This is a genomic window from Autumnicola psychrophila, from assembly GCF_031846645.1.
GTDB lineage: Bacteria > Bacteroidota > Bacteroidia > Flavobacteriales > Flavobacteriaceae > Autumnicola > Autumnicola psychrophila.
In genome coordinates, this window is the sequence record NZ_JAVRHN010000007.1 from 115,343 (window position 1) to 173,013 (window position 57,671).

At 37.1% G+C, this 57,671-nt stretch carries 52 protein-coding genes (2 of these 52 running past the window's edge); 14 read left to right on the top strand and 38 right to left on the bottom strand.

The window, feature by feature from the left end:
• The 21 genes from RM541_RS10680 to wsfD all read right to left on the bottom strand — a co-directional run.
• Positions 1 to 562, bottom strand: partial view of a glycosyltransferase family 4 protein gene (locus RM541_RS10680; protein WP_311500139.1) — the 5' portion only. 449 nt of this gene lie to the left of the window's left edge; only the first 562 of its 1,011 coding nucleotides appear in the window; its start codon is at positions 560 to 562; its stop codon lies beyond the left edge, outside the window.
• An 8-nt stretch (positions 563 to 570) separates the two neighbouring features.
• On the bottom strand, positions 571 to 1,584 hold the full coding sequence (locus RM541_RS10685) for a glycosyltransferase family 4 protein (protein ID WP_311500140.1): 1,014 nt from the start codon (positions 1,582 to 1,584) through the stop codon (positions 571 to 573).
• Complete coding sequence (locus RM541_RS10690) at positions 1,541 to 2,866, bottom strand: O-antigen ligase family protein (protein WP_311500264.1); 1,326 nt, start codon at positions 2,864 to 2,866, stop codon at positions 1,541 to 1,543. Before RM541_RS10690 ends, RM541_RS10685 begins: the two co-directional genes overlap by 44 nt.
• A 79-nt stretch (positions 2,867 to 2,945) precedes the next feature.
• Positions 2,946 to 5,291, bottom strand: a complete 2,346-nt coding sequence (locus tag RM541_RS10695; protein WP_311500141.1) for a glycosyltransferase — start codon at positions 5,289 to 5,291, stop codon at positions 2,946 to 2,948.
• Position 5,292: 1 nt separating this feature from the next.
• Positions 5,293 to 6,288: a glucosamine inositolphosphorylceramide transferase family protein gene (locus RM541_RS10700; RefSeq protein ID WP_311500142.1), complete on the bottom strand. Its 996-nt coding sequence runs from the start codon at positions 6,286 to 6,288 to the stop codon at positions 5,293 to 5,295.
• Positions 6,289 to 7,287 carry a glycosyltransferase family 2 protein gene (locus RM541_RS10705; RefSeq protein WP_311500143.1) on the bottom strand — a complete coding sequence of 333 codons (999 nt, stop codon included), beginning with the start codon at positions 7,285 to 7,287 and terminating at the stop codon, positions 6,289 to 6,291.
• Positions 7,288 to 7,360: 73 nt separating this feature from the next.
• Complete coding sequence (locus RM541_RS10710; RefSeq protein ID WP_311500144.1) at positions 7,361 to 8,920, bottom strand: glycosyltransferase family 2 protein; 1,560 nt, start codon at positions 8,918 to 8,920, stop codon at positions 7,361 to 7,363.
• A gap of 450 nt (positions 8,921 to 9,370) precedes the next feature.
• Positions 9,371 to 10,534, bottom strand: coding sequence for a glycosyltransferase family 4 protein (locus tag RM541_RS10715; protein WP_311500145.1), 1,164 nt, complete (start codon positions 10,532 to 10,534; stop codon positions 9,371 to 9,373).
• Positions 10,525 to 11,598 (bottom strand): glycosyltransferase family 4 protein, encoded by a 1,074-nt coding sequence (locus RM541_RS10720; protein WP_311500146.1) that lies wholly within the window; start codon positions 11,596 to 11,598, stop codon positions 10,525 to 10,527. The genes RM541_RS10715 and RM541_RS10720 overlap by 10 nt, the downstream gene beginning before the upstream one ends.
• The gene (locus RM541_RS10725) at positions 11,595 to 12,998 is read right to left on the bottom strand and encodes a hypothetical protein (RefSeq protein ID WP_311500147.1); all 1,404 of its coding nucleotides are present in this window, start codon (positions 12,996 to 12,998) and stop codon (positions 11,595 to 11,597) included. The genes RM541_RS10720 and RM541_RS10725 overlap by 4 nt, the downstream gene beginning before the upstream one ends.
• 105 nt (positions 12,999 to 13,103) lie before the next feature.
• A complete protein-coding gene (gene neuC, locus RM541_RS10730) occupies positions 13,104 to 14,222 on the bottom strand; it encodes a UDP-N-acetylglucosamine 2-epimerase (RefSeq protein ID WP_311500148.1) in 1,119 nt (372 codons plus the stop codon).
• A 21-nt stretch (positions 14,223 to 14,243) separates the two neighbouring features.
• Positions 14,244 to 15,290 carry an N-acetylneuraminate synthase family protein gene (locus RM541_RS10735; RefSeq protein WP_311500149.1) on the bottom strand — a complete coding sequence of 349 codons (1,047 nt, stop codon included), beginning with the start codon at positions 15,288 to 15,290 and terminating at the stop codon, positions 14,244 to 14,246.
• A gap of 6 nt (positions 15,291 to 15,296) precedes the next feature.
• Positions 15,297 to 15,983 (bottom strand): acylneuraminate cytidylyltransferase family protein, encoded by a 687-nt coding sequence (locus tag RM541_RS10740; RefSeq protein WP_311500150.1) that lies wholly within the window; start codon positions 15,981 to 15,983, stop codon positions 15,297 to 15,299.
• Between the two features lie 3 nt (positions 15,984 to 15,986).
• Positions 15,987 to 16,877 carry a glycosyltransferase family 2 protein gene (locus RM541_RS10745; protein WP_311500151.1) on the bottom strand — a complete coding sequence of 297 codons (891 nt, stop codon included), beginning with the start codon at positions 16,875 to 16,877 and terminating at the stop codon, positions 15,987 to 15,989.
• 5 nt (positions 16,878 to 16,882) lie between these two features.
• On the bottom strand, positions 16,883 to 18,130 hold the full coding sequence (locus RM541_RS10750; RefSeq protein ID WP_311500152.1) for a glycosyltransferase family protein: 1,248 nt from the start codon (positions 18,128 to 18,130) through the stop codon (positions 16,883 to 16,885).
• Between the two features lie 286 nt (positions 18,131 to 18,416).
• Positions 18,417 to 19,736, bottom strand: a complete 1,320-nt coding sequence (wecB, locus tag RM541_RS10755; protein WP_311500265.1) for a non-hydrolyzing UDP-N-acetylglucosamine 2-epimerase — start codon at positions 19,734 to 19,736, stop codon at positions 18,417 to 18,419.
• Positions 19,720 to 20,745, bottom strand: a complete 1,026-nt coding sequence (locus RM541_RS10760; protein ID WP_311500153.1) for a glycosyltransferase family A protein — start codon at positions 20,743 to 20,745, stop codon at positions 19,720 to 19,722. Before RM541_RS10760 ends, wecB begins: the two co-directional genes overlap by 17 nt.
• A complete protein-coding gene (locus RM541_RS10765; protein ID WP_311500154.1) occupies positions 20,729 to 21,658 on the bottom strand; it encodes an NAD-dependent epimerase/dehydratase family protein in 930 nt (309 codons plus the stop codon). The genes RM541_RS10760 and RM541_RS10765 overlap by 17 nt, the downstream gene beginning before the upstream one ends.
• A 258-nt stretch (positions 21,659 to 21,916) precedes the next feature.
• Positions 21,917 to 22,213 carry a hypothetical protein gene (locus RM541_RS10770; protein ID WP_311500155.1) on the bottom strand — a complete coding sequence of 99 codons (297 nt, stop codon included), beginning with the start codon at positions 22,211 to 22,213 and terminating at the stop codon, positions 21,917 to 21,919.
• A 107-nt stretch (positions 22,214 to 22,320) separates the two neighbouring features.
• A complete protein-coding gene (locus RM541_RS10775; RefSeq protein ID WP_311500156.1) occupies positions 22,321 to 23,274 on the bottom strand; it encodes a glycosyltransferase family 2 protein in 954 nt (317 codons plus the stop codon).
• A 24-nt stretch (positions 23,275 to 23,298) separates the two neighbouring features.
• The gene (gene wsfD, locus RM541_RS10780; RefSeq protein ID WP_311500157.1) at positions 23,299 to 24,675 is read right to left on the bottom strand and encodes a glycan biosynthesis hexose transferase WsfD; all 1,377 of its coding nucleotides are present in this window, start codon (positions 24,673 to 24,675) and stop codon (positions 23,299 to 23,301) included.
• A 56-nt stretch (positions 24,676 to 24,731) separates the two neighbouring features.
• Here wsfD and RM541_RS10785 point away from each other — a divergent pair, with 56 nt between their 5' ends.
• Together RM541_RS10785 and RM541_RS10790 are read left to right on the top strand one after the other, a co-directional pair.
• Complete coding sequence (locus RM541_RS10785) at positions 24,732 to 25,490, top strand: class I SAM-dependent methyltransferase (RefSeq protein WP_311500158.1); 759 nt, start codon at positions 24,732 to 24,734, stop codon at positions 25,488 to 25,490.
• Complete coding sequence (locus tag RM541_RS10790) at positions 25,472 to 26,191, top strand: dolichyl-phosphate beta-glucosyltransferase (RefSeq protein ID WP_311500159.1); 720 nt, start codon at positions 25,472 to 25,474, stop codon at positions 26,189 to 26,191. The genes RM541_RS10785 and RM541_RS10790 overlap by 19 nt, the downstream gene beginning before the upstream one ends.
• Here RM541_RS10790 and RM541_RS10795 read toward each other — a convergent pair.
• Genes RM541_RS10795 through RM541_RS10805 form a run of 3 tightly spaced genes read right to left on the bottom strand, consistent with a single transcriptional unit; the run spans position 26,181 to position 29,238 of the window.
• The gene (locus RM541_RS10795) at positions 26,181 to 27,017 is read right to left on the bottom strand and encodes a glycosyltransferase family 2 protein (protein ID WP_311500160.1); all 837 of its coding nucleotides are present in this window, start codon (positions 27,015 to 27,017) and stop codon (positions 26,181 to 26,183) included. The genes RM541_RS10790 and RM541_RS10795 overlap by 11 nt on opposite strands.
• Positions 27,014 to 28,231, bottom strand: a complete 1,218-nt coding sequence (locus tag RM541_RS10800; protein ID WP_311500161.1) for a glycosyltransferase family 4 protein — start codon at positions 28,229 to 28,231, stop codon at positions 27,014 to 27,016. The genes RM541_RS10795 and RM541_RS10800 overlap by 4 nt, the downstream gene beginning before the upstream one ends.
• A gap of 2 nt (positions 28,232 to 28,233) precedes the next feature.
• The gene (locus tag RM541_RS10805; protein ID WP_311500162.1) at positions 28,234 to 29,238 is read right to left on the bottom strand and encodes a glycosyltransferase family 2 protein; all 1,005 of its coding nucleotides are present in this window, start codon (positions 29,236 to 29,238) and stop codon (positions 28,234 to 28,236) included.
• A 62-nt stretch (positions 29,239 to 29,300) separates the two neighbouring features.
• On the opposite strand from RM541_RS10805, the gene RM541_RS10810 reads away from it, so the two are divergent.
• The gene (locus tag RM541_RS10810) at positions 29,301 to 30,245 is read left to right on the top strand and encodes a beta-1,6-N-acetylglucosaminyltransferase (RefSeq protein WP_311500164.1); all 945 of its coding nucleotides are present in this window, start codon (positions 29,301 to 29,303) and stop codon (positions 30,243 to 30,245) included.
• Between the two features lie 211 nt (positions 30,246 to 30,456).
• Complete coding sequence (locus RM541_RS10815; RefSeq protein ID WP_311500165.1) at positions 30,457 to 31,047, top strand: class I SAM-dependent methyltransferase; 591 nt, start codon at positions 30,457 to 30,459, stop codon at positions 31,045 to 31,047.
• A gap of 11 nt (positions 31,048 to 31,058) precedes the next feature.
• On the opposite strand, the gene RM541_RS10820 is transcribed toward RM541_RS10815, so the two are convergent.
• From RM541_RS10820 to RM541_RS10865, 10 genes are all read right to left on the bottom strand, one after another.
• The gene (locus RM541_RS10820; RefSeq protein ID WP_311500166.1) at positions 31,059 to 32,009 is read right to left on the bottom strand and encodes a glycosyltransferase family 2 protein; all 951 of its coding nucleotides are present in this window, start codon (positions 32,007 to 32,009) and stop codon (positions 31,059 to 31,061) included.
• The gene (locus RM541_RS10825; protein ID WP_311500167.1) at positions 32,006 to 33,850 is read right to left on the bottom strand and encodes an ATP-grasp fold amidoligase family protein; all 1,845 of its coding nucleotides are present in this window, start codon (positions 33,848 to 33,850) and stop codon (positions 32,006 to 32,008) included. The genes RM541_RS10820 and RM541_RS10825 overlap by 4 nt, the downstream gene beginning before the upstream one ends.
• Positions 33,851 to 33,854: 4 nt before the next feature.
• Complete coding sequence (locus tag RM541_RS10830) at positions 33,855 to 34,721, bottom strand: glycosyltransferase (RefSeq protein WP_311500168.1); 867 nt, start codon at positions 34,719 to 34,721, stop codon at positions 33,855 to 33,857.
• Positions 34,714 to 35,685: a glycosyltransferase family A protein gene (locus tag RM541_RS10835; RefSeq protein ID WP_311500169.1), complete on the bottom strand. Its 972-nt coding sequence runs from the start codon at positions 35,683 to 35,685 to the stop codon at positions 34,714 to 34,716. The genes RM541_RS10830 and RM541_RS10835 overlap by 8 nt, the downstream gene beginning before the upstream one ends.
• An 18-nt stretch (positions 35,686 to 35,703) precedes the next feature.
• Positions 35,704 to 36,414: a sulfotransferase family 2 domain-containing protein gene (locus RM541_RS10840; RefSeq protein ID WP_311500170.1), complete on the bottom strand. Its 711-nt coding sequence runs from the start codon at positions 36,412 to 36,414 to the stop codon at positions 35,704 to 35,706.
• Complete coding sequence (locus RM541_RS10845; RefSeq protein WP_311500171.1) at positions 36,415 to 37,698, bottom strand: ABC transporter ATP-binding protein; 1,284 nt, start codon at positions 37,696 to 37,698, stop codon at positions 36,415 to 36,417.
• Between the two features lie 68 nt (positions 37,699 to 37,766).
• Entirely contained in the window at positions 37,767 to 38,630 is an 864-nt protein-coding gene (locus RM541_RS10850) for an ABC transporter permease (protein WP_311500172.1), read from the bottom strand.
• Between the two features lie 77 nt (positions 38,631 to 38,707).
• Entirely contained in the window at positions 38,708 to 39,064 is a 357-nt protein-coding gene (locus tag RM541_RS10855; protein ID WP_311500173.1) for a four helix bundle protein, read from the bottom strand.
• 80 nt (positions 39,065 to 39,144) lie between these two features.
• Positions 39,145 to 41,613, bottom strand: coding sequence for a polysaccharide biosynthesis tyrosine autokinase (locus RM541_RS10860; RefSeq protein ID WP_311500174.1), 2,469 nt, complete (start codon positions 41,611 to 41,613; stop codon positions 39,145 to 39,147).
• Between the two features lies 1 nt (position 41,614).
• On the bottom strand, positions 41,615 to 42,403 hold the full coding sequence (locus tag RM541_RS10865) for a polysaccharide biosynthesis/export family protein (protein WP_311500175.1): 789 nt from the start codon (positions 42,401 to 42,403) through the stop codon (positions 41,615 to 41,617).
• 1,073 nt (positions 42,404 to 43,476) lie between these two features.
• On the opposite strand from RM541_RS10865, the gene RM541_RS10870 reads away from it, so the two are divergent.
• The 10 genes from RM541_RS10870 to RM541_RS10915 all read left to right on the top strand — a co-directional run bounded on the left by RM541_RS10870 (position 43,477) and on the right by RM541_RS10915 (position 54,767).
• The gene (locus RM541_RS10870) at positions 43,477 to 45,351 is read left to right on the top strand and encodes an ABC-F family ATP-binding cassette domain-containing protein (RefSeq protein ID WP_311500176.1); all 1,875 of its coding nucleotides are present in this window, start codon (positions 43,477 to 43,479) and stop codon (positions 45,349 to 45,351) included.
• Between the two features lie 383 nt (positions 45,352 to 45,734).
• Positions 45,735 to 46,106, top strand: coding sequence for a type II toxin-antitoxin system VapC family toxin (locus tag RM541_RS10875; RefSeq protein ID WP_311500177.1), 372 nt, complete (start codon positions 45,735 to 45,737; stop codon positions 46,104 to 46,106).
• 86 nt (positions 46,107 to 46,192) lie between these two features.
• Complete coding sequence (locus RM541_RS10880; RefSeq protein WP_311500178.1) at positions 46,193 to 47,182, top strand: O-methyltransferase; 990 nt, start codon at positions 46,193 to 46,195, stop codon at positions 47,180 to 47,182.
• A 231-nt stretch (positions 47,183 to 47,413) separates the two neighbouring features.
• Entirely contained in the window at positions 47,414 to 48,118 is a 705-nt protein-coding gene (locus tag RM541_RS10885; protein WP_311500179.1) for an ABC transporter ATP-binding protein, read from the top strand.
• 116 nt (positions 48,119 to 48,234) lie between these two features.
• Positions 48,235 to 48,429 (top strand): hypothetical protein, encoded by a 195-nt coding sequence (locus RM541_RS10890; RefSeq protein ID WP_311500180.1) that lies wholly within the window; start codon positions 48,235 to 48,237, stop codon positions 48,427 to 48,429.
• A complete protein-coding gene (locus RM541_RS10895) occupies positions 48,426 to 48,998 on the top strand; it encodes a cob(I)yrinic acid a,c-diamide adenosyltransferase (protein WP_311500181.1) in 573 nt (190 codons plus the stop codon). The genes RM541_RS10890 and RM541_RS10895 overlap by 4 nt, the downstream gene beginning before the upstream one ends.
• 239 nt (positions 48,999 to 49,237) lie before the next feature.
• Positions 49,238 to 49,459 (top strand): DUF2795 domain-containing protein, encoded by a 222-nt coding sequence (locus RM541_RS10900; protein WP_013070580.1) that lies wholly within the window; start codon positions 49,238 to 49,240, stop codon positions 49,457 to 49,459.
• Positions 49,460 to 49,546: 87 nt separating this feature from the next.
• Entirely contained in the window at positions 49,547 to 52,909 is a 3,363-nt protein-coding gene (gene secA / locus RM541_RS10905; protein WP_311500182.1) for a preprotein translocase subunit SecA, read from the top strand.
• Between the two features lie 559 nt (positions 52,910 to 53,468).
• On the top strand, positions 53,469 to 54,194 hold the full coding sequence (locus tag RM541_RS10910; protein ID WP_311500183.1) for a VIT1/CCC1 transporter family protein: 726 nt from the start codon (positions 53,469 to 53,471) through the stop codon (positions 54,192 to 54,194).
• Positions 54,195 to 54,290: 96 nt separating this feature from the next.
• Complete coding sequence (locus RM541_RS10915) at positions 54,291 to 54,767, top strand: DUF4199 domain-containing protein (RefSeq protein ID WP_311500184.1); 477 nt, start codon at positions 54,291 to 54,293, stop codon at positions 54,765 to 54,767.
• A 38-nt stretch (positions 54,768 to 54,805) separates the two neighbouring features.
• On the opposite strand, the gene RM541_RS10920 is transcribed toward RM541_RS10915, so the two are convergent.
• From RM541_RS10920 to RM541_RS10935, 4 genes are all read right to left on the bottom strand, one after another.
• Positions 54,806 to 55,495, bottom strand: a complete 690-nt coding sequence (locus RM541_RS10920) for a peptidoglycan DD-metalloendopeptidase family protein (RefSeq protein WP_311500185.1) — start codon at positions 55,493 to 55,495, stop codon at positions 54,806 to 54,808.
• A 109-nt stretch (positions 55,496 to 55,604) separates the two neighbouring features.
• Positions 55,605 to 56,999, bottom strand: a complete 1,395-nt coding sequence (locus RM541_RS10925; protein WP_311500186.1) for a DUF4097 family beta strand repeat-containing protein — start codon at positions 56,997 to 56,999, stop codon at positions 55,605 to 55,607.
• On the bottom strand, positions 56,980 to 57,591 hold the full coding sequence (locus tag RM541_RS10930) for a hypothetical protein (RefSeq protein WP_311500187.1): 612 nt from the start codon (positions 57,589 to 57,591) through the stop codon (positions 56,980 to 56,982). The genes RM541_RS10925 and RM541_RS10930 overlap by 20 nt, the downstream gene beginning before the upstream one ends.
• A protein-coding gene (locus tag RM541_RS10935) for an RNA polymerase sigma factor (protein ID WP_311500188.1) crosses the window boundary here: on the bottom strand, positions 57,575 to 57,671 show its 3' end. Its footprint extends 449 nt past the window's final position; the window shows 97 of its 546 coding nt (coding positions 450–546); the start codon falls outside the window, past its right edge; its stop codon occupies positions 57,575 to 57,577. The genes RM541_RS10930 and RM541_RS10935 overlap by 17 nt, the downstream gene beginning before the upstream one ends.

Here is a 57,671-nt window from a genome sequence, read left to right on the forward strand (position 1 = left end):
GCAAAAGCTTCAAAACTTTCAATGCCAGCATGGGATTATACACTTCTGCAAAGGAACGTACCCAGATTATCTTTGGCTGAATTTTCCTTCGCAGCTTGAATTTATAGTTTTCCAGCGGAATAGAATTTGGTATATATTTGAGATTATCAAACCCGTGTTTGCTGAAAATGTTCATCAGGTATTGTGAAGGAGCTACATTGCAATAAGCTTTTCCGAAGAGCTCCTGAGAAATTCTTGGGTTATTATTCAGTCTCTGTTCCAGATTTCCGCCATGTAAAATCGGAATGTAAGCAAGATTATTAATGCGGCATAAATGTGCTGAAAGTACAGCGTACCAAAAGTTTTTAGTGCTATAAATATCTATTAGTACGAGATCGCATTTCCCAGCATTAACTGCAATAGTACGCAGCATATCAAACAACCTCAACAACTGGTTTTTTTCTGAAGATGCGGTTTGGATTTTAAAACCTTCGTTTTCTAATAATTCGGTTAGGATATCTATAGCGGTGGGAGAAGCCCCACGTGTTTCGAGCTTATTACCAATGTAAATAAGACGCTTCATAAGAAGAGTTATTTCAGCACCTGATTCCAGTCTTCCTTTACAACCTCCCAATCAAATTTTTCCACCTTTTTCCGGGCTTCCTTACAGATTTCCATGGTTTTTTTTGGGTCTTCAATTAATTCTGAAATAGCTGCAGCCATGGCTTCCCGGTTATCCTCCGGCACCAGCACTCCATCCTTCTTATCCTCTATAAGCATCGGCATTCCACCAACATTGGTAGACACCACGGGCAGACCGAGACCCATCGCTTCAATAACGCTAATTGGGGTATTATCTATAGTGGTAGTATTTATAAAAAAATCGTAGTCAACAGAAAGAGCTGCCCATTCCCTCTTCTCCAGCTTGCCGGTAAAGCGTACCGGTAGTTTATGTTTACGCACATAAGACTTACACGCAGCCATACTACCATCTTTATCCGGACCAACCATACATAATTCGGTATCGGGATATTTTCTCATTAACTGAACAAGTACTTTTATCGCCAGCAGTGGATTATACCTTTTTTGAAACCGCCGTACCCATAACAGTCGTGGCCGGAAATTTTCCCGCTGTTTAAAAGGATAATTTCCCAGTTCAACAGAGTTGGGAACTATCCTGGTATTATCAAAACCTTTAGATTTAAAAATATTATATAAAAAAGCGGACGGTGCTATATTTACTTTTGCATGCCCAAAAAGTTTTCTGCTGTAGCTTTCCGAATCTTCAAGTCTTTCCGGCAGATTCCCTCCATGAAGAATGGGAATATAATCAAGTTTATAATGCTTACATGTTTTGCCCACCAGATACGCATAGTAAAAATTTAACGCTCCGTAGGTATCAATAAGGACTACATCTGTCTCTTTATGATGCCTTACCACCATCGCGAGCATCTCTACTAACCGCAGGCCTTTATTACTTCTTGTTGAAGCGGTTCTCACCTCATACCCCTCTCTTTTCAGCATTTTACTGAAGAAAGAGATATAAGTTGCCGTAAAGCTGTTAAGCTGCAAGTCGTTTCCTATGTAAAGGATCCTTTTTGTCATCTACAATATATAATAATGCCAGGCCATACACGAAAGCCGGAAGGGCTATTCGCATGGCGGAATGGTTTATTGTTAAAAACCAAAATGCTAAGAACGCCAAAAAATAATAATTGTTTCTAAATTTTGTCCAAAAGATTATGGGAACAAATATAAGAATTAAGATTGCCACCAGTCCAAGCAAACCATGTTCAGACAACAATCTGCTTACCTCGTTATGAGAAGCGGTCTCTGTGCCTGCCTCTTCAGAGCGGAATTCCTTTGCCTTTCCCACACCAACTCCTATCACCGGGTTATAATAAAAACCCTTAAGTTCAGTAATAATTAATTCGGCCCTTCCGGTGGTAATGTCATCTTCAAGTTTACCGGAAGCATCTCTGTTGGTATATCTATAAGTAATCAATCCCTGTGTCTGCACCGTAATTACAGCCCAGGTAGTAACGATTGCAAATAAAAGCAGCGCCATCTTTTTTATCAGTTTGGACTGGGATTTTGAGTCCTGTTTAATAAAATAGATAAAAATAAAAGCAATAACACAGGCCAGTGCAGTGAACACTCCTCCCCTGGAGAAGGTGACAATCGCACGATAACTCATTAGGGCCAGCAACGCCAAATCAATTATATTAATAGTTTTGTCTTTGATCGTAAAAAGACGCGTACAAACTAAAAATGCACCCAGCCCCATAACCGTAGATATCTGATTAGGACCATAACCTCCTGAAGCAGCATAATTAGAATTTGTCCCACTCATAAGCGCCTCCCCAATACTTGGTGTATAGAAATAGAGATAGGCCATGTTAGCCACCAAAGGCATAAGCAACATCATCAAGACATAATTGAATTCGGTTTTGGTGATTTTCTTATAATAGCAGTACAACGCAGAAACTCCCAGACAAACAGGGCCACTCAGATTAAAAGCAATTGCTTTTCTAAATACAACGTCGTAATCTAACGTAAAAGACGCTACTACCACTCCCGGAAATAAAATAAACAGATAAATCCAGAACGGTACTGTTCTGGAGGAAGTCCCTTTATAGAACATGCCTATTAGAAGAAACAGAATTACAGAATATTTTCCGGTTTCATAGAACACCATACCTCCGTTCATCCTGAAGAAAACCTCTGCACCTGCCATATAAGCCGCTGCCATAAGGGCTTCATTGTTCCTGTTTTCTTTTAATATTACATAAAACAGGAAACCTCCCAACACTCCAAATAGCATAAATTGCGCGGCAGGACGATAGGCATATACTGCAAATCCCATTAAAATATGGAAAAGCAGCACTTTCAAATAGGATATGTAGTTTAACTTCTTAATTTGAATATTTTTTGGGGCTAATTTACTATTTGCCTGAAATTTACCCTCACAACCGGTAATAAAATCCTATAACTTTATGAATCACTTTTTCTACTGAATAGTTTTCGTGGACAGATTGCTGTAATGCCTTTGCATCTTTTTTCATCTTTTCCCTATCACAAAAATAAGAACTAATAGCATTAGATAAAGCACTGGGATTTTGAGAATCGACTACCAATCCGTTTTTCTGAACAACTTCAGGAACCTGTCCAACTTTTGTAACTACCACAGGTAAGCCGGCCATTCCATACTCCAGCAGCGCCAAAGGTAATCCCTCAGACTGCGAAGACAAGACGCCAAGATTTGCTGCCTTTAAATATCTGTAAATATCGTCTTGTTCGTTATATGAATGAATATGATCCTGAACCGGTGATTCTGCAATTCTTTTCTGAAGGTTTTCAGAATAAGTCGTTCCGGGATCACCGCCAATCAGGTGTAAACTTACTGGAAACTGAATACTGAGAATTTCGAAAGCTTTCAGAAGTGTAGTATGATCCTTTTGAGGACGAAAGTTTGCCACACAAATTATTTTGAACTCATTATCTTCACCTTTAAGCCGGAAGTCTGACCGGGATTCTTCTGAAGGAGAAGCAACAAAGTTATTGATATAGACAACTAATGGACAATGAAGGTTTTTTAGCGCCCAATCTTTTAAATCTGAATTTACTGATATTATTCCGTCGAAAAACCTCGAAAAGAAAGCCAAAGGCTGAAGAGACCTTTTTTGCAAAAATTCACTATCCCCATAATGATCGTGCCATACCAGCTTAAATGGTACTCCTAAAAGCTTTAGCAGGCCAGCCAAAAAATAGGAAGTGCCGTGCGCATGAATAATTTCAATTTTTTCCTTTTCAACAAAGCTTTTTAGCTTCCGGAGAGCAAATAAATCAAGACTATTTCTTTTTTTCAGAAATAAATATCCAACATTAGCTGCAAGATCTTTTTTCAGCAAACCTTCTTTCCGGGTGCAACATAAGTAGGAACGGTGATTTTTTTCACAAAGCGTGTTAGCATAAGCAACGGCCATTTTTTCTGCTCCTCCCGGTCTTAATGAATCTATTAGTTGAAGGATCCGCAGAGATTTAGGATTCGCGGTTGTGGATTTTCGCTTCGGGGTTTGTTGTTTGGCATTTGTTGTTTGGGGCTTGTTGTTTAGGGTTTGCTCTCCCAAAATCTCCCTTGCTGCCCTTTCAAATCGTTCCAAAGTATATTGCTGACTCCATTTTTGTGCCGTCAAAGACATTTCCTCCAACTTCTCCGGATCTTTTGTGAGCTCAATTATTCTATTTACGATTTCTTCTAACTCAGAACGGCTATTTGCTCTCCTCCCTCCACTCTCCACGGTATCAATTCTCTTCTCTCTGCTTTTTTTTCCCTCCTCCAAATCCTGAATTAAAATACCCCGACTCCCGAAATCAAGCATCCACGGCACGCAGCTAACAGTTGTCGCTATTGGAATACATCCAAAAAACATAGCTTCGGCAACAGCTTTTGGCCAACCTTCACTTTTTGAAGGCAGTATCAAAAAATGACAATTTTCGTACTCCGTTTTCAGGTCCTTCAACTTTATATTTCGGTGGAAGGTAACGCAGGAGTTCAAATTGTTCTTTTTCACATAATTTTCAAGTTCTGTTCTTAAGATGCCGTCTCCAAAAAAATCCAGTCTCACCTCAACTCCTTTTTTCTGAAGTTTTTCAATAAGCTGAATGGCAAATTTTGGTCTTTTCCCTTCCACAAGGCTTCCTACGAACATAAATCGATAAGGAGAACTGATTTTTTTTTCAATTTTCCTCTTTTCTGTTTCTGAAAAAGAGGCAGTGAAAAAAGGCATAATATTGGCCGACTGATTTGGCCACTTTCCATAAACAAGAACCTGAATATTTCGGCTTAAAAAGGTATTACTTAAAATTTTCTTCTGAAGTTTATACGTCCAGGGCTGCACGGCTTCAGGATCCCAATTTCCCGCGTATTTTACCGTTTTTGGCTTCTTCGGAAAAAAGATCTGAAGAAAACATCCGATTAAACTGACATTTCCGGGGCAACGAAGATGAATATGATCTGCTTCCCGCATTACCTTCAGTATTCCCCAGAAAACTTTCGGCAATTTGAGGAGTGAGTTTATGCTATGGGCGATATTTGTAAAATTCAGGACCGGGATTTGGTAAAATTCCGTATCAACTTCATTATAAGAAGTTTCAATGGCAGCGGGATCACCGGAAATTTTTGGAGCTGTGATTAGTAGTTTATCTGCAGATTTCAGCCAGATATTCATCTCTTTTATATAAGGAGCGTAGGAATAGAATTTCCCTTCCTGCTCCTTGTGCAAAATGTAGCTGATAATTCCAAATTTCATATTACTGAAACAGATTGTAGAAGTCTGAATATACAAATTTTAAGCTGCGCTTAAACTGGAAGTAACCCTCCCCATCTATATTGTAATCACCGTCGTAAACCATATAATATTCTGCACCCACTTTTTGAATATCCAGCTGATGCATCCCCCGGTTAAACCACTTGATATTTTCCTGCGGACCAAGATATTCTTTTTGCTCCCGGACCAATTCCAGGTGATTGTCTATATTCGATAACCTGAAAATAGAAATTGCCGAGCCATATCCATACCTGCGGTCCTGGATTGGCAAATAATGATTGTCATTAAATTCGAAAAATCTTCCTCCCGGCCGGGTTTCATTCCCCAAACGAACGGTATAATTCTCTGCTTCTTTCCAAAGGCCGGTAAGAGAATCTGCCGTGAACATGTACTGCTGCATGTGATCGTCTACGGCAACAATAAGATTCAGATCTTTGGATAATAAAATAGCCGGATCTTTTAATTTTCGGTTTTTAATAAGGGTATCGGTTTTTTGCCAGTTATAAGGAAAATCAGCCGACTTATATAAAATCACATTCCCGGTCTGACTGGTTTCCGGAAGCATGTAATATTCATTGTTATGTTTAAATACCTGCGGAAATGATAAATGAAAATCTTCATCCAATACAACACCTTTATATTTATAATTTTCCCCTTCAGCTGAAGTAAAAAGGGCAATATCTGCATCATTTTCGCCCTTTAACTCCACAAAAAGATAAAAAGTATCCTTATCTTCTATGAAAAAAGGGTCAGCTATGTAATGTCCGCTTTTCTTCAGAAAACTATCTACTTCAGGATACGTAATGATATTCTCCCGATCGATATTTGGCTTTTTCAGCACCTCATCTGTAAACGAATATCCCACTGACCATTTGCCGACAACAGGATTTACATATGGGTAGAAGTAATTTAAAATTAATAACAAGAAAAGCCCTGCCAGTAAAAAAAATCCGAAATATGTAAAGAACCTCCTCCGCATTTAAAGTTGAACCTTTGGCTTATCCCAGAGCAAACTCCACCATCCCCAGATTCTCCCCATACTTTCTGTAAATGCTGATTTTTTTTCTGAAGTGGTAAGTACATTTCCTATCCTAATTAACGTAAGCAGGCATGCTGTTGCATGCCATTTAAATTTCGCTTTCAGCGGCGGATTTTGAAATTTCACCCGCCACACATACCACCCGTTTCTTACTACCATCTTTCCATATTTGAATTTATTTGGCCTTCCTCCTTCTTCGTGGTTATGATAAAGCTGCGCATCCGTATTAACATAAAGTTGTCCAACTTGTGAAGCACGCAAACACAAATCCATGTCCTCATAAAGCCCATAACCTTCGAAATACTCTGAGAACTTTACTAGTTTAAACAATTTTTTCTTGTAAGAAGCCACTCCTCCCATAAAAAACTCCACCGGATATATTTTTCCGGAAGGTGGTAAAAATCCGGTTGAAAAGCCATTGCCTGCTTTTGGCATATAACCCGGCGGCTCATTACTTAATAAATTCAGCTTTTTTCTTAAAACATTCCTGCTTCCCAATTTTCTTTTCCAGCCACTAAATTGAAATTCATCAAATTCAAGTTCATTATTCTCAGTTCTTTCCCATTTAACCTCCTCTATAATATAGCCTCCCACTCCCAAAGCATCTGGAAATTCAGTATATGTATTTATTAGATTTTCAAAGTAAGGCGGAGTCAGCACAATATCATCATCCAGAAAACAGACAATTTCTGAAGATTTGGCAACTTTTCTTATTCCGAAGTTGCGCTGTTTTGTGAGTCCGCGATTTTCTTCCGGAATTTTAAAATATTCAAGATTCGAAAAGGAAGAACCTTCGAGCATCTTCCAAGTCTCTTCATCCCTGGAACCATCTATAATAAGAATTTGATCTGGAAAAAGTGTTTGTTCTTCAACAGAATTCAGAAGTTTAAGCAAAGGCTTTGCCCTGTGGTAAGTACATATTATCAGAGTGAACTTCATTCCGGGCTTCTAAATAAATTTGGAGTTAAGGGCTGCACAAATATATAAAAAGCAATCAGGTAGTAAATAGAATTCATTTTACAGGAAGACCAGGAGAATCATTTTCCTTTAATAGCTTAGTTGCCCATTCTTCACTAAGTTTCCATCTTTTATTTAATTGCCTGAGATATTTTACCGGGTTTTTAATGGGTTGTCGGCTATAAAATTTTATAAACAGCGAAACCTTATACCCTCTTATTTGCTCCGGAGTATAATGTTTAATAGCATATGCCATTAGCGTGGGGGAAGGCTTGGGTGAAATTTCGCCCTGCTCCCATGGAAGTTTCGGCTTTTCCCGGAAACCACCTACAGGAGCTTTTAAATGTAACGTCTGCAGCCCCGGATGATAAATAACATCACATCCCTTATTTCGAAGTTGCATTCCGAAATCTGCATCTTCTCCAAATCCAAATTCAAAGATGTTCGAGAATTGGCATTTTTCAGCATACCTTGTTTTAACCATACTCGTTCCGGCTCCAAAACTACCCCACTGCTTCACCTTATGAAATACTGTTTCCTCTCCAGGTTGTTTACAATTCAGATTTACTGCCGAAATTTGGTATTTTTCGGCCTCCTCTATAACCTGGTGCAATAATCCTGATTTCAACCGGATATCATCATCAGCAAAAAAAATCCAATCACTTTTCACTTCCTTAAGGGCGCGATTCCTGGCATTACAGGCGCCGGTCTTATGGGTGAAATGGTAAATTATCAAGAAGGGCCATTCTTTAGCAAGAATTTCTGCTAACTCAGATTCAGCATCTTTATCAGGATTCTGTTCAATGATTATCACATTCCGGGGCTTCAGAATTTGTTCTTTCAGATCATTCAGCACCTGTTCGAGGTATTTTTTCCTACCAAGGGTGGGAATAATTACATCTAAAGATGTGTCATCAGAATTCTGGGAAGCTTCAGGTATAAAATCCGATAAATCCACATCCTCCCTGAAATTCTTTTTCTGAACAAAAGCTTTAGAATAGCTCATCATTGCTGCTTTCTTTTCATATTTCCACAAACACCACTGAAGGACGCTAGTCCAGGAGCTTGTATAATGCTGATGAACAAATGAAAACAATTGACTATAGGAAGCAACCGGAACAGGATTATTGTTTGTCGCTGCTTTTGTAAGAGCGGGATCACTATAACAGAACAAGCCGTTTTGCTGACCGGTTTTGGCTATAGCATTCAGGAAATAACCAAAATCAGAAATTTTACCATATAATTCTTTAAATCTAAGAAGCACCCTTCCGTAGATGCCACCCAAATCTGTGCTCATTTGCCAAGTAGGATATTTTATTTTCCTGTTTATATTGATAAAAGGCAGCTGATCTACATAACCGATGCTGTCCGGCAGGTAAGTAGTCTTTAAACCATATGAAGCCATGATTAGCTGATGATGAAAAATACACTCCCAAGAATCGAGGTTGATGTCCTTCAGAAATTCCTTTTCACACCAGCCAATTATGTCATCAGGAAATTTTTCTGCCACTTCCCAAAAAGCTGTTGTACAGTCTGAAGTTTCCACAGATTGCTCCTGCCCGTCCTTTAGAACTCGGACAACTTTTTTTCCTTTCGCATGGATTAGGAGAATCATATGGAAACATTAAATTTCTTCAAAAGTAGTATTTTTTCCTCTCTCCAGCCCTCTCCAAAGGAGAGGGAGCATTGCAGATGCAGTAAAACTGAGCGAAATATCTTTTGGAGGGAGTTCCAACGTGTTTGCAATGTGCCTCATGGGATTGCTTCGGCCTAGCGGCCTCGCAATGGCGTACCCCAACCATGTTTTAACCGCTATTGCGAGCGAAGTAAAACGAAGCGAAGTAATCTATTGTGGAGGGAGTTGCCATCATGTGAGAAGTGTGCTTCATGAGATTGCTTCGGTCTGACGGCCTCGCAATGGCGTATTTCAATTGTGTGGTTACCGACTTTGCGATTGCCACGGCTCTACTGAGCCTCGCAATGACAGAGTGCAACGCAGCGGGATTGCTTCGGCTGAAGCCTCGCAATGACTTGTGGGGAGTACCTATCATGTTTGGAGTTTGCCTCATGAGATTGCGTGGGGCTTCGCCCTCGCAATGACTAACTCCTTATAAAAAGAAATATTCTGCTGTACCACAACTTCCGTTGAAAATTTTTTAAGAACCTGCTGCCGGGCGGCTTTACCCATGGACTTTGCCTCTTCGGGGTTATTTAAAAGATGCAGGATCTTTTCTGCATAAGCTTTGTGATTTTTAGGATCTTCAGTGTATCCTGTTTTTCCATCAATCATTACTTCTTTTGCCCAACCAATATTAGAAGTCACCAAAGCTTTTTCCATGGCCATGGCTTCCAACCAGGTCATGGGCAAAGCTTCGGCAAAACTCGGCAGAACGATCACCGCTGCTTCAGCGATATGTTCCTTTATTTCAGAGTAGCTCACCTCCGGGAAATATTTCAGTTGCTCCTTTGCCAAAGGACTTAGTGTTTCACGAAAAATTTCTAGAGTAGATCTCTTTTCAAAAATATCAACTACATCTTTTCCTATCAACCACAATTCTGTTTTAGGATTATTTAAAACCACTTCATTGAAGATAATTGCCAATTCCAGCACTCCTTTTTTTCGAATAACCGTTCCAAAATACAGCAGTCGGTTCTTTATCGGGGATTTTTCTGAGGGTAGAAATTGTGCGGTATCAATACTGTTCGGAATAATTTTAACCGGCCGGTCAAGTTCGAAAATCTCTTTAGTTTTTTCCGCAGTAAAAGCACTGACTGAAACAAGTGCATCTGCAGATTTCAAAGCTGACTTCTCAAAGAGATAATTCTTATACTTCTGTTTTCTTTCTTCCAAATTGCAAAAATAAGCATCCGTACCATGCATGCGAATATCAAGTGGACAGGAGAATTTCATAAAAGCAGTAATTCCGGTCCAGTCGGGAGCTTCCAATATTTCTATTTTATCCTTCTCAATTTGAGAATTAAGAACTTTCTGAAGATATTTTCTGTAGCGATACCAGCCCATGAAGCTGTACTTACGTTGTTTTATAAAACAAAATGAAATGCCGTTTTCTTCAAATTTCAGGTCCTGCTTTTGGCCGTAAACAAAAACACTCACTTTAATCTTTTTCTGTATGAGGGAAGAAGCCAGGTTTTTAATACTAGTGCCCAAACCACCGGAAGGAGTTGATTGGGAATGTGGATATTCTGGGGTGAGAAATCCTATGTGCATGGCAGCAGGTTAATATGTTCTTTTACCATTTTTTCGAGCGGGAACTGATTTTTAATTAGTGTACTCACATCCTCAGAAATGGTCAGCTTTTCCTGTAGTACTTTTTCCAAAATGGAAGATAAAGCCTTAATATCTCCCGTCTTAAAGATAAATCCGTTTTTGCCCTCTGCAATAATTTCCGGATTTCCCCCCACGGGAGTGGTTATCACAGGGAGATTGGCAGCAAGACTTTCTAATATGGACAAGCTAAAGCATTCCATATACGTAGGTTGCAGTAAGAATGAATAATTTTGTAACAAATCCGGTAAATTTGAGGTACTGCCCCTAAAGCTAAATTGCGGCTCCAGTTTATATTCCCTCACCATCTCTTTTAGTCGGGTTTCCAGAGGACCTACTCCAAAAATGTCAATTTTCAGTAACTGCTTTTTTTCTTCAGAAAATAAATTTACGGCTTCAATCAAATCCTGAATTCCTTTTGATTCCCTTAAATGGGAAGCAACAATAAACTTACCCGGGTTCTCTTCTGTCCTTTTCAAATAAATGGAAGCATCAATTCCGTTATAAATTATAGTAGTTTTCTTCTTTAGAAACTGTCCGTAATCATTAGATATACAGTCTTTGGTATATTTTGAAACCCCTACAAACTGATTGATATATCTGGAGTAAATTATACCTTTTAACCTATTTTTAATTCTTTTTTTTAACGGAAAACCTTTCAGCGGACGCGGATTATGATCTACCGCAATTATATAAGGCTGATTTTTTTCTTTTAGTCGTTTATAAAAGGAAGTGCATAAAGCCAGGAAATGGGTAACGACGATATCATATTTTTCTGAGGCTATTCTACTCAAATACTGATCTTCTGCAGAAAGTTCTTCAGAAGCATAAACAGTCAGATTTATATAAAACCTGTGTGGTGTGGAATTACTAAAGAACCAATCAACCTGAAATCCCTTTGCTTTACAGGCACGATCATATGCCACAAAAAACCTGTCCATTCCTCCAATCCGGTTCGGTTTCAGTTCATAGTTGCAAATCACCGCTATGTGTTTCCCGTTGCTCAATCTTCTGAAAATTCTTTTAAAGTTTTAGCTATTCTTTGACTGGTTCCCTTCAACTGCTTACCTATTTGTAGCTTAAGTAACTCTTTTTGTTCTTTAAGGCGGGCGTTGGGATTTTTTAAGCTGAAATTTATTTCCCGTAGCAGCTCCTCTTCATTTTTAGCAATTGCAACTGCGCCACTTTGTACTACTTTCTCATAATGAGCATATTTTAAAAACCGCTGATCATTATATAAACCATTTTGTTCATTACCAAAAACAGGATTAATAACAGGTTTATCAAATAACATAAAGTCCAGGCTCATCGTGGAACACATATTAATACTCAAATCGGAATAACTTAAAATACCTCGTAGATCCACCAAATCACTTTCTGAAGGCACCCTCTGTGACCAGGGTTCTGGATGATCTTTTCTTGAAATGAACCAGTCTGGATAATTCCACCGAATAAAAGGAAATTTTTCTTTTAGAAAATTAAATCTTTCAGGTTCTTCCGCAGGGGAAGTCCGTACGAATAAATTCACAGGTTCAGAAATTGTTCCTTCAGAAATAGCAGTAGCTATTATTTCTATATAAAGTTCATCATTCCTGCTGGTCGAAATATCCCCGCAACTGTAACAGATTGTCTTCTTATCTGATGACAAATCGTGCTTCTGATAGAATTCCGATTTTTCCATTTGATATTCAGGCATTACATAAGGCTCAAACTGCGGAGTCCCGACCACCCTCAATGCATGGCGGGATGTCCTGGGATAGAAATATAGTAACTCCTCTTTCATTAAGTCGCTCCAGACCAGGAAGGAATCAAAAGGCGCTGCCATTCTTCCTTTAGATGCCAAGTTGTCCCAGCTAAAAATGAAAGAGCCCGTCTTTATCTTTAGCTTGTTTGCAGCAAATACCATAGGGACCACATAAGGAGGACGTTGATGAGTAAAGAATAGAAAATCAGGGCGATCAGTCTTTAAAAATTCTAAACATTCCCTGGAAACCTGATGATTCGCAAGTGAAGTCAATTGTTTCTTTTCAAGGAACCCTATAAAATTTTCAGAATGAAAGTGGCGTGTCAGATTGTAGATAAGTCTCGTAGCTTTTCCACGGTTTGAATTACTGCTGCTTTTATTTGCTTCTAAATTATCATTAATTCCGAAGAATTTTTTGTGCAACTGCAAATGTGCCACTTCTTTAAACTTTCGCCAGAACCATGTTCCAAAAGGCTCTACAAAAACAGGTAATTCTACAACTTTGATATTGTTGGAATTATGTGACTCAAATACAGATACAGGCAAACCGGAGTAAATAATAACATTCTCAAATCGTACAGATGCCTCGCTGAGAAATTCACTTAGACAAAAATTTCTGTAGCCTACACCATCCGTAATGACCAGCCCAAGAGTTTTATTCATACTTTGCTTGTTCCGCATATATAAAGAAACATAGTTTAACGGCAAAAATAAAAGAAATCAACAGTTATTCTGCTAACCGTGAATTATAGAAGACACGGGAGAATTTTATATATCCCTAAACTGCTTCTGATGATTAATACTCCAGAATTCTGATGAACTCAGGGACTCCAGGAACTTTTTATCACTCTTACCGGTACCAAAAGCCGGAATGTACTTTTCTGTAACTGGGTGGGGTGCTTTTAATGCGTTCAGAATATCTTCCTGCATATATGAAGTATTCAGGATATGAGTGTGCAGCGACCTGTTTTCCTGTCGGGTACCAATGTTTATAGTTGGTATCCCATAATAAGGAGCCTCACGAATACCCGCACTTGAATTACCTATTATAAATTGGGCATTTTTAAGGAGCACCAGAAAATATTCAAATCGTATGGATGGAAAAACTTTAAATCTTTCATTATCCTTTAACCGCTCATACTCTTTTAAAATTAATTCACTCCCCAGATCATTATTGGGATAAACAACCACATAATTACTATTATCTACCAATAAGGCATTTACAAAATTCTCTGCATATTCCGACATCTTCTCATATTCTGTGGTAACAGGATGAAACATAGCCACCGCATATTTCTCATAAGGAATTTCGTAGTATTTCTTCACCTCTTCCAAAGATGCAAGGTTTTCTGAAAACATTATATCCACATCGGGAGAGCCTATATTAAAAATAGATTCTTTGAGTTCTCCCATTTGCACCAGTCGGTTTTCTGCAGTTTCATTCGAAACAAAATGTACATGACTTAATTTACTAATAGAGTGTCGGATGAGTTCATCAACGGTACCCGAAACTTCCCCTCCTTCAATATGCGCTACCAGAATATTATTTAAAGACCCTACAATAGCCCCGGCAAGTGCCTCCACCCTATCTCCATGAACTACAATGAGATCCGGCTTCAGTCTTTTCACATAAGCAGAAAAACCTTCTATGGTTCTTGCCAGGGTGAGATCCATTGTAGCTTCAGAAGTTTCATTACTGAATTCATAGATGTTCTTAAACCGGCATTTTTCAATTTCGTAAAGCGTATAGCCATATTTCTCTATAAGGTGCATTCCTGTAACAAAAATATGCGCTTCAAAATTCTTATGGTTCTGCAGAATTTGGAGTAACGATTTTATCTTGCCAAAGTCTGCGCGAGTGCCGGTTAAAAATGCAATTTTCTTCATTATGGTGTCATTGATTTCTTGCTAAGAAACAGCAAGATCTTTCCAGCGCAATTGAACATCATCATCAATATCTGTGTCGGCTTTTCTCCCCAGAAGCTCTTTAAATTTTGCGGCCGGAATCTCACCGCTGCCAGGTCTTTTCACCCAAATATTATCTTTTGTCAAGATTTCCCCTTTTTTGACCGGTGCAATGGTGCAAACAGTGGCAAAGGCAAAGTCTATAGTCACTTTCTCCTCTGCTGCCGGTTTTTTTTCACCTCCCCGCATAAGGGCAATTTCAGCTGAATTTTTTATCAATTCCCGGCAGGCCTGTTCGTCCATACTACAGGTGATATCCGGGCCGGTTCGCTGCATATGATCTGTAAAATGTCTTTCCAAAATGGAAGCCCCCAATGCTACTGCTGCAAGACAGGAATTGTTGTTTAGCGTATGATCTGAGAGTCCGAATACTTTGTCAGGAAAAGCTTCGTGCAGCTGTGACATTGCTCCTAACCTAACTAAGTGGATTGGGGTAGGATATAAATTAGTGGTATGTAATAATGCCACAGGCACATTTGCTTCATCAAAAATGGCTACCGCTTTTTGCACACTGGAGATACTGTTCATTCCGGTGCTTAATATCACCGGCTTTCCAAAAGATGCTATATGCTCCAGCAGAGGATAATTATTGCATTCCCCACTTCCTATTTTGAATGCGGGTACATTAAATTTTTGTAGCCGATTGGCAGCTGCCCTTGAAAACGGAGTGGAGATAAAAATCATTCCTTTATCTTCAACATACTGCTTTAAACTTAACTCATCCGCTTCATTTAAAGCACAACGTTCCATAATTTCATAGATAGAGACATCTGCATTTCCGGGAATAACCTTCTTGGCCGCTGCGGACATTTCGTCTTCCACTATATGTGTCTGATGTTTTACCATCTCGACTCCGGCACGTTTGGCAGCATCAACCATCTCCTTAGCGACTTCTAAAGAACCTTCGTGGTTTATACCTATTTCAGCAATAACCAGAGGAGGATAGTCCTCTCCAATTTTTCGTCCGGCTATTTCTATAAATGGTTTCATTCTTCTCTATTTTTTTGCTCTTTCCAATAGGAATTCAGCATAGTCAAGATCTTCTCTAAAGTCAATATCAACTCCCGCAAAAGGATGGTCCACAATAAACGGAAAATTATTTGGTCCTAATATTTTTTTATTTAATATTAAAGATGCTTTTGTGATATAGAGTAAGCCGTTTTCAAAATATAGCGGATCAAGATCCTGACTACGTTGTCCCATCTCGTAATTGAACGGCTCGAATCGTTGATTTTCTATTTTACCAAACTTTTGATAGCTCCTGGTGACCGTCATCAAACTATCGCAATTAATCTCTTTGTATTTTTGAAAAGCTTCTGTCAAAAGATTTTCTGGCCGTAAGGGATTAGTGGGCTGTAATAAAATTACATTTTCCACCTCTTCTTTAATCGTTTCAAGTACGTGCTTTAAAACCGAAATGGTATTCGAGGTATCTGTGCTTAAGTTTTCAGGACGGTCTATGACCTCAACTCCTTCTTTTATAGAAATTTCTTTTATTTTGGCATCATCTGTAGAAACAATTATACGGTCCAAAATATTATTATTTGCCCTGGCATAATTAATACTGTGAACAATTAATGGTATACTATCTAGTGGTAATGTATTTTTCCCCGGCAGTCTTTTGGAGCCTCCACGAGCTGGTATTATGACTATATTAATCGCTTTTTTCAGATAAGTAGTCATTAATTAATAAGATGGATTTGAAAGCTTATTAAATCTTTTTATTGTTTCTTCAGAAACCGGCTTGCGATATGACAAAATGTTTTTCAGGTTTAGAATATTTAATCCTAAGGCCTTAAAATATTCTTTTAAAAATCTAAAATCTTTTAATGCATATTTCTGGAAATTTGAAATATACAATCTGCCTATTTTTTTTAATACAAGTGGAAAAGGATAATATACTAAATAAAAGGAAGCCGTATTTTTTAATTGCTTTCCAAACCGGAAATAGTTAGCCCCGGCAATATTTTTCTTCTGCCTTTGTGTGCGATGATTGACAGCAACTTGATACGTAAATAATAAATCATAACCTAATTCAAGTGTCTCCATTGCTACACACACTTCTTCTCCGTAGATATCAATCCATATCGGAAATCCCCGGGTCCTGTTATAAATATCTTTTTTTATTGCAAAACCACAGCCAAGGAAATCCTTTACCAGATAATCGTCCTTCTTTTGTTTTAGATACTGCGGAATGTCATCATCTGATTCAAATATTCCTTTTATTTCTTTAAACGCAATGATTCCTACATTAGGATTTCTGGCAAAAAGCTTTTCTGAAATTTTAATAAAATCCTTTTGTAACGGATGGGCATCATCATCAAAGCCAAACAAAATCTTTCCCTTCGCCTTACTGTATAAAATGCTCCTCGCTTTTGATGCTCCTAAATTTCCTTCTGAAATCTCCCACTTCACCTGAGGATAAAGTTCGATAATCTTCTCTGAATCATCTGTGCACCCATCCAAAAGCACCAGGATTTCATGACGATCAAAAATCAGATATTCCTGAAGCACCTTTAAAGTCCTATGGAGTTCTGCTGATCTGTTATTTGAAACAATTAGTACTGAAGCCTCCATCTCTTTTAAATAAGATTATTGATTTCTTTCTTCAAGTAATCTGTCGAAAGATACAAATGCAGATCCTCTCTGTTTAACCGTAAAGATTCAGGATCGGCTTTCCATTTTACATATAGCTGTTCCAGTTTTGCAGATATCATTTCCATATCATCAGCTTCGGCATAATGTTCATAGTCGGATCCCAGTAACCTTCTCACTTCGCTTTTCTCCGGCCCCAAATGTAAAATTGACCTGTTGGCAGCAACACAATGTGGAAATTTTCCCGGCAGAAAAGGACTCTCTTCAGCAACCGATTCTAAGATAATATTCACAGATGCTTTCTCCTGCATTTTAATAACCAGGTTATAAGGAACATACCCCTCACTCACCACGAGTTGTTCTATTTCCTGTTCTTTCTTCCTTAAAGCTGAAATGTGATAAGACGCGCTACCCACTAGCAGTAAACGGGATTTAGAAGAGGCATCTGGATTCTTATTTAGAAAAATCTGGAAAGCCTGTATTAAAGGAAATGGATCCCTTTGTTTCATAAGGTTTCCTGCATGTAATAAATTAAATTTTTCAGGATCAAAATACATTGGCACCTCCACTGGCTCATTCTCTGCCCTCATCTGATGTGGAATTACTGCACCTTTCTTATGAAAAGCAGGATAATAATTCCCCATCCATTCGGCTAAAAGTAAAGACGGAAAAGCTGCCCAGCGGCATTTTTGTGAAACCTGCCCAAAGAATTTGATCTTTTGTTCATATCCCGGTTCCGACCATTTATAAGGTTCAGGATAATAGTGAAACGGATAGGGATCATGGATATAAGCCATCCATTTGTTGTGAAGTTTTGGAATATCTAACAAGGCATAGTGCGGTCGGAAACTGGCTCCTTTGCTTAAGGTCAGGACAATATCCGGATTAAATTGTTTCTCACCTTTTAAAGCTGAAGCTATACTTTTTACGTCATTAAAAAATGTAAAGGAGAAGCCAAAAACTGGTTCCAGATGTTTCGCCAGGTTTATCTTTAGTCCGTGCTGAAGTTTTCTCTGTATCCTGCTTAACAGAAAAACCGCATTCCACCTTCTCTCTTTTATGGCTATACATTGTATTCCCGGCAGCTGAATTTCTTTTCGCGTATAATGACAAACCAACACCTCAAATCCGGCATCCTTTAAATTCAGAATCAATGCCACGTTAGCTTTAGAACCACTGCTGTCTTCTACGTCAATGGATTCAGCAACGACCAGAATTTTCTTTTGTTTGGGCACTGTTAATGAGTTTAAAGCGAAAATAAAGATTTTAAATCAGATATAGATAATGCAATTACGTTCCCGAACAATAATTTGTACTAACGACTTTGAGATTGCAGCGCTTCGTTGCTCTGCGCTCGCAATGACTGGTCGCTATTGTTGTTTTGCGAAGGTGCGCTCTTGCGACAAGCAATCTCCTGCCTTTGCTGTAGATTCTATTAAGGTTGCCGCATTGCGTTTCACTGCCCTCTCAATGATCATTGCGAAGGAGCTTTTTCGCGACTGAAGCAATCCCAATCCTGATTTAATACAAATCCTTCAAAAACCCCACAATCCTCTCCGCAGCCTTACCATCTCCATAAGGATTCGGCTTCTTTTTTAGGTCTGGTGGATTGTTCAGTAAACGAGTGGTTTGCTCTACGATTTTACTCCTATTGGTACCTACGAGCACAGAAAAACCGGCTTCCACTCCTTCCATCCGCTCAGAAAATTCACGTGTAACCAGAACAGGTTTTCCAAAAGCAGGAGCTTCTTCCTGGATTCCTCCGGAATCGGAAATAATTACTTCAGCTCTTTGCATCAACCATAGCATGGTTGGATAAGCGACCGGTGAAACTAAATGGATGTCAGGTTTATTTCCCAACATCTTTTGCACCGGATGCTTGACATTGGGATTGAGATGCACCGGATAAATAATTTCAACATCAGGATAACTTGATAATTCGAGTAAGGCTTCTCCTATTTCTTCCAAACCTTCTCCAAAATTTTCCCGACGGTGACCAGTAACAAGAATTAGCTTCTTTTCATTGTTTAATAAAGTTTTTAATTCTATGATTTCCTGAGCAAGCTCTTTTCCCGATAGTCTTTCTGCCGCCCAATGCAACGCATCTACCACCGTGTTTCCCGTCAATATTATTTGCTCTGCTGGAATTCCTTCTTTTAAAAGATTGGTATTGGCTCTCTCTGTAGGAGTAAAATGAACATCTGCAATTCTACTGATTAGCTGACGGTTGATCTCTTCAGGAAAGGGGGAAGTTTTGTTATAGGTGCGTAACCCCGCCTCCACATGTCCAACTTTTATCTGCCTGTGAAATGCTGCCTGCGCAATCATAGAGGCCGTAGTAGTGTCCCCATGTACAAGCACCATGTCAGACTGAGCTCGTCGAAGACCTTGTTTGTCAGACTGAGCTTGTCGAAGTCCAGACTGAGCTTGTCGAAGTCCAGACTGAGCTTGTCGAAGTCCAGACTGAGCCTGTCGAAGGCCATTTCCCTCAGCCCCACTGAGCCTGTCGAAGTGGAGCTTATCGAAGCGTCGAAGTCCATCCCTGTCAGACTGAGCTTGTCGAAGTCCCAACCAATCATCAAATACCTCATCTATCCCGCTAAAAATAGATGAACTTAACCCATTAAGAGTTTGTCCGGCTTTCATCAAATCAAGATCATAATCTGGAGTGATTTCAAAGAAATCTAAAACCTGATCCAGCATTTCCCTATGCTGTGCCGTTACACAAACTTTAAAAATGATTTTCTGCTTTTTTAGCTCATGAATAACCGGTGCCATTTTTATGGCTTCAGGGCGGGTACCAAAACAGAATAAATATTTACTATTAATAATTTTTTCCATCATCCAGTCCTATCATTTTGAAATATTTTTTTTTCAGAAATTTACTAAGAAGGATTTTTCTGAAGGCCTTTCCAATCTTTATCTTAAGTTTACTTGTCTTTAAAAAATTTGTATTTGAATATTCAGTAAAGGAATTTGGTTTATTTTCTGAAATTTTTTGGAACTCTTCAAACATCCAGTCTTCGGTCACATTTCCTAAATGATACGCATAATTAGACATGGTTGATAATCTAAGCAATCCAAGATCCTCGTTTGGTTTATCTATGAATTTATTTTCCACACCACCCTGAATCTTGATGAATGCAGGCGAATTGGTCCCTTTATCGAATACTTCTCTCCTTATCGTAGCTACAAAATGTCCTGCTCCCATAACTGCTCTAAAACCTTTCCTTGATAGTGTTAAATATTTTTCGAGATGCTTTTCTGAAAACAACGAGACTTCTGGGCCTAAACTATCTTCGAAACGCTGCATCTCTGATGGTTCAACAACTTTTTGAAATCGTAATTTTGAACTTCCAAAAACAGCATCAAAAAAATTATTCGCAGTATAATATTTGTAAGAAACACTATTTGGAACCGGACTTACAAGTCCGGCTTTTGGAAAGTTTATAAATATTTTCTCTACTTCCTTTTGCCAATTATGTTTGAACATGACATCTGAATCTGCAATAGTTATTAATGGCTCCAGATTTCCCTTTACTGCAGAAAGAATAGCATTTATCTTTCCCAAATTTTCTTTGGAATGGAAAACCTGGTCTATCTTTTCATTATCACGGTATAATTCGTCTAGATATTCTTTTACTAATGAATGGGAATTATTGTTAAACAGTGTTATCCTAGTCTTTTCATGGCAGGTTTTTAAAAGTGAATGGATATTTAGTTTGAAAATTTCTAGTGCATCTTTAAAGTAGTCCTCAAAGTGAGGTATATAAACCGGTATTACTACTCTGTGATAGATTTCTGTTTCGAGTTCTTTTTTAAACTTTTCTGGATTACTGCCTATCCTCATATGATTTAATTAATTTTTTAAGACCAGACTCCAAACATATTAAATCTCTTTTTAATATGTTTTTCATTTTACTAATATCAGGACATCTACGAGTCATGTCTCCCTCTTCTAAAGCAGGAAGAAATTTTATCTGAGATTTAGAATTAGTCAGTTCAATAATTTTTTGAGCAAGCTCGAGAATACTAACCTCAATATCACTGCCCACATTTAATAAATCATTTTCACATAGCTTGCTGGTCATTGACCTTAGTGTAACCTCAACATTATCCTCTACATAGCAAAAAGTACGGGATTGTGAACCTTTTCCATAGATTTTGATGGGTTCGTTATTTATAGCCGCAGAAATAAATCTTGGAATTACAAAGTCCTCACTTTGATTCACACCATAAGTATTAAAAAAACGAAAAATAGTATAGTTTAAACCGTACTCCTTTTGAAAGGATTTGAAAAAGGCTTCTCCAACATTTTTAACTATAGCATAGGGTAACCTCGAATTTAATGGTGTAGTTTGTTCCTTCTGCGGAAATTCAAATGGTTCACCATAAACTTCTGAAGAACTGGCATAAAACACTCTTTTTACGTTATGGTCATTAGATAGTTTTAATATATTTTTAATTCCTTCAATATCCTCAAGTACTTTAATGGGGTTATTTAATGTTCGCTGAACGCCAACTACGGCAGCATAATGAAATACATAGTCAAACTTGAATTGATCAAAAACAGACTTAATTTGATTTAGAACATTAACATCCGCATGTATGAACCTAATGTTATTTACTTTTGGAATTTTGGCTCTGGAACCGGTTAGTAAATTATCAACAATTACTACTAAATTATCTCTTTGTTTCGCCAACTCAAGTGCAAGAGCACTACCAATATTCCCAGCGCCGCCGGTTATTAATATTTTCTGCATTAAAAACTAAAGCTTTTTAAGTATCGTTTTAAAAATTGTAAAATTCTTTAACAAATAACTGTTTTAAATAAAATAGTAATATATTAAAAAATAAGGATCCATTACTTCTATTGTTAAGAATGCTCTTTTCCAACTTTTTGAATAGAAGAAATTTGAAATCTGCTTCAAAATAAGGTAAATAATTTAAAAGTAAGTATTTATAAAAGCGATATGAAGCTATGTTTTTTAACCTGTCCATATTTTTGTTGCCAGATATACTTAAATCGGTAAGCCTAATAAAACCACAGCGGTATTAGAATAAAAAATTTTTGATGATCCATGTATAGAAAATTCAAGCACCCCTAGATCATCAGAATGCCGTCCTAACAGGAAAGATTTAAATCCTACAGTTTTCACAATGGATGTTTGAAAAATGTTCTCGCTTAATGAATTTCTTAAATTTTTAGGGAAGGCTACATTAGAACCAAAGCGTTTATATTGAATATTAAAATTATCATCAAAATGAGATAATATAGACCGGTGATCCTCCGGGCTGGCATCATCACCTACAAACACTGTAAATTTTTTATTTGTTTGGTTCTTTAAAGATTCGAGTGTTCTAGAGAAGAATTTTTTTATAATATGGGATTACTATAGTTAAGATTTTTAAGAGGAATTTAGTTTTAAAATATTTCTTTCAATCGTGCTTTAATCCTCTTCTTCCTTTTATGAGCAAATGACATGACAGGATAAATTTTATAAAAAAAACGATATTTTATTTTATCTTTTTTACTCTTCATCCTTTTCAGAAGACTAGAGAGAACAGACTCATCTTTATGGAAAACGCTCAGTTGAAAAAAATGCCTTTCCATTTTTTTGGAGAGTAGATTATTTTGAAATAAATGCTCAATAACAAGTTTTATAGCAAGTGAATTTGAACTTGATCTAAGGTCGCTTCCTTTCCAAAATTCACCAGTATTAGATTCAGTATGTTTCCTAGCAAAATACAAAACCTTATCTACTGAAATACCACGAAATGGATAAGTTAAAATACGTGTAAAAAACTCCCATTCCTCCGCATAATGGAGTTTCTCATTGAATCGTTCATTCCCTATTGCATCAAGACTCCATAATATCTGACAGGAGTTGAAGCAAATTTCTCCAGAAATTATTTTTAATAGATGGTTTTCATTAAGCTCCGTACTTTCATAGCACTTGTTTAAATTAAAATTATGATTAAAATCACCTTTAAATGCATGTCTTATAAAATGGCAAAAATCATAATCGCCCTTTAAAATTGCATCCAAAGTAACTTCTAAATTAAGAGGATGCACGACATCATCATCATCGAAAAACTGGATAAATTTTGCTCCTTTTTGTTGAGCCAGGTCCAACCCGTAATTCCTTGAACCAGACAAACCCTTTGCATAAGGTTCTGTTTTGATATAAAAACTAAATCGGGGATCGTCTGCTATAAATTCCTGGACGACTTTTGGCGTATCATCACTGGAGAAGTCATCAACAATAATACATTGCCAATATTTATAAGTTTGATTCTGTATAGACTGAAGTGTTTCCGTAACTAGGTGAGCACGATTATAGGTAGCTAGTAAAATAAAAACTTGGTCTGGATTCATTTGTTGAAATTAAATTTCAATAAATTAAGAATGTACTATTTCATCTTTTTTTAATTTATTGTTTAAACTGATATAAAAAATAAGCAGTAAACAACAAATCATAAAATATAAGGACAGGTTGTGTTTTATAAAATCATTTATGCCTCCACTAATAAAATTAGCGCAAAATACAAGAGGGATATAATATAGCAAATGAAACATTAGCTTATTTTCAGCATTCTCACTTTTAATAAAAGCCACGTAAAAGATGGAAATTAAAATGTAGATCGGCCATAGAATTAAATGTAAAATTTTACCTAATAAACTTAAAACCCTGATTTTTTTACCATCTACCGAATCTTCCCGGCTCAAATTCCCAAGATGTTCCGGTTGTGCAGAACTGACTGCTAAAACCTTTAATCCTTCGAGACCTGTTTTAAAGAATAGTTTCGGATTCTCAAAATACATTTGCAACACTGTAAAATTACTTATTCGGCCATAAAAATCTTCTGCAAGACCATAATCATATAGTTCATTCCCTTGTCTCCAATAACCGCGGCCAACATTCTTTAAGTAATTTAGATCATTTAAATTGAAATCGGATAGAAGTTTTTTTTGTGACTCTAAATCTGCTTTTAGCAATACTCCTAGAAAAACAGCCTCATAGATATTTGCCTCATTCGTCTTTTGCTGCGTTTTTAGTTGTAAGAATATCATTGAACTAAATACCAAGAACGAAATTAATAATAAAGTCCTATTAAGCTTTTGCCATCTGTGAGCTACCAGTCCAATGGGTAACAAAATAAAAACCAGATTTTGCATTTTACTTAGGCTTAAAACTAAGAGAGCTATGAATAAAAAGTTATAATTGAGTTTTCTTGCTAAACTCAATGCTAAAACAAATAATAAGGAAATTAAAAATATGCTTTCCTGATAAAAACTATTGAAATAACTAATAAACAAAATGTCTGAAAATAAAAGCCCGGCAAAAAGCATAAAGCCTACACGGGCACCTTTCTTTTTAAAATAATGTGTAGTGTTTCTTAATAATAGAAAATATCCAGAAGTGTATAGTAGCAAATAAATACCCGAGAGAAAATAAATACTAAAATTCGTTTGTGAATAGAAAATTTTATTTAAAAATAAAGCCAGGGAGCCAATTAACTGACTAAAATCAAGAGGGATAGATTGGTCTGAAATAATCGGATATTCTAAATTAAAATAATTGAAAAAGTTCTGGGAAGCATCTGAAAAAGGCCTGCCTAATCCTAATCTATCTATAACCCTACTAAAGTCGGCACTATCTGCAAGTCCTATCTCATATATAAAGAGCAAGTAGAATATAAAAAAAAAGAATAATAAAGTCGCAATGAGGTTCAAATTATGATCTCTAACAAAATGGGGAAATCTTTTTATTTTCAATTGAGACAGTTTTAAAATTTAAATCAGGTTTTAAAGATATTTCGTTTATTTGAAACATGGACCTGTTAGAGAAAGGTAATTCAAATAAAAGACATCCCTGGGAACTTGCACGATTTGAAGTGGTGAGGGATTTATCTAAATTTTATATAACTAATCGCAATTTAAATATCCTTGATCTTGGATGTGGCGATCTTTTTTTTATTCAAAAGTTCAAAGAACTGGAACCAAAGTCTACCTGCTATGCTGTAGATATTGCCTTTTCTGAAGAATTTATCGAAGCACATAGAAAGACGGACATAAAAATTTTTAATTCAATTAATAAGCTTCCAAATAATCTTAGCTTCGACCTGGTTTTCCTTATGGATGTACTGGAACATATTGAAAATGACGAGAATTTTTTAAAAAGCCTAAGCTTTAGTAAATATATAGATAAAAATACCATCTTTATTATCACGGTTCCCGCTTATCAAAAACTGTTTTTTTCCCACGATACTTATTTAAGACACTATAGAAGATATACGAATAAAACCCTGCTAAGATTGGTAAAAAAATGTGATCTTAGGGAAATTGAAAATGGGTATTTTTTCCTAAGTCTTTTAGCACCACGTTTCTTATCGGTTCAGAAAGAAAAAATTACAGGGGTTCAACGATATAAGAACGGCACCGATGTTGGGAATTGGAATGGAAATCCCTTCCTGACCCATCTAATTAAAAATATACTGATCGGCGATTATAAAATTCAAAAAGGTCTAAAAAAGATGGGGATAAGACTTCCAGGACTTTCCAATTATATCGTATGCAAAAAACCTGTATAATCATTCCGTGCTATAATGAAGAGCAGAGACTGGACTCTTCAAAATTTTTAAATTTTATCATTAATAATTCTTATCATTTCTGCTTTGTAAATGACGGAAGTAAGGATGACACTGCTAAATTAATCACTGAATTCAAGAGAAAAGCTAATAAAAAAGTGACGCTTATAAACCTGGAAATAAACTCCGGCAAAGGAGAGGCTATCAGGCAGGGGTTTTTAAAGATGGTAGATACCGGATACTTTGAAATTATAGGTTATTTAGATGCTGATCTTGCTACACCCTTAGAGGAAATTCCTTATTTGCTAGCCTCCTTTGATGAGGGATATGAAGTCGTGATCGGTTCCCGGGTAAAAAGGCTTGGCACTCATATTCATAGAAGGTTGCCCAGGCACTATATGGGTAGAGTATTTGCCACTATCGCCAGTACAACATTAAAGATCAGGGCTTATGATTCTCAATGCGGAGCGAAATTTTTTAAAGTTGAGACTACGCAATTCTTATTCAGAGAACAGTTTATATCCAAATGGATCTTTGACCTGGAATTATTGTACAGGCTCAAAAATGAACAACATGAAATTTATGAAAATAAACTTCTTGAAGTCCCCTTACGAAAATGGAGTGAGCAACTAGATTCTAAAATACGATTGGTGGATATCCTTAGAGTTCCAATTGAGTTATTAAAAATAAAGTCTAGAATGTGAAAATTTTTCTAATCCCTCTTATTGGCCACAGTATATATTCTCCAATCCTATACTCTGGTTTTTTATAAATTCTTTTTTCTGAATTTTCTACGAATTTTAATCTTTCCAGATTATGATCTATTAACAACTCATAATGTCTAACATATAAATCCTTATGTTTTAAGTATATATATTTTAAAAGATCATATTTATTTCTATTGGCAGTCGCAGTATTAGAACTCTCTCTTAACCTATAATGAAATAATTGTTCTTTTATACAAATTGATTTACCTCCATTCGAAAGAAGACGAATAAAGAATTCCCAGTCTTCATAACCCTTTTTCATTTTTTCATCGTAACCACCAACTTTCTCACATTCAGTCTTTCTAAAAAGGGAGTTCCCAATGGCATGATTATATTTTAGAAAATCCTTTAGTTCTGAATCAGGATACTTTAGGATAAAATCCTGAATATTTTTTCCGAACCTTCTAATATAACAGGTCACTAACTTTATTTTTTCATCATTTTCAATTATTTCTATTGCCTTACTGCAGAAGCTGCATTCAAAATAATCATCACTATCTAAGGGCAGAATATATTTCCCCGAAGCTTGAGCAATCCCTACATTTCTGGCCTTACTAGCACCTTTATTTTCCTGGGTGATCAGCTTGGAAATTTTTGGCTCTATTTTTTGTAAAATAGCCTTAGTCTTATCATTAGAGCCATCATCAATTATTATGATCTCAGTATTTGGATAATCCTGAGCTAAAGCCGAATCAACGGCTTCCTCGATGTTTTCCCAGTTATTGTAGCAAGGTATAATTATTGAAACTAAAGGCTTGGTCATAGTTCATTATATATTTGAGCCCATTGATATTCAATGTTCTTTAGAGAAAATTTTTGAACGTTGACTCTACTTCTTTTACCCATTTCAATTCTTATTTTTTTTTCAAAAAGTAATTCAATATTTTTTACTAAACAATCTACATCAAATTCCTTGCATAAAAATCCATTTTCCCCATTTCTAAAGGTATATTTAATTCCTCCGGAATTAAAAGCTACTACCGGTAATCCACAGGCCTGTGCTTCTAAAGTTGCCAAACCCTGGGTTTCTCTTCTTCCGTCCTTTAAAGGTACCGATGTAAATAAAAAAACATCGCTTTGCTGTAAATAATATTTAACAGCTTCCTGATTTCTTCTTCCCAGTAGCTGTATATCTTCTTCCAATTGTAAGTTTTGAATCTTATTTTCCAGTAGCTCCCTATGATCTCCTTCGCCAATTATTAATAATTTAATTTTATATCCCTTATTCTTAATTTTATTTACGGCTTCAATTGCAAATTCATGCCCCTTGATAGGGTCTAGTCTCCCCACTGTAATAAGCCTCAGTCTGTCTGAACTTTTCTTCGAATCTGTAGGCATAAAATAATGGGTATCCACACCCACAGGAACAACTCTAAGATTTTTATCGGGACACCCAAGTGAGCGTATAATTCCCGCCAGATAAGGTGTATTCGCCACGATTAAATTATCCCCTTGAAAAAGATGCTTATAATAGCCGTTATTAGGTATAAAACCATTAATAGGAAAGAAGGCATCATGCCCGTGAAAACTTACAATTAGCTTTCCTTTTAGAAGTCCAGCTTTTTTTAAGATATCAAACGGTTTGGAAGAAGTACCGTATTGAATATGATATACATCAAAATTCTCAAATTTTTTATAAAAATTAAACTGATAGATCCAGGTTAGGCTAAATTTCTTTTTAAGTGATAAAAACTTTATAAGCTTTTTTATATTCTTAAAGTGTTTGAGTAAAATAAATGCTGCCTTAAAAAGCCTGATAAATTTATTGGATTGAATTCTATAATCTTCAAAAACGATGCGTTTATCAAATTGATGTTTTAGTATAGTTTCTTCATGTGTGCTTTCTTGAAAACTTAAGAGTTCATCAATAAGAATTGTAACTTCAAATCCTGCTTTTTTTGCAGTTATCATCTGTGCTAAAACAAATGTTTCAGAGAGGTGGGGGAATTGTCTAATTCGAAAAAGTATTTGTTTCATCCTTAAAAGAGACTTTTTTTAATTAAAGCTAAATATCTCTCGATTGGTAAGCGAAGTAATTCTCTAAAACCAATTTTATGCAATTGGTAAAAAACTTTTAAATTTTGGAACTTTCTTTCATGCAATATAAAATCAATTAAATCATTAACTATAATCCGCTTGAGTTTTATAAAATTGATATCTTGACATTCGTCTGTAATTAAAGATAGTTTCTTAAAAAAAGAAATCTCTAAAGGCAAAGTTTTAACGTCTGGAGAATTTCTATTTTCTCCTAGAAAATACTGTAGTAATAATTCATTTTCTGAAACCTTGATAAAAAATGTTTTATAGGTTTTTTCCAGGTTTTGATAAAACAACTTCTTTTTAGTATCATTCATTAATCGTGCGTTTGTAAGACTTGCTGAATGATATCGATAAGAATAAATTCCGGGATTATCAATTTTTTTAAACCTGCTATGCTTTAGGGCTCTTAACCAAAAATCATAATCTTCAACCATAAATAAGTCTTCGTCATAGCCTGCATTTTGATTAAAAACCTCAATTTTGTATAGAAAGCAAGCACCTATCACTCCGTAGAAAAAAAGATACTCAATTTCCTTAAGATGAGATTGACCGGTAAGAGTGCCCTCTTCATTTATATGTAAGTATTCTGAATAAATGACATCACAATCATACTTTATAAGAGCATTGAATAAACACTCAATTGCACATTTATTATAAATATTATCATGTGAGGTCCACGTAACATATTTACCATTAGCTTTACGGTGCCCCATATTTAGCGATGCAGGTAGTTTTAAATTCTTTTCATTGGTAATAATTTGTATTCTGGAATCATTTAATGCCCACTTTATTGCTATGTTAAAACTAGCATCGGTAGAAGCATCATTTACAATAATTAATTCAATATTTGAATAGGTTTGATCTAAACAACTGGCAATAGCCTCATTTAAAAAAAACTCTCCATTATAAACCGGAAGTATTATTGATATTAAAGGTAGATCCATTTAAATTTGAAGCAAGAAAATTTATCTTTAGTAAAGATATAATAAACAATTAGTGCTCCCTAATGGAATTGAATTATCTCATACTTGCTCATAAAAACCCGCTACAGGTTAAAAGGTTAATTTTAAGCCTTGAGAGTGAGGAAACCAGTTTTTATATCCATATAGATTTACAGGCCAGTATTGATGAATTCAAACAGGTGCTCCTACTACCCAATATTTATTTTTTAAATAAAAGATATAAAGGCACCTGGGGAGACATAGGAATAGTAAAAGCTACGCTTTACGGTATGCAGGAAATATCCCGGAATACTAAAAAAGGATATTGCATACTTTTAAGCGGACAGGATTATCCACTTGTATCCAGGCAAAAGATAAAAGATCTTCTCAAAGAAAAATTCCCTACAGAATTTCTAACTGTATATCCCATGCCACATTTTGGATGGAAATATGGTGGAATGGACCGGCTTGAAAAATACAAGATCATTAAATCTAAAAAACGAAAGCACTTTCTTCAATTACCCTCCATCTTTGACAAGGAATTTTATAGTCTTGAAACATTTGGAAAACTAAATTTTCTAAGAAAAAACCGAAGGTTTCAAGAAATGAGTCTGGTTTTAAAAAAACGGAAATTCCCAAACTATTTAAAAGCATATGGTGGTAGCCAGTGGTGGGCACTTACTATGGAAACGACTATTCAAATTCTAAATTATGTAGATAAACATTTGGATTATTTAGAATATCATAAATATAGCCTATTACCAGATGAAATATTTTTCCATAGTATTCTTATGCAACTTCAGGAGGAAAAAACAGAAAAAATTTCTATTGAAAAATCATTCACTTATGTGAACTGGGAAAGACCTGAAACTCCTTTACCGGTAACTTTTGAAGAGCAGGATTTTAATGAACTTCAAAAAGCTTCCAAAAATTATTTATTTGCCAGAAAGTTTGATATAAAGCTGGATTCAGAAATATTGGATGCCATCGATAAAAAATTACTTCAGTAACATTATGGGAAAAATTAGAGAATTCATAAAATCAATTTTACCGGAAGAGTTCAAATATCAATATGTATTACTCCGTAAATTCAAAAAGAAAAGAAGACTTGAAAAGAAATATGCAGGGAATAATGTAAAATGCCTCATATGTGGACATTCATATAGAATATTCGAACCTTTTAAAAATGTTACTAATGAAAAATGTACCAATTGCATTTCTATGAAGAGGCATAGGCTTTTATACCACTATTTGATTAATAATACAGAATTGTTTTCGAGTAAAGATTCAAGAAATATTTTACACTTTGCTCCTGAAAAAGCCTTTTATGATATTTTATCTAAAATGGAGCATCTAAATTATTATCCAGGTGATCTTGAGCCAGAAAACTATAAATTTTATAGAAAAACTAATATTTATAAAGTCAATATCACAAACCTTCATTTTGAAGATAACTTTTTTGATGTCATTTTATGCAATCATGTATTGGAGCATATTATGGAAGATGAAGTGGCTATGGCTGAATTATATCGCGTTATGAAAATAGGTGGTTGGGGAATATTCCAGGTGCCAATAGATTTTCACAGGGATAAAACTTATGAAGATCCCACTAAAACTACTCCAGATGAACGATATCAGGCATTTGGGCAGTTAGACCATGTAAGGTGGTACGGGATTGATTATCCGGAAAGACTTAAGAAAGCAGGATTTGAAGTGCATGATATACGTTACACAGACCAGTTTACAGCAGAGGAAAAATTTAAGCATGGTTTTCCTGAAAAAGAATCTATCTATTTATGTTATAAAAGGTAATTCTTAAATAATTATTTTCTCGATTTTGCTTTTTCCAAAAGAAAAAAACCTTTACCAAATTTCGAAACAACAACTAAGGAAGCTTTAAAATAGAACAATGAAACCTTCCCTAAATATTCTTTGACAATGGGGAAAATTCTTATTATAACATCTGATCGATTATGCAATTTACGAATCTCATAACTCAAATTCATTAATCCATAGATAAGTTCCGTTTTTGTATTCTGGCCTATTTTATTTTCCAGATCTCTGAAGGTATGGTATCTATTTTCTATTAATTCCTTTTTAAAATGTCCTTCATTTTTTGTGAGTACTGTTTGAATTGATTTTTTATGGAGCCTCCTATGAGTTAAAATCTTCTCTAAATAATCGCCATTTTCCGTAATAAATAACATTTTACAGAAGTAATTATAATCCTGCCAGGATCTCATTCTTTCATTCCAGTTTATTTGCTCTGCAACCTTTCTTTTAAGCATTACATCATAAGTGTACCAGTGAATCTTTAGTAAGATAAAATCTGAAGCTTTTATTCCATATTCTTTTTTCTCGTAGGTATAGGCTTCGAGCATTTTATCAGCCTGAAAATTTTGTGTTTTGGCGACCACAAAATCAAGATCATTTTTAATTATAAAATCTAATTTTGAAGAGATATGATCTGGCGTCATGAGATCATCACTGTCAAACCATATTATATAATCTCCAGTAGATTTCTCAAATCCAAAATTCCTACAACTATTCGCTCCTTTAGGTAATCTATCAGGACGCGTATAATATTTTATTCTTTCATCTTTCTTATGATAGCTCTTAAGCACCTCTAAGGTACCATCAGTAGAACCGTCATCTACTACAAGACATTCCCAGTTGTGATATGCTTGACTGAGAATAGACTCCAATGTTTCTCCTATTAAATATGCTCGGTTATAAACTGGAATAATTATAGAAACACTTTCTTTAATTTTCATATCATTCCTGTGCAATAGGTGTTCCACGCATCGATTAATTTCTTATTTCCAAATTTAGTTAAAGACTTTCCTCTGCGTGGTGTAGGTGTAAATTCCCCAAAAACGGCTCCTTTCTGTGTGGCATAAAAATCAATGCGGCCAAAGATCTTATAGTGTTTGCTTAATTTTTTTGCCTGTATTACCATTTCTGATAAACAAGCTGGCGCATCATCAGATTTATTTGTAACGGCATCTATGACTACCTTTTCCTTTATAAGGTTCCAATTTTCATCATAGAAAGAGACTTGTTCTTTTTCAAAAGATTTTCGCTTGTCTAATTGAATAAAAAGGATATTTCCATTAAACGTGTAAAACCTATAATCATTAGGAACAAGTATTTCGCCACTTTCATTTGGAAGAAATTCTTCAATCACTATTTCTGAAATCCTCTTGACCATAAATAAATCGTGCACAGCTTTTTCAAGATCGCTTATGCTATATTTTTTCTTATCAAATAAATTGTAACCACCTCTTATAAGAAAAACATCTTTACTTGCTTCTCCCCTTACAGGTTTTATAATAAAGTTTTCAGGCAGAGTTAATAAATCAAGTTTCTGAAAATCTTCTTTGCAACCACTCCATATTTTTTTGGCAACCTTGGCTCCAGCTTTTAAAGCAAATTCTTTCGCATTTAATTTGTTCTCTAATCTATGTTGCCATATAGTCGAATTCTTCCAGGTTTCGAAATCATCATTTCTATAAAATCTAAAATCACTTAGTTCCTTCTTCAAATCGCTGCCAAAAAATAGCTGTTGTCTTTTCCAAATTCTTCTTTCAAATTCAGTTTTTCTCCAGGTTTCCAATTGCCGGAAAATACTCCTTTTAAACCGGTATAATTGCAACCGGATTTTGAAAAAAATATCATTAACCAGGTCAATAATAGTAAATGAATTATGGTTCTTGACGACGTATAAAAATACTCTTCTATTGAATTTTAAAAACTGAATAGGTTTACCACCCTTTAGTAGAAGCTTGGATAATTGTATCCAGTATTTAATTGACAACTTCCCTTGTTTATATAAAATTTCTTCAAAAAGCTTGATAAACCTAATTTTTTGTGCAGGCTCGAAAGCTTCTAAATTAGCAAGTAGATAATGAGAAAAAAAAATGATTCTTGCATTCATTTTTTGTTCTTCCAGATAACCACCTCTCGAAATATTATAATCAGAAATTCTAAAAAAAGCAGTGGCAGTATTAATACTGAAGTTATTGCCGAATTCACTAAACTGCATCCATGCAAGAATATCTGAGCCCCAACCTAGAGGAATATCAGAAAAACCGTATTTCAAGAACATATCCCTTCTAAATATTTGCTCAGTCAAGGACCCTCTTGATCCTTCAAAATATCTTCGATAAACAAAATTGGTAGACTTTTCTATTTTCGGATGTTCAAATCTCCTTGATATATCCCCAGAAGGACTACGAACAACCCTAGACGCAAAACGTACTACTTTAATATTTCTTTCCTCAACTTCTTTTAAGTTCTTATAGAACTCCTCAACATAATTCTCGCTAATATAATCATCGTCCCCGAGAATCATAAGCCATCTTTCCCCCGCCGACAAATTGATACATCGATGCCATTGTCCTGTTAAGGAAGTACCACCAAGATTTTCACTAAACCTATGATAAAAGATATTCAAAGAACCTTCAAAGCCTTTTATGATTTCCAATGGTTCTTCAGGAGAAGCATCGTCACCAATATAAACTGTGAAATTCTTGTTTGTTTGTACCGCTAAAGATTCTATACATTCTAGGAAGTATTGCTTTTTAAAATATGGGATTACGATAGCTAATTGCATTATTTCAACCCAGTTTTGTTCTTAAAAAATTTAGAAAATAACGGAAATGGTTTTGATGCTCGGGATTTAAAGGTTTTATTTTGAATAATTTCAACCAGAACTTAAAAGCAAGTTTTGCATTTCCAGTATTTTTACAATGAAAAATGAAATGGGAAATTTGCTGTCCTCTTTCACTATCCCCTAACTCGGCATCTCCGATGATTTTTGGAAGATGTTGTTTATACAATTTGTAGAAGTTATAAGTAGCATTTAACCATCGACTATCTATCGTACCGTTTGAAAAATGCTCTAAAAGTATCTTATTTGTAACCACAATTCTGTAGCCTTGCCTTAAATAATCGAGGCAGATACTTTGATCATAATTATGGAATCCCTCCAGATTTTCATTGAATTTAATTTGGCCATCTCTCCTTAAACACATAAACACTCCATCGATAACCGCGACTTCTTCTTCATTACCATCTTCAAAACCACCTTTTAAATGTTCCACTCTTCCATCGGGCCTATGTTGTAGTACGTTTTTGACTAAAGTTTTAGATGGTTGTTCCCACCATCCTGACGCTATATCAGAGATAATCTTACTCCCTGCTATTCCCACTATTCCAACTTGAAGATTTTGAGAAAAAATATTTTTCAGCTTTCCTCCCCAATCACGGGTATGGAAAAGTACGTCCTCATGAACGAAACATAAAATACCACCTTTGCTCTTTTCGATGCCCACATTATATGCGCTAAAAATAGAATATTTATTTTTGGAGTTATCCAGAACTATTAATTCGTATGGACAACCAATGGTATCCTTTATATTAGATTCTAAGGCCTTTAAGAGAGAGGCTCTCCTGGAGCAGACAATAATAGAGAATTCAATCATCTCGCATAATCCTTAAAACAGTATGCTTTACTATCTTTTTAAGTGTTCGTGGTTTATTCCAAACCACGCCCAACCCTCTTAAATAACTTCCCCTATTGATAAAACTTTTAGCAATTAACCAATATAAACGGTTATTACCTATTTTAGCTTGATCTTTTATTCTTTTATAATTGCCTGGATTGCACTTCTTTATAAAACCCAGCATTTCTGCTCGAGTCTCTAATTCCATTTTAAAGATTCTTAACCAACCACTTTCTCCGCCTGCCTTAGCAATCACACTGCTCTCATGATACCTGAAAAAATTCAAAGTTTCAGCCAAAAAAGCAACTTTTGAGTTGCAAAGAAGCTGAACGTAATAAACCCAATCGGCATTATACTTCATAAATGGATTAAAAACCAGAGGAGTTATTTTTATTAACTCCTCCTTCTTAAAGAGCACTGCACTTACATTGGGAATCACATTCTTGTGGATTAAATACTTTTCAATAAATTCACTCCCATTCATTTTAAAGTTTCCCCTGAATATATTTTCTTCATATTTCGAGGTATGGGTGATCCAGTTCCCTGTGACTTTACCGTCAGCATTCATCCGGTGAGATTGGCAAAAAGATAAAGCTATACCCGAGTCGGCAGAATGAAGCTTCAAAAGTTTCTCCAGAAAAGTTACTTCACAATAATCATCAGATTCTGCTATCCACACGAACTCACCTTTCGCCAGGCCTATTCCTTTGCTCCATTGTTTAAAAGTACTGCCGGAGTTATCTTCGTTAAAGATACAATGGCTAACTTTCGGATGACTTCTATAATCCAATAAAATATCCATACTCCCATCTGAACTGGAATCGTCCAGTAAAATAACTTCAAAATTTTGATAGGTCTGATTGAAAACACTGCGCAACCTCAATTTCAAAAACTGGGAGTGATTGTAATTTGGGACAATAATGGAAACTAATGTATTTTTCATCCTCTTCTGATGATTTTTTTACTCCGCAAAAGAATAGGAAGATTTAAATTTAAATCTCAAGTAATCTGATCTTCTTCTTTTATCCTCAAAGTAATAATCCAAGAATTCAATATCTAAAGGATATTTTTTTTCTATTAGTTTTTTTCTCTTTTCACTGTAGAATCTCGAGTAATGATTTATTTTTCTTTTTAAAGCATTTACTTTCCGATTAAAAACAGAAGGATTTAGTCCCATCCTTTTTGCCAAAACTGGCAGCTCATTCTCTAAATTCTCAAAGCGTATGACCTTGTCAAATTTTATTTCTTCGCCATTTAAGAAAAAATAACTTATTTGGCTATTTAAATGATCTCCTCTAAAGAAACTTTTATTTTTTTCATTTAGAACTTTTTTGAATTTTTCTTGTTTATGAAGAAAGTTAAAAAAGCTATCCTGAATTTTCTGCTCCCTACATAACCAGGTGTAATCAGAAAAAGCACGATCCCAGGGGTTTCTGACAATTATAAACTTGTAGTAACTATCCCAGGTGTTTCTATCGATAAAATTGTAATTCAATAACTGTTGAGGAGTAGCATGTTGTAAAAAAAGTTTATGTTCTTGGTTCCACCCAAAGAGATTAACGTTATTCTTTTCTGTATTATCCATTATGTCTATACCAAAAGCAGTTTCCACGCTGGATCCAGCACATTTCGATATATGAATAAATATACATTTATGTTTATGGGAAATCATTTATAGTTCGTTTTTCTGCCACGAGTACTCTGTGAAGAATTTACCAAGGTTTTTTGTAGATGGTGTTCTTCCGCTGTTAAAAAAATCACCTTCATTAACCTTTATATTTTCAAACTTTTCATGTTCAAATAAAACTTTACTACTTATCAAATCCAGTATCTCGATACCTATACAATATTTTCCTGGAACTAATGCCATTTTTTTAATCATACATTGCAATTCGAATTGTTCATTAGGTTCAGACAGATGACTGTTATTGGTGTGAAAAGTATTTAATGTGGTTATCAATTCTTCCCTCTCGTCAAATAATTGGAGCCTAACATTAAATTCTATTTTATTTTTTGATTCATTCTTTAAACATATGGTGAAGGCATATGATGAACCTGCAAACAAATCAGAAGTTTTACTTCCTTTACAATTGGTAATATAAAAATTTTGGATTATTGCATCTCTTAACTTAACTGGAAAGGAAGACTTCAGATTCTGTTTTTCTCCTTTCTTTAAGAGATATTTTGTAACTGCTTTATAGACATCTCCTTCATAAATCGTATTACCATTTTCTAATAAAACACACCTTGAACATAACTGCTGTATCGACACCATGTTATGACTCACAAAAAGCACCGTTCTACCTTCTCCGGTAGAAAGATCCTGCATTTTACCAATCGCCTTTTTCTGAAATTCCGCATCACCAACCGCCAGTACCTCATCTACCACTAAGATCTCAGGCTCTAGATGTGCAGCTACTGCAAACCCCAGCCTAACCGTCATCCCACTACTATAACGTTTTACCGGAGTATCTATATATTTTTCACAACCGGAAAAAGCGATGATCTCATCTAATTTAGCTTTAATTTCAGCTTTACTCATTCCCAAAACAGCGCCATTCATAAAAATGTTTTCTCTTCCGGTCAATTCTCCATGAAAGCCCGTTCCTACTTCCAGTAAAGACGCTATTCTGCCCCTGGTTTTTATACTGCCGGTCGTAGGAGCTGTTACTCTGGATAATATTTTTAGCAGTGTAGATTTTCCTGCCCCATTTTTCCCAATAATTCCCAGAACTTCTCCCTGTTTGACTTCAAAATTTATATCCTTTAAAGCCCATACATACTCTTCATTGGCTTTAACACTTCTATCGTTTATACCACCAACTTTTAAATATGGATCCTCTTTTCCCCTTATTTGATGCCACCACCGATTTAGGTCATGCTGCAAACTACCTGTACCCACCGTACCTAAACGGTATTGTTTCGAAATATTTTCTGCTTTTAGTATTACACTCATTCTCCCCTGTTGTCAGTTCCCCCTATCATCTACAAAGATTTTACTATTCACTTTTCACTCTTCACTTATTAAACCGTATCAATAAAATTCTTCTCTGTCCGGTTAAAAATAATCAATCCCACCAGAAATAAAACCACTGAAATTAAAAATGTATAACCAAGACTCGCCCAGGAGAAAACTCCGGTATCCAGCAACATATACCTAAATCCTTCAATGATATTAGTCAGCGGATTATATTCCACTACCCAACCATAATCCCCCAGCTGCTTTACAGCTTCACTTAAAGGGTATGGCACTGCAGAGATGTATATAAGTAAAGAGGTAGCAAAACCAACTAAAACCGTCAAATCCCTGTATTTGGTGGTAAAAGCTGAAATAATCATCCCGAGTCCCAATCCCATCAGCGCCATCATTAAGACGTAAGCAGGAAAAAGCACCAGATTAGCATTCGGATTTATTTCGTACCCCTTAAATAAAAAGTAGCAATAAAATATGACAAATATCAGCAACTGTATTCCCAGCTTCAGCAGATTGGAGATCGTTGTACTTAGTGGCATGATCACCCGCGGGAAATACACTTTACCAAAAAGTCCGGCATTGCTCCTAAATGTATTTGAGCTTCCCGTAAGACACTGACTAAAATAATTCCAGGCCGTGATCCCCGCCAGGTTAAACAGAAAAGGAGGAACCGTTCCAGTGGGAATATTCGCTATATTATTAAATACCAATGTAAATATTATTGAAGTAAAAAGCGGCTGAATGAAATACCACAGCGGTCCAAGAATGGTTTGCTTATAAACGGTGACAATATCCCGTTTCACAAACAGCACCAGCAAATCCCGGTACCGCCAGATCTCCTTAAAATTAAGGTCGATCAGCTTCCGCTTGGGAGTGATTTCATAGAGCCATTCGTTGTTATTCGCTTCGCTCATGATAGTGAAGAGTGAGAAGTGAAGGGTAAAGAGATTAAAAAGAAATTCGCTTCGCTCATCTTTTTAGTGAATGGTGATTAGTGATTAGTTTTTTTCTTAATATAATTTCTGAAGCCAATGATCAATTTTCGAACTTCGGTGATATTTTTAAATACAGTATCCACATCAGATATAAAACCGAGTCGTAGGGCGATTTCTATCTGTGTTTCAACTTCCGCAAGTGATCCTAGCGCCACATTTAGAAAATATAGTAATTCCTTATCACTGCTCCTACCAGCTCCTTCAGCTATATTTGAGGGCACAGAAACCGAAGCACGCCTGATCTGATTAGTTAATCCGTACATTTCAGAAGATGGAAATTTAGTAGAAACCTTGTAAATAATTTCCACTAAATCCATGCTTTTCTTCCAAACATCCAAATCTTTATGATTCATTCTCCTACTTTAAATTTTAATGAATGAACTTTCGTGAACTCTTCACTCTTCACTAGTCACTAGTCACTAGTCACTAAAGATCATTCAAAATTCCTCATAAATTTCTTCCAGCTTTTCTTCATTTGAGCCATCTTGGAAGGGGCTTCTCCGTAGTAGCCTTTTGCATATCTGTTATAACCATAGCCGTAGCCATAACCGTAACCATAGCCGTAACCATAGCCGTATTTCGCTCTGTGCACAAAATGGTTTAGCACAAAGCTGATATTTTTTAATTCCCCTTTCTGGTATTTTCCATTAATGGTTTCCAGCATTCCACGTTTGGTATAATCCTGCCTGATAAGGTACAATGTGGCATCGGCATATTTCACCAGGTTTAAGGCATCGGCAACCATACCTATTGGCGGGGAATCCAGGATGATATAATCATACTTTTGTCGCAACTCTTCCATCAGCTTATCCATTTGCTCGGTAAGCAACAATTCTGAAGGGTTTGGTGGTACAGGTCCCGCAGTAATGACATCCAGGTTCTTTATCTCGCTTTTCTGAATAATATCTTCGGAATTGGCTTCAGAAATTAGGTAATTCACAATTCCCAATTCATTATTCAGCTTAAAGTCATCGAAAATTTTCGGCTTCCTTAAATCCACCCCTACCAGTACAGTCTTCTTGTCACTCATCGCGAATACCGTCGCCAGGTTCATCGCGCAAAAGGTTTTCCCTTCCCCTGAAACCGAAGAGGTTACCAATAACGCTTTTGAGCCGGTTACTCCCTGCTTTTTATACATAAATTGCAGACTGGACCGAATCCCCCTGAAACTTTCTGCTACCGAAGATTTTGGACTTGAATAAACAGCGAGATTAGAGTCGAGTTTACTTTTTCCAATTAGTCCCAGGATAGGCACCGGGGACAGGCGGGTAACTTCCTGCGCATTAAGAATATTGGTATTCAGAAAGACCAGCAGGAACACGAATGTTAATGGAATAACCCCGCCAACCATTACCGCCATTACGTAGTTTAACTGAGTGTTAGGACCAATCTGCCCGCCACCGGTATCTTTGGCTTTATCAATGACCATTACGTCACTTACGTTTGCGGCTTTTACCAACCCGGCTTCACTACGCTTTTCAAGAAAGAGATTATAGGTTTTTTCGCTGATACTGTATTTACGCTGAATCTTCAGAAGGTCCTGCTCTTCCTGCGGCAACTTCTTTATTTCAGCTTCAAACCCGTCAATTTTCCGGTTAATATCAGAGAGCTCTTCCCCTAAAATTCCGCGGGAAGAACTTATATTTTCAACAAGAATAGATTTTACCGAATTGATCTGCCGGTCGATATCTGAGAAAGCAGGAGCTCCTTCTTTTAGAGAATACTGATAATTACTGCGCTGTTCAGCCAGTTGTACTATCTTATTTACACCACTTACAATACTTCCCTCACTTATTCCTGCAACAGACGGTGCGGGAACGCTGGAATAATCACTTCTGGTTTCCAGGTATGTCTTCAGGGTTTCATAATAAGCCAGCTGCCTCCTGATATCCTCCTTGCGCACATCCAGAGTAGACAGTTTATTTGAAATCTCACTACTTTCCGCAGAAATATCGAGAATAGCATTTTCGTTTCTAAAGTCATTCAGTTCGTTCTCCACAACCTGCAATTCCCGTGATTTTACCGCAAGGCTACTATCGATAAACCTGATGGTTTTTGTAGCAAAGAGGTTCTTCCGCGCCAGCATATTTTCGCTGAGCACTGCAACAGACCCGTTCAGATAGTCCACCAGTCGGGTTTTATTATTTCCGGTTTGGCTTAGTCGTAAAACAGAGGAACCGTTATTGTCGGTTGCCACGTTAACAGATCGATACCTCCCCACTGCAGAATCGAAATTCAGGAAGCTCACATAAAACGGTTTCCCTGCCTGCAAGGCATGATCTGTACGTGTAACTATGCCACTAAAAAATGGAAGGTTTACAGGCTCACCCACCCTAAAGCTCTGAGAAAATTTCCGGTTATTTACAGGAACAGATTTTTTCTCTTTGCTTCTGAAATTCTGAGCAGATATATTTTCAGGTAAATCAGCTTTAATTAAAAAATTTACTGAATCCTGAAAAGTTACCGTGAAAGTTGTATTTAGAGCCTGATAGGCGCTGGTATCTACTAGAATTTCAAAGGGAGCTTTTCCGTAGGCATCGACACGCTGATATTCGCCATCTTCCAGGTACTGTACATAAAACTGAAGCCGCTCCACCACCTCCTCATTATGAGACCTGGACCGGAGAATGGTGACTGCTGTATTTACCTTGTCTGATGTTCCTCCCCAGTTAAACGTAAGACTGGTATTTGTAGTAAAAAAAGGGTTTTGATCATCCTTAATACTTATACTATTGTCCATCCTGTAGACAGGAAGCTTCCTCACATTGTTATAATAGGCAACGGCAAAACTTATAGCTATAGAAAGTAATATCAATTTCCAGTAACTTATAACTTTTAGAACAAAACCTTTAAAATCGAAGGTTGAGCCTACGTCTGATATGTGATCATCTTCATGTGCCATTCTATCTGCTAAAAATCAGTACAACTGAGGTTATTAAAGTAAAAATAGTAGCAATCGTCCTGAAGGATTCCAATCCCGTAGTCCCGAAACCAAGCGCCTTTTGAGGTAAAGGATTTACTATGATCACGTCGTTAGGCTGAATATAATAATAGGGGCTGGAAGTGGCTTCTATACTTGTAACATCTATGGTATGGATTTCCTCTCCCTGCGGATATTGCCTTACGATCTTCACTTTTTGGCGATCCCCCACATCGGTAATTCCGCCTGCATTTGCAATTGCTTCTATAATTGTTACCTGTTCTTTATAAATCACCTGGCTCCCGGAGCCAATTTCTCCCAAAGTGGTATACCTGATTCCTGCAAGTTTAACGGTTACAAATAAATTCGCCTCTTCTCTAAAATATTGCTGTAACAGCTCCTTTTCTATCTTTTCCCTCACCTCCTCTACCGTGTAGCCCAACACATTCAGCTCACCAAGCGTAGGTACACGTATATTCCCGTGATCATCTACCGTAAAACCATCAAAATAGACATTTTCTTCTGTAGTGGCATTGGGGTTTGCTTCACCTATAGGATTAAACATCCCCACTAATTCCTGGTCCAGGGCCTTTACGCGGATGCTTAAAAGATCTCCAATTTGAATTCTGTAAGGCTTCTTTAATCTTTGCACTTTTATAATACTGTCTACTGTATCAGGATTATCCTGAAGGTAACTCAGTTTTTTAGTAGAAATACACGACGAAAAGGAAAGTATCATCGCTAAAAGAAAAAGCAGGACTTTAAACTTCATATTGACATTCACAAATAATTAACAAATATAGGTTTTGTGGGTTAATATCAAAAGTATAAATTCTTTAACTTCGGAATTAATATTTCAAGCAGGCCAGTTGATAGTTAAATGATTAGTAGAAAGTTAAAAAGAAAAAGTTTGGGGTCGGAGTTTGGAGTTTGGAGTTCGGAGTTTGGAGTTCGGAGCTCGGAGTTCGGAGCTCGGAGTTCGGAGTTTGTAGTTATGCCACAGCAGAGTCGGAAACTGCGTGAGCACCTAAATCACGATTTTAACTGACCCCTCGACTCCGCTCGGGAGAACATTTTTTTACAAAAACAGGCGGGTTCTAAAAATAAACAATTTCCAAATTAGTTAAATAGAAGCTTTTATATAGGCTTTTCCGGCAGTTCGGAGTTCGGAGTTTGTAGCTATGCCGGAGCGGAGCAGGGAACGACGTTAGCACCTAAATCCTGCTTTTAACTAACCCCTCGACTCCGCTCGGGAGGACATTTTTTTACAGAAACAGGAGGGTTCTAAAAATAAAGAATTTTTGAAATAGTTAAATTAAAGCTGTTATATATGCTTTTCCGGAAATTTAAAGGCCCGGATTGAAATTTGGAGATATCATTAAACTAAGACTCGTGTTTCTTGCTTCCTGAGTCCTGGCTCAATTCTTTGTCTAATCACTAATCACTTAAGAAGCACTTCCAAAATGTCAATTTTCGACCGGCCTAAGTTTGAAGTTTGTGGTTCGGAGTTTATAGCGATGCCAGAGCGGAGTCGGAAACTGCGTGAGCACCTAAATCCTGCTTTTAACTAACCCCTCGACTCCGCTCGGGAGGACATTTTTTTTTAAGAAATAGGCGGGTTCTAAAAATAAACAATTTTTGAAATAGTTATATTGAAGCTGTTATATACGCTTTTCCGGCAATTTAAAGGACCGGATTAATTTTTAGAGATTGAACTTTCCACTTTCCACTCTTCACTTTCCACTCTTCACTCTTCACTTTCCACTTTTCACTCTGAAACAAATTTCTCGCTTTATTGTCAGTATTTCCGACTAATCAATTTAATTTTACAGCAAAATATATTACGTGAATTATCTTTCAGTCGAGAACATCTCAAAATCATACGGAGAACGGATACTTTTTAAAGGAATTTCCTTCGGAATAAATGAAGGGCAAAAAGTAGGTTTTGTTGCCAAAAACGGAACGGGAAAAACTTCCCTTCTCAACATTCTTGCAGGATTCGATGCGCCCGATGATGGCCAGGTCGTTTATCGCAAAGACATTACAACGGCTTTTCTTCCGCAGGAGCCAGACCTTGATCCGCATTTAACCGTGGAGCAAACGATATTTTCTTCAGAAAATGAAACCCTGCGGATTATTGACCGCTATGAAAAGGCTTTAAAAAATCCTGAAGATGCCGATGCCTATCAAAAGGCTTTTGAAGAAATGGACGCCGCCCAGGCATGGGATTTTGAAACTCAGTACAAGCAGATCCTCTCCAAGCTTAAACTTGAAGATCTTTCAAAAGAGGTAAAGCATCTTTCCGGCGGACAAAAAAAACGTCTCGCGCTGGCAAATATGCTCCTTCATAAACCTGATTTTATTATCATGGATGAGCCCACCAACCACCTGGATCTGGATATGATCGAGTGGCTGGAAGCATATTTCAAAAAGGAAAATTTCACCATATTTATGGTTACACACGACCGTTATTTCCTGGAAAGGGTTTGTAACGAAATTGTGGAGCTGGAAGACGGTCAGCTTTATACTTACAAAGGAAACTACTCCTATTACCTGGACAAAAAAGAGTCCAGGGTAGAACAGGAACAAACAAATACCGACAAAGCCAAGCAGCTTTTTAAGAAGGAACTGGACTGGATGCGCCGGCAACCCAAAGCACGTACTACCAAGTCCAAATCACGAATTGATGATTTTCATGAGATCAAAGAAAAAGCCAGCAAGCGCAGGAACGATCATACCGTTCAGCTGGAGATCAACATGGAGAGAATGGGAAGTAAAATTGTGGAGATCCATAAACTTTCTAAAGAACTCGGCGGAAAACAGCTCTTTAAAAACCTGGATTATAACTTCCAGCGGGGTGAGCGGCTTGGGATTATCGGAAAAAATGGAACAGGGAAATCTACATTTCTGAATATCCTTACCGGCCAGATGGAACCCGATTCCGGGAAAGTAGTGATTGGCGATACCATCAAGTTCGGATATTACACTCAGCGTGGTATAAAAATAAAACCGGGGCAAAAAGTTATCGATGTAATCCGTGAGTTCGGGGACTTTATTCCGCTGAAAAAAGGAAAACAGATTTCAGCTCAGCAACTTTTGGAGCGTTTTTTATTCGACCGTAAAAAGCAGTACGATTTTGTTGAAAAACTCAGCGGAGGCGAAAAGAAGCGACTTTATTTATGTACTGTGCTTATCCAGAATCCTAATTTCCTGATCCTGGATGAACCTACCAACGACCTTGATATCGTGACTCTAAACGTGCTGGAAAGTTTTCTTCTGGATTTTCCCGGCTGCGTAATTGTCGTTTCTCACGACAGATATTTCATGGACAAAATCGTGGATCACCTTTTTGTCTTTAAAGGCGATGCTGAGGTGGAAGATTTCCCCGGAAACTATACCGACTACAGGAGCTATGAGGAAAGCGCTGCCCAGGATACTGAAACTTCTACAGAAAAAGCTGAAGCTAAACAGGATAAAAATGATTGGAAAAAGAACTCTTCAGGATCTAAACTAACTTATAACGAGCAGAAGGAATACGGCAGACTGGAGAAAGAAATTGCCAAACTGGAAAAGAAAAAAGAAGAAATTCAGAAGGAATTCCTGAAGGATCTAAGCGGCGAAGAAGTGGATAAAACCTCTCTGAAGTTAAAAGATGTTGAAGAAAAAATAGAACAAAAAACCTCAAGATGGTTTGAGTTGATGGAGAAGGGGGGAATGTGAATTTAGTGGAGAGTGGAGAGTTTGAGCTGTTTAAAATTGCCATTTTTAGGCTTTGGTTTTTTTTGGTGAATAGTGAGAAGTGAGATTGAACTCGATGAAGTACCCAGATGCTAGTTAACCATACCCGCTGTTAAGTTCGTGCAAATTAGGTGAAAATGTTTTAGGAGTTAGTTAGTGACTGAGAAAATTTTTAATTGATATTTACGTAAATTAGTAGAAAACGAACATTATGGTAACCATTATTAAAAAAGGAACTCCTAAAACGGAAATCAAAAACCGGTTAAAGAGAGTAGTTGCACGGCTTCCTAAGAAAAGCATCAAAGAATATGCTGGAAGCTTAAAAATTTACCAGGACCCCTTAGCTTATCAAATTGAAATGAGAAATGAGTGGGAATAAAATTTTTGTAGATACAAATATTTTATTGTACTTCCTTAATGGCGAAAAGGAAGTAATAGAAATATTATTTGAAAAAGAAATTATTATCTCCTTTATAACAGAACTTGAGTTACTCAGCTTTCCTGAATTATCTCCCACTTCTGAAAAGATAATTGTATCTCTTTTGAATAATTGCTCGATTAAGAATATCAGCACCAGAATTAAATCACTAGCTATTGAGACTAGAAAGAACTTTGGATTAAAACTTCCGGATGCAATAATAGCTGCTACGGCTCTTGATCTTAATATTCCCCTCATTACTGCTGACAAACAGTTTGGACGTGTTGATCCCCTTGAAGTCATCCTGTATACCTTCTAACCTATTCAAATACCTTTACTAGGTAATCTCAAAAAATGTAATTTCAGATCCTTCTCGTCATCCCTATTATCAAGAATAACAGAAATTTGCACCTCCTAAAATCCTACATAAAATTCCTCCTGAAAAGCCAGAACCAGCACGGGCTTCACTCCCCTTTTGTGTATGAGCTGGTGACGAAATGTTTTTATGATAAAAAATTTTATCCGGCGTATGATCTTCTGAAATCCTTCCGAAGAAGTTTACTGAAAAATGACAACTTTATAAAAGTAACCGACTTTGGCGCGGGAAGCAGGGTTTTTAAATCTGAAAAACGGAAAATTTCGGCAGTGGCAAAGAATGCGGGGATTTCAGGAAAGCGTGCAAGGTTACTTTACCGGCTGGTGAACTATCTTGAATGTAAAAATGTGCTGGAATTGGGAACTTCACTGGGTATAGCAACTTCAGCAATAGCTGCAAATAGAGATGTTAAGGTGCTGACTTTAGAAGGCTGCCCGGAAACGGCAAATATCGCCCAACAGCAATTTGAACAGTTCCGATTAAATAATATTCAGTTGAAAATTGGCAAATTTGAGGAGACGTTGGAGGAAGTGGTGGAGAGTGGAGAGTGGAGAGAGGAGAGTGAAAAGAGGAAAGAGAAAAGAGAAGAGAGAAAAAAAAATAGGATTCAAGAGGCAGGAGACAAGAAAGTGGAAAGTGGAGAGGAGAATCCGAAAAAAGAAAAGAGAAAAGAGACAAAGGAACAACAAGAGGCAGGAGACAGGAGACAGGAAACGGGAGAAGAAACAAACTCCGAACTACAAACCACGAACTACAAACGAAAAAACTACGACCTGATCTTTTTCGACGGAAATCATCAGAAACAGCCGACATTAGCATACTTCCATAAATTACTGCCTGGAGCAAAAAACAGTTCCGTTTTTATTTTTGATGATATCCACTGGTCGCCGGAAATGGAAGAGGCCTGGGAAGAAATAAAAGACCATCCCCAAGTCACTGTATCCATAGATACTTTTTACTGGGGACTTATTTTTTTCAGAAAAGAACAGGCAAAACAGCATTTCAATATCAGGCTTTAGGCTAAATAAGTCAAAAAGGTAAAGAGGTAAAAGGTAAGAAGTTTCCTTTTACGTTAAAAGCACAGAGAGGATTGCCCCGCTCCACCTCCTCCCTCGAATTTCATTCTATCATAAAAGTTTGATTTCACTACTCACTCTTTACCTCTTTTCCTCCTTCACTCTACAACATAAAAATTGTACAATTGTAACAAATCTCACTAACTTACGTCCTATTGTCAGCAAAACTATAGTATGAGCAGAGTTATTGAAATTACCAATATCACCCGTGATTTTCCGCTGGGACAGGAAACCGTTAAGGTTCTTAAAGGAATAGATTTAAACATAGAGCGTGGAGAATATGTCGCTTTTATGGGACCTTCAGGATCTGGAAAATCTACTTTAATGAATTTATTGGGATGTCTTGATACTCCAACTTCCGGATCTTACATCCTGAACGGAAAAGACGTAAGCAAGATGACAGATGATGAACTTGCTGAAATAAGAAACAAAGAAATTGGTTTTGTTTTTCAAACATTCAATCTCTTACCACGTACCACAGCCCTGGATAATGTTGCTCTACCCATGGTTTATGCCGGTTATTCAAAATCTGACAGAGTTGTGAGAGCCAAAGAAGTCCTTACCAACGTAGGCCTCGGGGATCGCATGGATCACAAACCGAATCAACTTTCCGGAGGACAAAGACAGCGTGTTGCCGTTGGCCGCGCCCTGGTCAATAAACCTTCCATAATCCTTGCCGATGAACCTACCGGAAACCTGGATTCCAAAACTTCCGTAGAAATAATGAACCTTTTTGACGAAATACATGCCGCAGGCAACACAGTTATTCTCGTAACCCACGAAGAAGATATTGCAGAACATGCGCATCGTATTATTCGTCTTAGAGATGGTGTGGTGGAAAGTGACGAACGCAGGGAAAGGGTGAAAATTGAAGGTTAAGAGTTAAAGGTCTAAACTCTCAATTTATCACTCATTGTTTATTGATAATTGTTCATTGTCAATTGTTAATTGTCCTTTGACATAAAACTTTCTTATCTTCGTAAAAAGAATCCAAGATGCTTGATTTTGATCAGGAAACCTGGCTTTACCTCGCTATTATTGCTGTTATCCTTATCTACTTCCGTACAAATTCCAGACGTGCAAAGATCGATCGGAAAAACAGGAAGAACAGAAATTTCAGAAGAAGATATTTAGAGCGAAGAAAGCAGGAAAAATCTGAAGAAACTTTTCAGGAGAAAAATAAATCATGAAAATATACACCAGAACCGGAGACAAGGGAACCACTGCTTTATTTGGCGGCACCCGCGTCCCGAAACATCATATAAGAATCGAAAGCTACGGGACGGTAGACGAACTCAATTCCCATATCGGACTTCTACGGGACCAGGATATTGAAGATAATCTTAAGCAAAACCTTATTAGAATTCAGGACCGCCTTTTTACGATCGGCTCAATTCTGGCCACAGATCCTGAAAAAGCAGTGCTTAAAAACGGAAAGCAGAGATTGTCCATTCCTAAGATTTCTGCTGAAGATATAGAATTTCTTGAAAAAGAAATGGATAAAATGAATGAAGACCTTCCAGAAATGACACATTTCGTGCTTCCGGGGGGACACCAAAGCGTGTCATTCTGTCACATAGCGCGATGTGTTTGCCGACGGGCAGAACGTTTAGCAACAGCGCTTTATGAAATCGAAGCTTTTGACGAGTCGGTTCTAAAATACCTTAACAGGCTCTCTGATTATCTCTTTGTGCTGGCACGGAAATTGACAAAATACTTCCAGTCGGAAGAGATAAAATGGATTCCGGAAAAATCCTAAAGATTTCCCTCTACTGAAAGCTTCTTTTTAGTAAACTGCTTCGGGTCAAGCCCACGAAGTATTAAGAAAAAATAATTTTAAATTTCGAGGCAAGCCCCGGAGTATTAAAATCTAGATTATCGAGTAAAAAGTAAGGTTTTAGAATAAGTTCTTAACGGTATTGAATAATTATAAGATTTTTTTCTTGGCTATATCAGCAAAAAATTTATTTTTGCAAAAATTATAAACCAGATTCGATCATGTATTGGACTTTAGAATTAGCATCTTACTTAAGTGATGCGCCATGGCCTGCCACAAAAGATGAATTAATTGACTATGCAATCAGAACGGGTGCGCCTTTAGAAGTTGTTGAAAATCTACAGGCCATCGAGGATGAAGGAGACTCCTACGATTCTATTGAAGAGATTTGGCCGGATTATCCCACAGACGATGATTATCTCTGGAATGAGGATGAATATTGACACAAACCATTAGAAATAAAGCAAAAAAGTCTCCAAAGTGAGGCTTTTTTTTTGCTTACATTTGAAACATATTAAAACAAAAAACTTATGAGTTTTTTAGATTCTGTATTAAAAGTATTTGTTGGCGACAAATCAAAAAAAGACGTCAAAGAGATACAACCCATAGTTGAACAAATAAAGGCATATGAGTCTGAATATGAAGCATTGGGCCTTGATGAACTAAGGGCAAAAACTGCTATTTTTAAAGCAAAAATTGCAGATGCCCTAAAGGAAGTAAACGAAAAAATTATAGCCCTTGAGAAAGAAGCCGATGAATCTGAAGATATCACCCGCAAGGAAGATATCTACGTGGAAATTGATGCTTTGAAAGATAAATCTTACGAAATTTCAGAAGGTGTTCTTAATGAAATCCTTCCCGAAGCTTTCGCTACAGTTAAGGAAACCGCCAAACGTTTTGTAAATAATACTCAGTTAAGGGTACAAGCTTCTTCTTTTGATCGCGAAATTTCCGCTGAAAAAGATTACGTAAACCTCGACGGCGACTATGCCGTGTGGAACAATTCCTGGGATGCCGCCGGTAAACCGGTGACCTGGGACATGGTTCATTATGATGTTCAGCTTATTGGAGGTGTCGCGATGCACCAGGGAAAAATTGCAGAGATGCATACCGGTGAAGGTAAAACGCTTGTCGCCACCCTACCAATGTACCTTAACGCTTTAACCGGAAAAGGGGTTCACCTGGTAACCGTTAACGATTATCTTGCAAAACGGGATAGTGCCTGGATGGCTCCTATCTTCGAATTTCATGGTCTTAGTGTAGATTGTGTGGATTACCACCGCCCAAATTCCGCCGCAAGAAGAAAAGCTTATAATGCCGATATCACCTATGGAACCAACAACGAATTTGGTTTTGATTATCTAAGGGATAACATGTCCCATGCACCAAACGATCTTGTACAGCGCCCGCATAATTACGCAATTGTGGATGAGGTGGATTCGGTTTTAATTGATGATGCCCGTACGCCTCTTATTATTTCGGGACCTATTCCAAAAGGTGATATTCACGAATTTAACGAGCTGAAACCTGCGGTTGCAAATATCGTTGAAGTACAGCGTAAACATCTCGTAAAGATCCTTGCTGAAGCGAAAAAACTTATCGCTGCAGGGGACACTAAGGAAGGCGGAAAACAATTACTTCGTGTTTACCGCGGGTTACCAAAGAATAAGGCGCTAATTAAGTACTTAAGTGAAGAAGGGATTAAGCAGTTATTGCAGAAAACTGAGAATCAGTACATGCAGGATAATAACCGCGAGATGCCTAAAGTTGATGAAGAGCTTTACTTTACCATTGAAGAAAAGAGCAACCAGATTGATCTTACCGACAAGGGTATTGAATTCCTTTCCGGAGAAAACGATCCCGATTTCTTTGTAATGCCTGAAATTGGTATGGAAATCGCCAAAATTGAAAAAGAAGGACTTTCCAAAGAGGAAGAAGCAGAAAAGAAAGAAGAACTTTTCCGTGAATACAGCGTAAAGAGTGAGCGTATCCACACGATGCGCCAGTTGCTTAAATCGTATACTTTATTCGAAAAAGACACAGAATATGTGGTTATCGACAATAAAGTTAAGATTGTGGATGAGCAAACCGGTCGTATTATGGAAGGCCGTCGATATAGCGACGGATTGCACCAGGCGATCGAAGCTAAGGAAAATGTAAAAATCGAAGATGCCACGCAGACTTTTGCGACGGTAACACTTCAGAATTACTTTAGAATGTACCGCAAACTTTCCGGTATGACGGGTACTGCAGTGACCGAAGCAGGTGAATTCTGGGAAATTTATAAACTCGATGTTGTCGAAATTCCGACCAATCGTCCTATTGCCAGAAATGATAAAGAAGATTTGGTTTATAAAACCAAACGTGAGAAATACAATGCGGTAATCGATCATGTTACCGATCTTTCAAAACAAGGAAGACCGGTGCTTATTGGTACAACTTCCGTAGAAATTTCTGAATTATTGAGTAGAATGCTTAAACTTCGAAGTGTTCCGCATAACGTGTTGAACGCGAAAATGCACAAAAAGGAAGCAGATATTGTTGCTGAAGCCGGTAAATCTGGAATTGTGACCATCGCCACCAATATGGCAGGTCGTGGTACCGATATTAAGCTGAGCAAAGAAGTTAAAGATGCTGGTGGTCTTGCCATTGTAGGTACAGAGCGCCACGATTCAAGACGTGTGGACAGGCAGTTGCGTGGTCGTAGCGGACGACAGGGAGATCCCGGAAGTTCCCAGTTCTACGTTTCTCTTGAAGACAACCTGATGCGTTTATTCGGTTCTGACAGGATTGCGAAATTAATGGATAAAATGGGGCTTGAAGAAGGTGAAGTTATCCAGCATTCCATGATATCCAAATCTATCGAACGGGCTCAGAAAAAAGTGGAAGAAAACAACTTTGGGATTCGGAAACGTCTCCTCGAGTATGATGATGTGATGAACGCCCAGAGGGAAGTGATTTACAAACGTAGGTACCACGCACTTTTTGGAGATCGTTTAAGGGTGGATATCGCCAACATGATATTTGACACTTCAGAAGCTATTGCTGAAACGAACAAAGCGGCGATGGACTATAAGAATTTCGAATTTGAACTTATCCGTTATTTTTCTATGAGTTCTCCTGTTTCTGAAGAGGATTTTGAAAAAATGCCGGTTCAGAAAATAGCAGGCGAAGTTTATAAAGCTGCATATAAGCATTACGAGGAAAAAATGAAGCACAGTGCTTCCAGGGCTTTTCCGGTAATTAAGCAGGTTTTTGAAGATGAAAGGAACAACTTCGAAAGGATTTCGGTGCCTTTCACAGATGGCAGCAAAACATTACAGGTAGTCACTAACTTGAAGAAAGCCTATGAAACTGAAGGTAAGCAGCTGGTAAAAGATTTTGAGAAAAATATTACCCTGGCGATAATTGACGATTCCTGGAAGACGCATCTAAGAAAAATGGATGAACTGAAACAAAGCGTTCAGCTGGCGGTCCACGAACAAAAAGATCCGTTATTGATCTACAAGTTTGAAGCTTTTGAACTTTTTAAAGCAATGCTGGACCAGGTAAACAGGGACGTTATCGGATTTTTGTTTAAAGGAGAAATTCCGGAAGGAAATGTTTCCAATATTCAGGAAGCGAGACAGACCAGGAAACGTGAAAAAGTTGAAACTTCTAAGGAAGAAATTCAGAATATCGACGAAAGAGCTGCTCAAAATAGAGCTGCAGGACAACGCCAGCAACCAAAACCTCAGGTGACAGAAACTGTGGTTAGGGACAAACCTAAAATTGGTCGTAATGACAAAATCACGGTAAAAAATGTAATGACTGGTGAAAATAAAACTTTAAAATATAAGCAGGCTATCCCCTTACTGGATAAAGGAGATTGGGTGCTTGTAGAGAACAAGTAGACTGTAGGCTGTAGGCTGTAGGCTGTAGGCTGTGAACATTAAAAAATCTCGAAAAACTGAAATGGTTTTTTGGGATTTTTTGTTTTGTAGGTCATAGTTCGGAGATCGTTCCTAAATATACTCCCCTCCTTTTAGGAGGGGTGACCGCAGGTCGGGGTGGTAAACAGGCTGATAATTGCCATTTTGAAGCAACGCTTAATTTAAAAGAAAAAAGTCCTTCCCCTTTTTAAGAGGTAGTCGAAGATCGATGTAGCAAACGGACCGAGAGTTGTCATTTTTGAGCATTGCTTGATTGAAAACTATAAAGCTCCCCTATTTAAGGAGTAGCCGAACATTGATGTAGCAAACGGGCCAATAATTGCCATTTTGAAGCAACGCTTCATTGAAAACTATAAAGCTCCCCTTCTTTTAAAGAAGGGATGGCCGAAGGCCGGGGTGGTTCAATTTGATGGGGAGTTCCTGAAAGATTTTCTTAATCTCTATCACTTGAAACGGGAAAAAACCCATCAGTCCTGAATAAAAAATGTTAACTTGTTGCTGTTTCAAGTAATCAGCGATCATGCATGAATCCAAACTCCACTCCCAGGGCAAAGTCTTATTTCTTAATAAAGATTATATAGCAGAATTCGTTTATGGCGGGGTCGATGGTGCCATTACCACATTTGCTGTAGTTGCAGGAGCTGAAGGTGCCAATTTGGGAATTACGGTAGTAATAATATTAGGAATTGCAAACCTTATTGCCGACGGATTTTCGATGTCTGTCGGCAATTTTTTTTCTACTAAAGCCGAAAGAGATCTGTACGAAAAACATAAGGAGGTTGAATATTGGGAAATTGAGAATCTTCGTGAAAAAGAAGTAGCTGAAATAAGAGAAATTTATTCAGCTAAAGGCTTTAAGGGTGAACTGCTGGAAAAGGTTGTTGCAGTTATAATTGCAGATAAAGATGTTTGGGTAGACACGATGATGAAGGAGGAACTGGAAATGGTGAAAGGTGAGAAAACCCCTTATAAAACTGCCGGGGTTACTTTTTTCAGTTTCCTGCTTGTTGGTTCTGTGCCACTCCTATCTTATTTTTTCGCCGGCACCACACAAGGCAATGATCAACAACTTTTTATTTATTCCTGCGTACTTACCGCCATTGCACTTGGATTGGTTGGCAGCCTCAAAAGTAAAGTGACTGAGAAAAACATGCTTTTAGGCATAGTGGAAACTGTGCTTCTGGGAGGCCTGGCAGCTATCCTGGCGTATTTCGTAGGAGACATTCTTGAAAGTTTTCTTCTATAGATGTTGAATCCACGAAGGAAAATCGGGATGATATAGACCTTCACTGGTCAAAAAATTCCTTTTTTAGTTACTTTTGCTCAAAACCACAAAATTGAAATGAAGAAATTCGCTATAGAAATTAAATGGGGATTTATTTTTACTGCTGCTGCTATTCTCTGGATCGTTTTTGAAAAGAGCATGGGCTGGCACAGCGAACTTATTGGCAAACACTACCTCTACACCAATTTCTTCGGAATTGTTGCCGTTTTAATTTACTTTCTGGCGCTTCTTGATAAAAGGAAAAATTTTTACGCTGAAGGAATGTCCTGGAGCCAGGGGTTTGTTTCGGGAATTATTCTTACTGTGGTAATAACAATTCTTAGTCCGCTGTCGCAGTATATTACCAGCGTATTTATTAGTCCGGAATACTTTGAAAATATTATAGAATACACTGTAGCTTCTGGACGAATGGCAAGAGAGGATGCTGAAGCTTACTTTAACCTTAGTTCTTATATCCTTCTAAATACCTTTAGCGCACTGGGTATGGGAATTGTGACCAGTGCCATTGTAGCACTTTTTCTTCGGAAGAAGTAGTTTTTAGCGACTATAAAAAATTTCAAACATCAGCTAGATCAGATCTTCAACAGTAAATTAGGATCGGGACAATTCCTGAGGTAAAGATCAATTTCCTTTTTGGACGCAACTCCGGGAAAATCTCCGACAAACCCCATTAGATCCTCCATAACCTGAAAGTGAAGGTGCGGCGCATAATCCCCGTTTTCTAGAGGATCGCCCAGTTCTGCTATTTCCTGAAATTGGTCTATTTGCTGCCCTGTCTTTAATTCTGAAAGCGATTCCCGACTAAGGTGCCCATATAAAGTATAAAATTTCCTGCTATTCACTTCGTGCTCCAGGATAATAGTAGGGCCGTAATCACCAAAATTATCATTATCCCGAAAACTGTGGATTTTCCCTTCCAGCGGTGCAAGCACAGCCGTACCTTCTTCAGTCCAGATGTCCAATCCAATATGTATGTTCCTGTTCAGGAATTCTTCAGTATTTTTATTGAAAAGATTACTCCTTTTGTAAAGGTTCCGGATTTCATTATAACCTCCAAAAGCTGCTTTTTTATCTGCTCTTCGCAGGGAATTGTTCAGAAAAACTGAAAAAGCTTCAGAAGAGAGCATTTCCAGTTTCAATATTTCAGGATTGGTTTCAGAAAGATCTATCGGCACGTAATCTTCCAGTTTTAGATTAGCAACTACCGGAGTAAATCCTGTGGTAAGTCCGGCAATAAATTCAGCAAAAGTTTCAGTCTTCATTCAGCATTTTTTCAGCAAAAAAGATCGTCAAAAATGCCCAATTTCGTCCTCCTGAAATTTTGCACTTTTAGACGACCTTTTTCTATCGGCTAAAAATAAGTTTAGATTTTCACTTTACCAAAACATCGCTAAAACTTGCTTTAATACTTACAGTTCCTGAACCATTTCTACTTTTATTAAATCCGTTTAAAATTACATTATCATAAGTTTCTGTAGACTTTAGTTGCATTGACTTTGGGTAATCAAGATCACTCTGCGTCCCGTCGTAATTAAAACTAAAAGCGGTATCGGGCAAAGAAAGTTTCAGGTCACTGTTTTCCAGGGTGATCCTCAGGTTTTGAAATCCGGGAGCCAGGTTAAGGATGTTCAAATCTCCGAAAGAGCCGGAAAGAATACCGGTTTCCGTAATCTCCCTGATAAGCACATCGCTGGAATTGGAGCTTAATTTTATACTGGTAGCGCGGTCTATCACACAATCCTGCACATAATCTGTATTTAATACGCCATAATCCCACTGCCTGACTTTTATCGGGGAATAAGAAATTTTCACATCGGTCTGCTTCCCGCTAAGCGTATTTGCCGATAATGATCCATGAGATACACTGGCTTTAAGGTTTGAAGTTGTCCCCGGCAGTTTTAATTCTCCGTGGCGCACATCAAGGTTTAGTTTAGCATTCCTGGGAATAGTTATTCTAATCCTTTTCTTTGCTTTAGCTCCATCACCGGACAAAACCATTGTTTTACTGTCTTCACCTTCAAAACGAGCTTCCATTTCTTTACCAAACTGCTCACCCCATTTCTCCATATCCTTCCCGAATTGTTCTCCCCAGACTTCCATGTTTTTTCCAAACTTCTCTTCCCAATCTTCCATTTTTGCTTCAAAATCCTTCTCCCACTTCTCAGAATTTTTTTCGATTTTAGCAGCCCAGGCTTCCATATCTTTTTCGAAATCTTCACCAAAATTCTCTTCTACCTGCGCTTCCCATTTCTTCATATATTCATCTGGATTTTTCTCGTAAGCTTCAAAATCGAAATTCATATTGCCCATTTTCGAGGTAAAATTCTCCGGAAGGGGATTTGCTGCAATGTTCTGAATCATCGGCATCAGGTTTTCCATAAGCGGACCCAGCATTTCCTGCAAACCACCCATAGATTCATTTAAATCTGACATATTCATACTAACATCTGGCATCACGTCCCATGAAACACCTCCACCTGATATTATTCTCACATCATTAGAAGATCCTGAAACATCCAGCTTCCAGCTTTTCATCAATTGGTCTATTTCTTTTTTATCTGAAGTTTCAGCATCCAGGTAAGCCTCCACGAGAACTTCATTTTTGTCCCATTTCTCCACAAGAATGTTTGTGTGTTTAGCATCTACATTCACATTCACGTTAGCATTTGTCTTAAAACTTTGCACGTGTTTCTTAGTTTGTGCTGAAACTCCCGCGCTTATAAACAACAGCAGCAGTACAATATAATTAAGCTTGTAGGTCCTCATAATTGTCGTTTTTTGATTCTTTAATTTCTTTGATCTTATTCTTTAATTTAAACAGCAATTCCAGTCTTAGCTGAAGGTTTGCCACCATTGCCTCTACGGTCTGCTCATTTGGTCCACTTTCCTTAAGATCGGCATTCAGGCGCTTATACTCCTTATCCAGCTCTGCAAGTTTGGCCATAAAGGCATTTATAAGTGCCCTATTATCTTCTGTAATATTAAGATTTGCCAATTCCAGGTTAAGGCTGGCCATATAATAATTCTCGATTTCCCGGTATTGTGGAGAAACATCGCTTAGCTGAAATTGTTTCGCCCGTTCCTGAGCATCTTCCTGCAGGTTCTCTTCTACCGGAATCTCCACTACACGGTTCTCTTCCATGTTTATACCCGGTTTAAAAAAGAACATTGCCACTCCAAAAGCTACCACCAGTACAGCAGCTATTTTTAGATACGGAAAGCTATTTCTCTTCTTTTGCTCTGGCAATGTCGCATCCAGCTTCGCCTCGAATCGTTTTTGATGGCCGGTTTTCAGTTTTTGTGATTTGCGGCTTTCATCCTCTTCATTCCGGAACATATCTCTAATATCCTGTGCCATTTTTCTTTAATTTTAATTCTTCCTGTAATTTTTTCTTTCCCCTGTGAACCAGCGTCCGTGATGAAACCTGACTGATTTCC

Coding starts and splice junctions, on each gene's coding strand:
- RM541_RS10685 (WP_311500140.1), bottom strand. CDS start 1,584: ATGACAAAAAGGATCCTTTACATAGGAAACGACTTGCAGCTTAACAGC.
- RM541_RS10695 (WP_311500141.1), bottom strand. CDS start 5,291: ATGAAATTTGGAATTATCAGCTACATTTTGCACAAGGAGCAGGAAGGG.
- RM541_RS10700 (WP_311500142.1), bottom strand. CDS start 6,288: ATGCGGAGGAGGTTCTTTACATATTTCGGATTTTTTTTACTGGCAGGG.
- RM541_RS10705 (WP_311500143.1), bottom strand. CDS start 7,287: ATGAAGTTCACTCTGATAATATGTACTTACCACAGGGCAAAGCCTTTG.
- RM541_RS10710 (WP_311500144.1), bottom strand. CDS start 8,920: ATGATTCTCCTAATCCATGCGAAAGGAAAAAAAGTTGTCCGAGTTCTA.
- RM541_RS10715 (WP_311500145.1), bottom strand. CDS start 10,534: ATGCACATAGGATTTCTCACCCCAGAATATCCACATTCCCAATCAACT.
- RM541_RS10725 (WP_311500147.1), bottom strand. CDS start 12,998: ATGAATAAAACTCTTGGGCTGGTCATTACGGATGGTGTAGGCTACAGA.
- neuC (WP_311500148.1), bottom strand. CDS start 14,222: ATGAAGAAAATTGCATTTTTAACCGGCACTCGCGCAGACTTTGGCAAG.
- RM541_RS10735 (WP_311500149.1), bottom strand. CDS start 15,290: ATGAAACCATTTATAGAAATAGCCGGACGAAAAATTGGAGAGGACTAT.
- RM541_RS10740 (WP_311500150.1), bottom strand. CDS start 15,983: ATGACTACTTATCTGAAAAAAGCGATTAATATAGTCATAATACCAGCT.
- RM541_RS10745 (WP_311500151.1), bottom strand. CDS start 16,877: ATGGAGGCTTCAGTACTAATTGTTTCAAATAACAGATCAGCAGAACTC.
- wecB (WP_311500265.1), bottom strand. CDS start 19,736: ATGGAAAAAATTATTAATAGTAAATATTTATTCTGTTTTGGTACCCGC.
- RM541_RS10760 (WP_311500153.1), bottom strand. CDS start 20,745: ATGAGGATAGGCAGTAATCCAGAAAAGTTTAAAAAAGAACTCGAAACA.
- RM541_RS10765 (WP_311500154.1), bottom strand. CDS start 21,658: ATGCAGAAAATATTAATAACCGGCGGCGCTGGGAATATTGGTAGTGCT.
- RM541_RS10775 (WP_311500156.1), bottom strand. CDS start 23,274: ATGAATCCAGACCAAGTTTTTATTTTACTAGCTACCTATAATCGTGCT.
- RM541_RS10785 (WP_311500158.1), top strand. CDS start 24,732: ATGGACCTGTTAGAGAAAGGTAATTCAAATAAAAGACATCCCTGGGAA.
- RM541_RS10790 (WP_311500159.1), top strand. CDS start 25,472: ATGCAAAAAACCTGTATAATCATTCCGTGCTATAATGAAGAGCAGAGA.
- RM541_RS10795 (WP_311500160.1), bottom strand. CDS start 27,017: ATGACCAAGCCTTTAGTTTCAATAATTATACCTTGCTACAATAACTGG.
- RM541_RS10800 (WP_311500161.1), bottom strand. CDS start 28,231: ATGAAACAAATACTTTTTCGAATTAGACAATTCCCCCACCTCTCTGAA.
- RM541_RS10805 (WP_311500162.1), bottom strand. CDS start 29,238: ATGGATCTACCTTTAATATCAATAATACTTCCGGTTTATAATGGAGAG.
- RM541_RS10810 (WP_311500164.1), top strand. CDS start 29,301: ATGGAATTGAATTATCTCATACTTGCTCATAAAAACCCGCTACAGGTT.
- RM541_RS10815 (WP_311500165.1), top strand. CDS start 30,457: ATGAAGAGGCATAGGCTTTTATACCACTATTTGATTAATAATACAGAA.
- RM541_RS10820 (WP_311500166.1), bottom strand. CDS start 32,009: ATGAAAATTAAAGAAAGTGTTTCTATAATTATTCCAGTTTATAACCGA.
- RM541_RS10825 (WP_311500167.1), bottom strand. CDS start 33,850: ATGCAATTAGCTATCGTAATCCCATATTTTAAAAAGCAATACTTCCTA.
- RM541_RS10830 (WP_311500168.1), bottom strand. CDS start 34,721: ATGATTGAATTCTCTATTATTGTCTGCTCCAGGAGAGCCTCTCTCTTA.
- RM541_RS10835 (WP_311500169.1), bottom strand. CDS start 35,685: ATGAAAAATACATTAGTTTCCATTATTGTCCCAAATTACAATCACTCC.
- RM541_RS10840 (WP_311500170.1), bottom strand. CDS start 36,414: ATGATTTCCCATAAACATAAATGTATATTTATTCATATATCGAAATGT.
- RM541_RS10845 (WP_311500171.1), bottom strand. CDS start 37,698: ATGAGTGTAATACTAAAAGCAGAAAATATTTCGAAACAATACCGTTTA.
- RM541_RS10850 (WP_311500172.1), bottom strand. CDS start 38,630: ATGAGCGAAGCGAATAACAACGAATGGCTCTATGAAATCACTCCCAAG.
- RM541_RS10855 (WP_311500173.1), bottom strand. CDS start 39,064: ATGAATCATAAAGATTTGGATGTTTGGAAGAAAAGCATGGATTTAGTG.
- RM541_RS10860 (WP_311500174.1), bottom strand. CDS start 41,613: ATGGCACATGAAGATGATCACATATCAGACGTAGGCTCAACCTTCGAT.
- RM541_RS10865 (WP_311500175.1), bottom strand. CDS start 42,403: ATGAAGTTTAAAGTCCTGCTTTTTCTTTTAGCGATGATACTTTCCTTT.
- RM541_RS10875 (WP_311500177.1), top strand. CDS start 45,735: ATGAGTGGGAATAAAATTTTTGTAGATACAAATATTTTATTGTACTTC.
- RM541_RS10885 (WP_311500179.1), top strand. CDS start 47,414: ATGAGCAGAGTTATTGAAATTACCAATATCACCCGTGATTTTCCGCTG.
- RM541_RS10890 (WP_311500180.1), top strand. CDS start 48,235: ATGCTTGATTTTGATCAGGAAACCTGGCTTTACCTCGCTATTATTGCT.
- RM541_RS10895 (WP_311500181.1), top strand. CDS start 48,426: ATGAAAATATACACCAGAACCGGAGACAAGGGAACCACTGCTTTATTT.
- RM541_RS10900 (WP_013070580.1), top strand. CDS start 49,238: ATGTATTGGACTTTAGAATTAGCATCTTACTTAAGTGATGCGCCATGG.
- secA (WP_311500182.1), top strand. CDS start 49,547: ATGAGTTTTTTAGATTCTGTATTAAAAGTATTTGTTGGCGACAAATCA.
- RM541_RS10910 (WP_311500183.1), top strand. CDS start 53,469: ATGCATGAATCCAAACTCCACTCCCAGGGCAAAGTCTTATTTCTTAAT.
- RM541_RS10915 (WP_311500184.1), top strand. CDS start 54,291: ATGAAGAAATTCGCTATAGAAATTAAATGGGGATTTATTTTTACTGCT.
- RM541_RS10920 (WP_311500185.1), bottom strand. CDS start 55,495: ATGAAGACTGAAACTTTTGCTGAATTTATTGCCGGACTTACCACAGGA.
- RM541_RS10925 (WP_311500186.1), bottom strand. CDS start 56,999: ATGAGGACCTACAAGCTTAATTATATTGTACTGCTGCTGTTGTTTATA.
- RM541_RS10930 (WP_311500187.1), bottom strand. CDS start 57,591: ATGGCACAGGATATTAGAGATATGTTCCGGAATGAAGAGGATGAAAGC.